Genomic DNA, 41,968 nt, shown 5'->3' with positions numbered 1-41,968 from the left:
GGGAAGGGCGCCCGGGGCAAAAGGTTCTTGGGCTGGCTGCCCCGCATTTGTCCCACCCTGCCTGTTGAAATGGGAGCATGAATACGTTCGTGAAGATGATGTTGCGGCCGGCGCGCGCCCAGGAGTTCCGTTCTCACAACCCGTGCGACCGTCGGGCCGCCGGTTTGAAAACACCCATGCCAGAGGGGGTGCCGCTGGCGGACGCGGTGCGCATTCAAGCGGCGGAATTCTGGCTGGCGCTGGGGCTGGCCGATCAGGCCGCCCGCGAACTGGAAGCATTACCCGCGGCAACGGCCTGCCATCCTTGGACCCTGCGCACCCAACTGACAATTGTTTCCGCCCTGTGCCTGCACTGACATGAAAACGCGCCAAACCTTTCCTGAATGGAACGTCGCCACCACTGCGATTGATCGAACTGCGATCGCGATGCCGGACGTGGCGGATGAATACTGGCTGCCATCGCACCGGCCGCGCCGGCATAATCCGTGGGACACCCTGGCGAGCCGGCGTCATTCCCAAGCCAGAACCGGCCAGTGTGAGTTGAGTGGTTTGAAAAAAACTCGCTCCGCAAGGAACGCCGGTCTGTGACCCGGCTTTGAACCAGACAAAGTCTCAAATGCCGTCGCGATTCGTGCTGATTCTGCCGGCAGGCAACGCCTGCCGCTTTGTTCTGCGAGCGCCGTGACCCTATGCGCCGTCGATTTCCACACTGAGAATCTCGCCAGCTTCGCATTCGGCGCGGACGGTGAACGGACGGCAGCAGATTTCGCAGTCGGTCGTGAACTGCTGGCTGCCGGCCGAGGTGTCGAGGGCCAGGTCAAAGACCTGGCCGCAGTAAGGACATTGGACAGGGACGGATTCTTCCATACAATCTAGGTCATTCGAAACACCAATAGCACAAACCTTCAACCAAGCGAGCGCGACATGAAATTCGAGACCCTTTGCCTGCACGGCGGCTACCGACCCGAAGCCACGACCCAGTCCTGTGCGGTGCCGATTTACCGGACGTCCTCCTACACCTTCCGAAACACGGAACACGCGGCGAACCTGTTTGCGTTGCGCGAACTGGGCAACATCTACACCCGGTTGATGAATCCAACCACCGACGTGCTGGAGAAGCGCGTGGCACTGCTCGAAGGCGCTCCGGAAATGGGCGGGTTGGGCCTGGCCTCGGGCACCAGCGGCATTTTTTATTCGCTCATCAATGTGGCCCGGGCGGGGGACAACATCGTCAGCGCCCGCAACCTTTACGGCGGCACTTACACGCAGTTCAACGACATCCTGCCCGCGCTCGGCATCACGGTGAAGTTCGTGGATTCGAATGATCCGGACAACTTCGCCAAAGCCATCGATGCGAAGACCCGTGCGTTGTTTTGCGAAACGGTTTCCAACCCGGCGCTGGAAATCACCGATCTCGAAGCCGTCGCGAAGATTGCCAAGGCGCACGGGATTCCGTTCATCGTTGATTCCACCTTCTCCACACCCTACTTGACGCGGCCGCTCGATTTCGGGGCCGACATCGTGGTGCATTCGCTTACGAAGTGGTTTGGCGGGCACGGCACCGGCCTGGGCGGCGTGGTGGTGGACAGCGGCCGATTCAACTGGGCCGCGGGCCGGCATCCGCTCTACACAACGCCGGACAACAGCTACCATGGCCTGCGCTGGGGGGTGGATTTGCCGGAGCCGTTGAAGCCGCTGGCGTTCATCCTGCGCATGCGCACCGTGCCTTTGCGCAACCTGGGCTCGTGCATTGCGCCGGACAATTCGTGGATGTTTTTGCAGGGGATTGAAACCCTGCCGTTGCGCATGGAGCGGCACTGCCAAAATGCCCTGGCCGTGGCGCAGCATCTCAAGGCGCATCCGCGCGTGGAATGGGTGCGGTTTCCCGGCCTGAAAGACGACCCGGAATATGCCCGCAACCAGAAATATCTGCGCGGCAAGGGCGGCTCCATGGTCATCTTCGGCATCAAGGGCGGCGCGGCGGCCGGCAAGAACTTCATTGACCACCTGAAACTGTTCGCGCACCTGGCGAACGTGGGCGACGCCAAGAGCCTTGCGATTCATCCGGCCACCACCACGCACTCGCAATTGAGTGAAGCGGCGCAACGCGCGGGCGGCATCACGCCGGAACTCGTGCGCCTGAGCATCGGGCTCGAGCACATCGATGATCTGCTGGCGGACCTGGACCAGGCCCTTGAGCAGGCTTGAACTGAGCACGAGATAAAAAACCTTGGTGCAAACCGGCGGCGAACCGTAAAGTGCCGCGCCAATTCACCGGGCCGCGGTCCGGTTTCATTCACGCTGTGCAAAAGACAGGAAACATCGGAAAGGTCAAAACCCAGTTCTTCGAGTTCAACGACCCGAAGAGGCCGTTGAAGCTCCGTGTGGGCGCCACGCTCGAACGGTTCACGCTGGCTTACGAGATGTATGGCCGCATGAACGCCGACCGGTCGAACGTCATCCTCGTGTTCCATGCGATGACCGGCAGCCAGCACGCGGCGGGCATGAATCATCACGTATCCGGACTGGACGGTCGGTGGACGGAGGAAACGCACGAAGGCTGGTGGGACGGCGTCATCGGTCCCGGCAAGGCCATCGACACGCGCAAGTTCTGCGTCATCTGCGCCAATTACCTCGGCGGTTGCTACGGCTCCACGGGGCCCGCGTCGGTCAACCCCGAGACCAGCGAGCCCTACGGTCCGGACTTTCCCGTGCTGCGCATGAGCGACATTGTCGCATCGCAAATCAAGCTGCTGGATCATTTGGGCATCAGAAAGCTGCACGCCGTGGTCGGCGCGTCACTCGGCGGTTTTCTCTGCCAACTGCTGGCCACGCGTTATCCGGAGCGCGCGGGCATTGTCGTCTGCATCGGCACGGGGGTGGAGACGACGACCTACCAGCGCATCATCAACTTTGAGCAAATCACCGCCATCGAGGCCGATCCGCATTTCAAGGGTGGCGCCTATTACGGCAGCGAACGGCCGGATGCCGGACTGGCCCTGGCCCGGCGCATTGCGCACAAGACATTCGTTTCCCTCGACACGCTGCGCGAACGCGCCCGGAACGAGGTGGTCAGCCATAAACCCCCGCACGGCTGGTATGAAATGAACCATCCGGTCGAGTCCTATTTGCTGCGGCAGGGAGAAAAATTCGTGCGGCGCTTCGACGCCAACACCTACCTGCGCATCCTGGACGCGTGGCAATGGTTTGACCTGCTGGCGGAGTCCGGCGTCCGCGACCTGCATGACTTGTTTCTCCGCTGTCAGGACCAGGAATGGCTGGTGTTCAGCATCGATTCGGATTTGATGTTCCATCCCCAGGAGCAGGCCAAGCTCGTTTCCGTGCTGAAGAAGGCGCACGTGCCGGTGATGTGGGTCACCGTGCATTCCGACAAGGGCCACGATTCCTTCCTCATCGAGCCGCGGCTTTACACGCCGCACCTGCACCACGTGCTGGGTGACGGCAAGAAACCGCGCCAGTAGGGGCGGTCCGCTGCGGATCAAAGCAGGGCCAGCGCCTGCTGCAGTTCCGCGTCGGTGTTGTAGTAATGCGGCGAAAGGCGGAGGTAATGCCGGTTCTGCCGGTCCGTGCGCAGCGAAGCCACCACCTTGTTCGCGGTCAACCTGGCGTGCAGCGCGGCCATGTCGGCGTCGGGTTTGAAGAAGGTCGTAATGCCGCCGGCGTTCTCCGGTTTGGCGTCGGCATTGAGGACCGTGTAGCCCTTGGCCTGCAAGGCGGGCACCAGCCAGGCGCGCTTGCGCAACAGCTCGCGGCCGATGTTCTCCACGCCGAGTTCCAGAATCAGTTCCAGCGCCGCGCGCAGGCCGACAATGCTCAGCAAATTGTGCGAGCCGGCTTCAAACCGCCGCGCGTCCTCGCGCAAGACGATTTCCTCCTGGGCCACAAAATTGGGGCAACGGACATTGTGCCAGCCGAACACGGGCGGCTTGATCTTGGGAATCAGTTCGCGGCGCACGTAAAGCAGCCCGGCGGCGCACGGGCCGAGCAGCCACTTGTGGGCATCCGCCGCGAGAAAATCCACGTGCTCCACCGTGGTGGGAAACGCACCCAGGGTTTGAATCGCGTCCAGGCCGAAAATGATGCCGCGTTCGCGCAGGTGGCGCCCGACCTTGTCGATCTCCAGTCGGTAGCCGCTAACGAAGTGGCAGCTCGCCATGATCACGGCCCGCGTGTTTTCATCCACCTGGCCCAGGATATCGATGCTGCGCAATTCCCCCATGCGCCGCACGTTCATGAGCCGGACCTCAACGCCACGTTCGGCGAGCTTCATCCACGGATACACGTTGGAGGGATAATCGTCGAAGTAGATGAGGATGTTGTCGTTCTTGCGCACGGGCAGGCCGGCGGCGATCAAGCTCAGCCCCAGCGAGGTCGGCCCGACAAAGGCGATTTCTTCGCCGGTGCAATGCAGCAGCTGCGCCGCGGCCCCGCGGGCGTCGCGCAGGAAGCCCTCGAGCATGCCGGTTTCCTGGTCGTCGCCGCACGCGTTCAGTGAATAATGCGCCACCGCTTCGGCAACGCGGCGTGACAGCGGGCACACCGCAGCGTGAGCCAGAAAAATTTTGTCCCGCGTGACGGGAAACTCCCAGTGCCGTAGTTCTTCGTCCGCTAGAATGGCCTCAACGGTCATGCGCCGAGGGTAGGTGAAGCGTGCCGTGGCGTGAAGGCGCAAAACCGGGGTGGTCAAAATGCCCCTTTGCAAAGCGGTGGGACTTTGTTTAGTTGCCCGGGTCGTGAACGCCGCCGAAGCCAGGTTGCAGCGTCTGCTGCGGGAAGTCCGCGCCTGCACCATTTGCGCGGCGCACCTGCCGTTTCCGCCGCGGCCGGTGCTGCGGGCCGCCAGCACGGCGCGGCTGCTCATTGTGGGGCAGGCGCCGGGACGCAAGGTGCAGGAAACCGGCATCCCGTGGAACGATCCGTCGGGGGACCGGCTTCGCCAGTGGTTGGAACTGACCCGTGAGGCATTCTACGACGAACGGCGCATCGCCATCATTCCCACGGGATTTTGTTATCCGGGCAAGGGGGCGCACGGCGATTTGCCGCCGCGTCCGGAATGCGCGCCCTTGTGGCATCCCCAATTGCGTCAGGCCCTGCCGCACATCGAATTCACGCTGCTCATCGGCGGATACGCGCAGGCCTATTACCTCGGGAAACGCGCGCAGGCATCGCTGGCGGACACGGTGCGGGCGTGGCGCGAATACCTGCCGGAATTTCTGCCCCTGCCACATCCCAGCCCGCGCAACGTTGGCTGGTTCAAAACGCACCCCTGGTTTGAGGCGGAAGTGGTGCCGGCGCTGCGCGTGCGGGTTCGTGAACTGCTGCGGCGCTGAAGCGGCTCAGGGCTTTTTCAGTTTGGCGACCGCCGCCTGCATTTCGCGCAGGTGTGTGGCGGCGTCGGGCGAATCGGTGACATGCGCAATCCGGCCGTCGAGCCCAATCAGGAAACTCACACGGCGGGCCATGTTTTTGCCGTTCATCCGCACGCCGTAAGTGTCGGCCAGCTTGCCTTCGGTGTCCGCCAGCAGGGTGAAGTTCAGGCTGTGATCGGCGATGAATTTCTGGTGGCTCGCGGCCGAATCAAAACTCACGCCCACGACCTCGACATTGTCCTTGTTCAAGTCGCCCATGCGATCGCGGAGGCCGCACGCTTCGGCCGTGCAGCCCGGCGTGTTGTCTTTCGGGTAGAAGTAGAGCAGCACCACCTTTTTCCCCAACGCGTCGGCGAGCTTCCACGCTTTGCCGTTCTGATCGTGGCCGGCGACAAGCGGGGCCTTGTCGCCGACGTGCGGGGTGGCCGCGGCCGCAGCCGGAGCGGGAACGCCCGCCGCCAACAGGGTGGCAGCCAGGCCGAGACAGAGGGGAAGCAGCGCAGTTTTCATGACGTCATTCAGGGTCGTTTGGTTTGGACGACCTGGATTGGACCACGGCGCTGGCGTTCCATTCAAACGCCCCGGCCGATTGGGATCACCGCGGGCGCGGCGAACGGCGCAGGCCGTTTTGGAGCCAGAGCTTCCAGACCATGATGAGCGCCTCGCCGATGATGTGCTTGGACATCTTGGAATGCCCCTGGACGCGTTCGGTGAAGATGATGGGCACCTCGACGACGCGGTAGCCCGCGCGCCAGAGGCGATGGTTCAATTCGATCTGGAAGCTGTATCCGTTCGACTGAATTTCATCGATCTGGAGGGCTTCCAACGCGCGACGCGTGAAGCATTTGAAGCCACCGGTCGGGTCGGCGATGCGCATGCCGGTGATGAGCAGGACGTAAATCGCGGCAAATTTGCTCAACATCAGGCGCGGCAACGGCCAGTTGATGATGCGGATGCCGCCAATGTAGCGCGAACCGATGGCGCAGTCGGCGCTCGCGGCGGCTTCGATGAGGCGCGGCACGTCATCCGGGTTGTGGGAAAAATCGGCGTCCATCTCGAGGACGAATTCGTAGCCGTGTTCCAGCGCCCATTTGAATCCGGCGATGTAAGCGCGGCCGAGGCCGGCCTTCTGCTGGCGGTGCAGCACGTGCACTTCCGGATGCTGGGTGGCGAGTTCATCCGCCAGCGTGCCGGTGCCGTCGGGCGAGTTGTCGTCCACCACCAGCACATCCACGGGCCGGGAGAGGTGCAAAAGCCGTTGGACGAGCGGGGAAAGGTTTTCCCGCTCGTTGTAGGTGGGCACGACGACCAGCGCTTTGTTCATGCGGAACGGCTTGTGAGATAGTGGAACCGTCGCCGCGAAACAAGGCGCGAATTCCCGTTGGGCGTCAGACAACGGCGCGCGCCGCGCGTTCAAGGCGGTGGCCCAAAACTATCGGGAGGCGCCCAGCCGGAAGAACTTCAGTCCATCCGCTTCGACCGGCAGGGTCAGTTCGAACGGGCCGTTCGTGCCCGGAATTGGATCGCCCCACGGCAGCCAGTCGGCGAGGTTCGTGGACCAGTAGGCTTGATAGTTTACGCCGTCAAGCCCGCTCCAGTTCAGCAGCAGGTTGGTGGCGGACAAACTGGCGGACAAGACCGGCGCCATGGAACCCACCATGACGAAGTCTTGATTGGTGACGGTGTCGGTGACGTTGGACAGGGTGATGGAATCGGGCTGAAACAGGTTGGCCGCAAGTGATGGCGTGAGGGTGCCGCTCCAGCCCGGCGGCACGCCAATCGAGTAAGTTCCCGTCGCGTCTGTCATGGCCGGCAGATAGCCAACGCTGGCCGTGACGGTGACGCCGGCCACCGGGGCGTTGTTCGTGTCGCGCACCGTGCCTTGAATGGTCGGCAGCGCGATGGTGAAGGCGCCCGTGTAAACCTGCGACATGGGCGTGCCGTAAATGTCTGCAAAGTTCGGCGCCACGGTGAAGGTGTAATCGCCCGGCGCGTTCAATGCTGGAGTGAAGAGCAAACGCACCGAAGCGTTTCCCGGCATGATGGCCTGCAGCGCGGGCAGGGGACTGCCCGGCGGCGGCGTCAGGGTGAAGGCGGCCGTGGACACCGTGGCGGGGTCCACCTGTTCGGAGAAGCCGACTTCCACGTAGCTGACGACGTTGCTGATCGTGCCGACGGGCGTTTGCGAGGTGATGCTCAACGGTGGAAGGCTCGCGAAGACGATCGTTCCGTTCTGGCCGGCATTCGCGCCTTCGCCGCCGAGTGCGCTGAGCACTCCGGCGAAATCATTCGTGTGATTCGCATAAACAGCGATGCGCCCGCCGCCACCACCGCCGCCGCCGTAAAGTTCGCCGTCGCCGCCGTCCGCGGCAATGACTCCATGGCCGGCCAGCGAATGCGCCGTAATCCAGATGCTGCCGCCCGCACCGCCCCCGGACTCGTCGTTCACACCGGCATTGCCGCCGGCGGTGATCAGGCCATCGACCGTCAATGTGCCCGGCACTGTCAGGCGAACCGCGCCACCGCCTTCACTGCCACCGGGATTGGAAATGATGCCCGCGCCGCCGCCGCTGCCGTAAGCATCCGGTTGTGCGGTGGAGCCGTAGGTGGTGCCGCCCGGGGAACCGGCTGCTGAAGCGCCGCCGGCGCCGCCGTAGCCGCCACCGGAGCCTTGATTCGAGATGTTTTGTCCGGCGCCCGGTCCCAGGCCGCGACCATAGCCGAATCCGCTCCCAGTGATCATACCGCCCACCGCTACCGTGAGGTTGCTGCGGCAGGCCACCATCAGTGTGGTTTGGGCCACCGGATCACTCAGCGTCCCGTTGTTGCCCACGACGAGGTTGTTCAAGGTGGGGACGCCCGGAGCGTAGTAGGAGGCAGTCGCCCCGTTGGCGAGGGTCAGGTCGAACAAACGAGTCGGCAGGCCAAGGTTGGAACTGAGCGGGGTGTTCGTCCCGCGTGGCCCGCCGTTGTCGAGAATCAACTGGGCCACTGGCTGGTCGGCACTTTGCAGATACACCGTGCCCGCGCCGCCGGGGAACAGGCCGTTGCCGCCGCGGGCCGTGATGGTGCCGGTGAAAGCGGGGAGATTCGAGTGGCCGATCTGCCGCGGTTGCCAGGTGATGGCGATGCGTCCGCCGCCGCCACCACCCCCAAAGCCAGCCCCTGCGCCACCACGGGCGGAAATCAAGCCCGAGCCGGTAAATCCATTCAACGTCAACCACAGGCTTCCGCCCGCGCCGCCGCCCGCGCCGCCCGTGAGGTATGAGGCGTCGATGCCGTTGGCCGTCAACGCCCCGTCCACCTGCAATACGCCATTTACCGTCAACTTCAAGGCCCCGCCGCCGGCTCCCGATGTGGCGGCGTAATTGGAATTGCTGCCACCCGGGCCGCCGGGCGTCGTGGGCGCGGTGATCTGGCCGTAGGCCGAACTAAAGTTGGGTGGATTGCCGCCGCCGTAACCGCCGTGGCTGCCGCCGCCCACCGTGCTTGAATTACCATTCCCAGAATAGGATCCAACGCCCGCTCCGTCCCACGACAAGGAACCTCCCGGCTCGATGACCACGTTGCTTTGGACCGTGATGGTCTGTTGCGTCAGGGGAGGCACGCCCAGCAAGGCGGCGTTGCTGCGCACCAAAAGGCTGTTCAGGTTGACGCTGGAGGCATTGATCCAGGCGCGGGCTCCCGCGCGAATTTCCAAATCGCCGGAGAATGTGTTCAGCAGGGTGACGGCGCCAGAGGTGCCGTGGTTGTCGCAAATCACCTTGGGCGGAAATTGCCCGCGCTGAAAGAACACGGTCCCCGCACCGCCCGCATTCGCCCCGTCACCGCCGAACGCCGTGACGGCGCCCGTAAATTGATTCGTCTGGCAGGCGATGGCGATGCGCCCGCCGCCGCCTCCGCCGCCCCAACTGTCGTAGCCGTTGCCGCCGTCCGCGTGGATCTGGCCGCTGCCCGTCAGCGTGCCCGCGTTCAGGTAAATGCTGCCGCCGGCGCCGCCGCCCCCGCCACTTATTCCGGCCGTGCCGCTGGCGGAAATGGTGCCGTCAAGGAACAAGGTCCGCGTGACGTTTACGGAGATGCGTCCGCCCCCGACGCCCCCGCTCGAATTTTGGACGCCGCCGCCGCCGCTGCCGGCGTTGATCAGTGGTGAGGCGACATTGTCGTTGGCAGTGCCACCCGCGGCGGCGTTGCTGATTGAATTGCCGCCGGCCCCGCCGTGTCCCCCGCCGCTGCCGACGTATTCGCTGTAAGGAAGGTAAAGGTAGGACCATTTGCCGGCGCCGGGGCCGTTGTTGGGGCCAAAGCCCGCGGCGTCCGCGGTAATCCCGCCGCCGGCTTGAATCACCGCATTGCTGTTGACCTGCACGCTGAACGCAAAGGGCGATGACCAATTGGTCTGCACCGCCAGCCATGAGTTCGATTCGACGGTCAGGCTGGTCACGGCCAGGGAACCCGATGCTGAGGCGACGGCTTGTCCGCGCACGATCAAATCAGAGTTGTCGAGGAATTGAATCGGCGTCTGCGCCCGGCCGGCCGGCTGACCGCCATTGTCCACCAGCAACTGCGCCCGGCCCGCCACCGGCATGAGAACGGTGCCCGCTCCGCCGGGGTTGTAACCGCTCCCGCCAAAGGCCGTGGCGCGGCCGGCAAACAGGTTGGTGCTGGCCACGACGTAAATGCGTCCGCCCCCGCCACCGCCGCCGGCGGTGATGACGCCGCGGCCGCCGTTGGCCGCGAGGAGGCCGGTGCCGGAAAGCGTCGTGGCTGTGATGTTGACGCTGCCGCCCGAACCGCCGCCGCCACCCGTGCCCGAACCGTCGCCACCGTTGGCCGAGACCCTGCCGTCCACGCGCAGCTCACCGCCGACCGTCAGCCGGAGCAACCCACCGCCGCCGCCGCCCACCGATGAAACGTAGTTGCCGCCGCCGCTGCCAAACTGCCCGCCACTTATGATGGTGCCATATGTGGCGCCACCGTAGGCGGAGGCCACAGAACTGTCCCCGCCAGCGCCGCCATAGCCGCCGCCGCTGCATGGGCGCACAGTGTTGCCGGTGTAGGAGCGCCCGGCTCCCGGACCCTGTGCCGGTGAGGAGCCAGCCGCATCGGCCGCAATCGCGGCGCCCGCCAGCACGGAGACATTGCCGGCGACATTCAGAAACAACGCCTGTTGCGGTGAAGCCACCAGCTTCCCGCCGGTGTCCACGAGCAGGTTGGACAGGGCGGGACTGCCAGAAAGCTGCACGAGCGCGTTGCTTTGAATCACCAGATCCAACGGCTGGCCGAGGCTCGCAACCGGCGTGTTGGTGCCGACGCGACCACCGTTGTTCAACCACAGCAATGCGTTCGTGACACTGTCCGCCACGTAAATGGTGCCGGCGCCGCCGCATTGCCAGCCCAGGCCACCTTGCGCGGTCAGGCTGCCCGTAAACATGTTCGTGGCGCATTGAATGGCAATGCGCCCACCACCCCCGCCGCCACCCAGCGCGGGTTCGCCCGCGCCACCATTGGCGGAAATGGCGCCACTGCCCGCAAAGTTCGTCGCCACGAGCCAGACGCTTCCGCCGGCGCCGCCACCTGCACGAGCGTTGGTGGCATTGATGCCGTCCGCATTGATGACGCCGTCGAGGGTGAATGTTCCGCCGCAACTGATTTCCACCCGGCCGCCGCCAGCGCCACCGTAGCCAATGCCCAAACCGCCGGCGCCGCCAAGTGCGATCGGCTGTTGAAGGGAAGTCGAACTGGCCGCGCCACCGAACGAGTTGGTGGCACCCATGCCGCCTGTGCCGCCCTGGCCGCCACCGCCCCCGGTGGACGGTGCGCCACTTGAGCCACCATGCCCGGCGCCGTAAGTGCCCGAGTAGCCCCGGCCGGCCGCGTCAATCACAGTCCCAGCGGCCGCGCTCACGTCACCCGTCACGTTCAGGTTCAAGCCCGCGGCAAAGGTGCCCAACGAGACGTCGTAACTCACCAAAACCATGGTGTTGTCGGGAATCGACGAAGTTTCCGTGCGGGCGAGGTAGGTCAGATTGCTCTCGACGGTCAGCACGTAATCCGTGGCGTTGGTGTAGGTGACCGTGCCGCTCATGTCCTGCACCAGGACGGACGCCGTGATAATGTTGCTGTTCGCCAATGGTGCCGCGTTGGTGCTGGTGAGCAATTGCGGTTCATCGGCCACGTGGCTCGTCACGGTCACCGAACCGATGGGGGAGGCGGAATGCGTCAGCGTTGCGCCGCCGGCCAAAATCAAACTGGCGAAGTTGTGCGGACCGTCCACGGTCAATGTCGCGTTGCTGACGACGATATCGGCCCCATCATAATTGGTATCCGACGGTCCGATGGCGGTATCGCTCGTAAAAGTAACTGCCCGTGCCAAGAGCGGCAGGGCGCAAAATGTGGCGGCGAAAAGTCGCAGGAATGTTTTCATAGGAAATTAAGGGGCGGTGACGCGGTAAAAGCGCTGTGGCCAGTTGGTGGCTGCAGGATCAAGAAAGAAGAATGAACCGGGAGATGCGGTCTCCGCTGTGCCAAGGGCTTCCCAATCGAGCAGGTTCGTTGAGGCCCACACCCGGTAAGTTGCATTGCTGGTTCCGCTAAAGACGATCCGGAACTCGCCATTGGTCGATAATCCGGAGCCGGTCACATCCATGACCGGAACAACGGGCAGGACGATGTTTACCGTGACTGATGCGGGGTCGGAATCAACCGCGCCGTCATTGGCCACGAAATCAAACGCTGCATACGGATTGCCGATCTCGTGTTCGGCCGGCACGAAGATGACGCGCTGGTTGGCGTCGGCAACGATGATGTTGGTTGAAGTGATTTGCGGGCCCCGCGCGCCATTGTTGCATTGGTAAAGTAATCCCACCTCGGGCAGGCTGATGATGCGATATGTCAACGGACTGCCACTGGAGCTGGCGCCGGCGAGGGTGATCAACAAATCTTTGTCCGGATAACCGGCGACAACCTGATTGAGTGCGAAAGGCGCCTGGCCTGGCATCAACGCCAAAGAATGTGAACCACCCGCCGCAAAGAGAACGACATTGCTAATGGCGGCGGGAGGTAAAGCTTGTCCAAAGTAATTATAGCCCCAGCCGGCAAACGTATCGTCTGCCGCCAGCATCAGATTATGTGAGCCACCACAGGCTGCTGCTACTACGTTCGTAAATGCGGCGGGCACGTTCGTCTGGCTTGAAGAATTCAAGCCCCAGGCCACCAGCGTGCCGTCGTGGCGAAGCGCGAGGCTGTGATACAAACCGGCTCCCACCCAGACCACGTTGCTCACTCCTTCGGGAACGCTCGACTGCCCGTAGTTGTTGGCGCCCCATGCGGTGACCGTGCCATCCCCGCGTAACGCGACGTTATGATACCAGCCCGCCGCGATGCCCACGACATTGGTCAGCCCGGCAGGCACGTTGCGTTGGCCTTGCGAATTATCGCCCCAAGCCACCAGCGAACCATCGTCGCGCAGCGCCAGGGAATGCTGGCCGCCCGCCGCAACGGCCACGATGTTCGTGGCGCTCGGGGGCACGTTGGTTTGCCCCGCGTTATTCCGGCCCCACGCGACGACCCGCCCGTCCGCGAGCAACGCGACGTTATGGAATCCTCCGGCGGCGAGGGACGCAACCGCCGGCAGCCCGGGAACAGTGGTCTGGCCGTAGGCGTTGTTGCCCCAGGCCAGCACGGTTCCATCAGCCCGCAGCGCGAGGCTGTGCGAGAAGCCACCGGTCACGGAAACGACCGCGCCCTGGTTGGCTGGCACACTGGACTGTCCGGAGGAGTTGTCGCCCCAGGCAGTGAGCCGGCCGCCCGTAACGAAGCGCTGGTCGGGTCCCTGCACAATTTGCGTTGCATTGCTGGCGATCAGACGGAAATGAATGACCTGTCCGGCAGTCACTCCCGTGATGGGTTGGCTGACCTGCAATACGCCAAAATTAGACATCACGTTGACCGGCGTTGTGGACCGGCCGTAACTGGTATTTGTGCCCCATTCGAACCACGCTGCGGCGTTGAATCCGTGTGGTGAGACAAAACCATTCAGCCTTGCATTCGTCAGGCTCGTTTCACTGGCGGGGGAGGTGAAGACGTCCAGACGGGCGACTTCGTCAATGTGCAACACCCCTAGCGCGGATTTCGCGTCGCCGTCAAAGGCGGTGAATTCGAAGCTCGCGTAGTCCTGCCCCACCTCACCTCCTTGCGGAACAAAAACGACCCGCGCGCCGTCGTCCATGACGGGTGTGCCATTGGTGGTGATTGCCGTCCCTCGTCCGCCACCGGCGTATTGGTATAGAGTCCCAATCAGCGGCAGCGTTTCCACGGTGTAGGACAGCACATCGCCATCCACATCATTTCCAGACAACGGAATGACCAGATCGGAATTGCCAAAACCCGTTACTGATTGGGATGCCGCCACGGGCGGCGTGTTGGTGACCAACGCGGCGGTGAAATCATCGGCGGGTGAAACCTTGACGAAGTGTTCGAGACCGGGGGGCGGCTCTTGCTGGCCGTAGCTGTTGTCGCCCCAGGCGACGATGGTGCCGTCGTGTTTCAGGGCAAAACTGACGTCTCCATGCGCGGCAATGGCCACGACGTTGCTCAGACCGGCGGGCGGCGTCGCCGCTCCCTTCGTGTTGCTTCCCCAGCCAACCACGGTGCCATCGGATCGCAACGCGAGGCTGTGCGCAGTTCCTGCAGCGACCGCCACGCAGTCGCTGGCCGCGGGCGGCACGTTCGTCAGGTTGTTGACGCCGTAGCCCCACGCCGTGATTGTTCCATCGGCTTTGAGTGCCAATCCGTGATAGGAGCCCGCGGCGACCATCACGACATTGCTGAGGGTGGGGGGATAGTTTGTCAGCTCCGGCTGGCCCCTGTCGCCCCAGCCGAGAATTCTGCCTTCGGGTTTGATCGCCAATGCCAGCGTGGGGCCGGCCGCAATGTCCGTAATGTTGCTCAGGCCGGGCGGCATCCCCAAATCAAATTCATCCTGTCCCCAAGCAGTGACCGTATGGTCTGACTTGAGCGCCAGGCTGAAGATATTTCCCGCCGCCACGCGGATGACGTTGCTCAACCCCGTCGGCGGAATGGTCTGGCCATAGTTGTTGAAGCCCCAGCCAACCACGGTGCCGTCCCGCTTGAGCGCCAGCGTGTGACCGCTGCCGGTGGCCAGGCTCATCAGCCCTCCCAACCCCGCGGGGATATTCGTCTCTCCATCGACATTGTAATTGCCCCACAACCGCGCACGCAAACGGGTGGCGAACAATTGCGGAAAACCAAATCTCACCCCGGCCGCATTGCTGACGACCAGCCGGCATTCCAGCGTCGTCGTCGTCGGCAGGTTGTAAACCACCGCACTAACCGGCACCACCACGAGTCCGTTGCCCGCTGGAACTGGCGGGGTGCGGTTCACGAAATTGCCCGGTTCGCCCCATTCAAACCACGCGGTAGAATCGAATCCGTTGGGAACGGTGACGCCGTTGAACACGGCCCCGGCCGGCGTCAGTCCCGTCGGTGCAAGCGTATGGGCATACGCGCGGCCTTCAATGTTGATGGTCACGGATGCCGGAGCCGAGGTCGCGTTGCCGTCATCCGCCACGAAACTTAAACTTGAGTAGGGGCTGTCAAACGAGTTCGTTGCCGGCACAAAAATGACGCGGCCAAGCGAATCGCTGACAACGGTGTCTGTGGAAGCGATGACCGCACCTCGCTCCCCGGCGACATATTGATATAACGTGCCGGCTGTGGCCGGCAGCGCAATCCGGAACGAAAGGAGATCCGCATCACGGTCGGTGCCCTGCAGGGTGATGATGAGATCGTTGTTGGCGGGGCCGGTGATGGTCTGCGCCAGCGCCTCTGGCGGGGAATTGTCAACCAGCGCGAGATCGTGGCTGCCCCCCGCGGACGCTGCGACGGCATTGCTCACACTGTCCGGCACCGTGTTGGGGCCGGGCACACCCAGTCCCCAAGTCGTCACCTTGCCTTGATCATCCATGGCCAGGCCGTGCCAGGTGCCGCCAGATGCCAACACGACGTTGGTCAGGCCCGCCGGCACGTTGGTCTGACCATGGTCGTCATTACCCCATGCGATGACGCTTCCGTCGTCCTTCACCGCCAGGCTGAACCAGTGTCCAGCCGCCACGGCGACCACATTGGTCAGGCCCGCCGGCACGTTCGTCTGGCCGTATTCATTGTCGCCCCAGCCCACAACGGTTCCATCGTCCTTCAAGGCGAGGCTGTGTTCATAACCGCACGCCACAGCCACGACGTTGCTCAGGCCCGGCGGCACGTTCGTCTGGCCAAAATAGTTGTAACCCCAGGCCGCCACGCCCCCATCGGCCTTCAGCGCGACGCTGTGAGAACCGCCGCCGGCAATGGCCACGACGTTGCTCAATCCTGCGGGCGGCGTCGCGGGTTGACCGGTCGAACGATTAAAATGGCTGCCCCAGGCCACCACAGTGCCGTCGGCCTTCAGCGCGAGACTGTGGTAATAGCCGGCAGACACTGCGATGACGTTGCTCAGCCCCGAAGGAACATCGGTTTCGCCATAGCCATCGTAGCCCCACGCTGCCACCGTGCCGTCGGCTCGGAGCACGACACTGTGCAGGCCGCCGCCGTCCAAGGCCACCACGTTGCCCAGGCCGGGCGGCAGATTGGTCTGTCCGTAGCCATTGTCACCCCAGGCCTGGACGCGTTTGACGGGAGCAAAGCACTGCGCGATGCCGCGGTGAATGCCCAGTGCATTGCTGACGACCAGACGGCATTGATAATCGTGTCCGCCCAGCAGATTTGAGATGGCCGTGCTGACGCGCACGACTCCGAAGCCGTTTCCTGCTGTGACCGGCCCGGTGGTGGCCGTGGAACCGCCCCGCTCGCCCCACTCGAACCAGGCGATGGCATCCAGCCCGTTGGGTGTGGCCATGCCGTTCAACACGGTGGAATTGGTGGTCGTATGATCGGCCGGTTGAGTGTGGGCGAACGGCGCATGCGGCAGGCGAATATCGAGCGAAACGGATGCCGGTGCGGAGTCGGTCAAGCCGTCATCGGCCACAAACGAAAACGCGTCGGGCACGTCCGAGAAATCCCCCACGAATACGACGCGCCCGGCAGAGTCCGAGACAACGCTGTTTGAAAGCGTGACCGGCGAGCCCCGGACTCCGTTGTCATACTGGTAAAGCGTCCCATGTTCGGGCAGTGACAGAATCTGGAAGCCAACCGGATCGCCATCGGGGTCCGAGCCGAATAGGTGCAGCACCAGTTCCTGGCCCGACACCGCCGATGCGTTCGTTGGACCGGCCTGGGGAGGGTGATTGGCTACGGTGGCGAGGCTGTGGTCGAACCCGGCCGCCACCAACACCACGTTGCTCAAACCCGGAGGCACGGATGACTCGCCGTAGTTGTCATACCACCAGGCGCGCACGGTTCCGTCGTTGCGCAGCGCGACATTGTGAAACAGGCCGCAGGCCACGGACACGAGGTTGGTTGCGTCGTCCGGGGCCACGGTTTCGTTGAACTGGTTGTAGCCCCACGCCCGCGTTGTGCCGTCGGTGCGCAAGGCGAGATTGTGATAGCCGCCTGCCGCAATGGCCGCCACGTGAGTGATGTTGGACGGCAAGCTGGTTTGATTCTCATTCGTGCGCCCCCAGTTCACAACCGTGCCATCCGCCCGGAGCGCCACGCTGTGATAACGTCCGCCCGCCACGGCCACGACATTGCTCAACGCCACCGGGACATCGGTCTGGCCATCGGAATCACGGCCCCACGCCACCACGGTTCCGTCCGAACGCAACGCCAGACAATGGTTCCCACCCGCGGCAATCGCGACCACATTGCTCAAGCCGGAAGGCACATTGGTCGCGCCATACGTATCATCGCCCCAGGCCACCACCGTCCCGTTGAATTGCAGGGCGAGCGCGTGAAATTCACCGGCGGCAACCGCGATGACATTGCTTATTCCAACCGGCACATCAGTCTGGCCATAAACGTTTTCACCCCAGGCCTGAACGCGTCCGCTCGCGAGCAGGGCGACGGTGAAGTAGCCGCCGCCGGCCATTGCTGTCACCGAGTTGCCGCGCAGCCCATCGGGAATATTGGTCTGACCCGCGTTTGAGTAGCCCCAGGCACGGAGACGGGCTGCAGTGGTGAACGGCTGCGGCGCGCCGTAGGCCACACCGACCGCGTTGCTGGCCACCAGCCGGCCCTGATAAACAATCCCGGCGACCAAATTGGAGATTGGGGCTTGCAGCCAGATCACATGGGAAGCAACTCCCACCGCAACGGGCGGCGTGGACTGGCTGAATGTGCCCCGTTCGCCCCACTCGAACCACGCGCTGGTGGGCTGTCCGTTCGGGAGGGCGAATCCGTTCAATGTCGCCTGTTCCGCGCGCACTTCAGTCGCGGGCGCCGTGAAGGCGGCGGGAAGCAGTTGTTGGTATTCATACGCCCCCAGATCCACCGTCCCGTCAACGATGCGCGGATGGCCGTCCAGATCCGAGGCGGCCGTGACGTTGCCATTGTCGCCCGAATTGATGGCGAAGGAGGTGGCCTGCAAATGGTAGTCGCCGCCTGCCTGATTCACAAAGCGGGGCGGAGCTGTGATGTTGCCCACGCCATTGGTGGGCAGCGGCGTGGTGCAGCTGGTGTTCAGCGTGCTGGCGGAAAAATTCGGTTCGCTCGGGGCGGTGTTGTAATAAACGATGCTGTCGTTTGCCGTGCAGGCATCAATCCCGCCGGCGCTGACGGATGCCGAGTTCCCGGCCACCGTGCAGTTTTGCAGCGTGCATTCCCGGGCGCCACCACTCCAGGTTGCGCTCCCTCCGGTCAGGAGACAGTTCGTCAAATCGCTGCGGGAAGCATTGCCGCCCCGGAAGGCGGCGATGTTGTTGGACAGGACACAATCCAACAGAGTGCTGACATACGCGCCACCGCCTTCACCTTCGGTGGTGCGGTTTCCGGCCAGCACGCAGTTGCTGAGCGTTGAATTGGCGGCGCCGCCGCCGCTTTGCTCGGCCAGATTGCCGGTCAACAGACAGTCGCTCAAGGTGCTGTAGAACGCCCCGCCACCGAACATCAAGGAACCGGCGGTGTAGAAATTACTGCTGAGCACGCAGCCACGCAGCGTGCTGGCGAATGCGCCCCCGCCTTTGGCAGAGGAGTTGGCGTTCAGTTGGCAGTCAGTGAGGAGGCTGTAAGCAGCCGCGCCGCCCGTCAAACTGGTGTTCCCGGCGAGCAGGCAATTCGTCAGGCTGCCCTGATATACCCCGCCTCCGAAGTTCGTGGCGGTGTTTCCCAGGAACACACAGTTGGCAATCAGGGAATTTGTCGTCGCACAATAGACGCCCCCGCCGCTGGGGGCGGTTCCGTTGGTCAGCGTGAAGCCGGAAAGCGTGGCGCCGCCGGCCAGATAGACACAGCGGCTGGATCCCTGGCCGTCGATTCGGGTCGCTTCGGGGCCATTCACGCTCACCACGACAATGGGCAGATTGACCACCACGCAGTTCGTCCCGGATCCTCCAAACCGGGCGGCTGTGTAATACACCCCGTCGTTGACCAGCACTTCGTCGCCGGAACTCGCAATGTCCACGGCGTCTTGAATATTGGTGGCTGCCTTGGACCAGTTGTTGTAGGGCGGTGCTGGATGCGTGCTGTTCACGTCCACATACCGCACCGTGGCGCCGGCGGTCTGCTGCATGGCCAGCCCCAAAGCACACGCAACAATGCTACCACTGAGCGAAGTTCTCATTAAGCGGATCGCCTTGGCGGAGTGACACCTGAAATGGTGAAAGCTGGGCAAAGTCTGAAAGCGAAGCCGCCGCAACGCAATTCCAGAATCCCGACTCCGCAGGAATACGGACCGGTCCGATTTCAGGCCGGCCGCGGAACGGGCGGCAACAAGGACCGCAGCGGACACGCCGCGCACCGGGGCTCGCGCGGACGACAGAAATGTTTGCCCACCATCACAAGTTGCGCGTGATAATCCTGCCAGTAATCCAGGCGCGCGGCGCCGGCCGGCTCGTTCAAGGCGGATTCACAAAGCGATTGCAGGGCGTCGTAGCTGAAGAGGTCATCCTTGCGGATCGGCCGGGCGAGGCGGTTCGCCGGTGCGCCGGACCAGGCGTGACGTTGGAAAATCCGCTTCGTGTAGGCGTCGATTACGAAACGGGCGTGGCCGCCGGCGTAGAGCAGCAAACTGTCCGCCGTCTCCGGGCCGATGCCGTGAATTGCCAGCAGCCGTGCGCGGACCGTGGCCGTTTCACCGGCGAACAATTGTTCCAAGTCGGCCGCGAATTCCTCCACCAGCACTTGCAGAAACGCCCGCAGCCGCCGGGCCTTTACGTTGAAGTAACCAGCGGGCCGGATGAGTGCCGCGAGCCGCGCGTGGGGCAGCACGAAGAGCGGCCGCGGTGCGAGCACGCCGGCGGATTTGAGGTTTTGAATCGCCCGCTCCACGTTGGACCAGCTGGTATTTTGCACGAGCACGGCACCGACGCACACTTCGAACGGGGTTTCGCCCGGCCACCATTGCTGATGTCCAAAGCGGCGTCGCATCAGCGGGTAGGCGCGGCGCAGGGCGCGGGCGGTTCCGGTCGGCGGCATGCCGCTGTTTAACCCGGCATCAGGGCGGAAGGCAACGCGGATTGGCAGCCCGTTCATCGCGCCAACAACGGCGACCGATACTTTTCCGCCGCGCCTTGCTCCGGCGCGGTGGATTTGTTACTCAACTCCTGCCTTCCGACGCAGGGCCGGCCAGTTCCGCGCCCGCCACATTTCCCGACCGCGAGGCGCCTGCCCGGTCCGGTTAGTGTTGGAGGTCGCACACGCAAAGGCACGCAATGACCGAAACGAAAACAGCAGAACAGCGACCGGCGATCCCGCCGCTCGAGCCCATCGCGATGATCGCGCTCGATGCCGGCCGGCTCCTGATGGAAGCCGGTGCGAGCGCGCATGACGTGGACTTGATCGTGGCCCGCGTGGCCCGCGGACTCGGAGCGGAACGGGTGGATTTGCGCATCGGCTACGCGTCGCTGGCCATCACGGTTGGCATCAGCAGCGATGGCATTACGCGCATGCGGAAGGTGGGGCCGATCGGCGTGAATTTGCGATTGGACCGGGCGGTGCGGCATTTCGCCGAACGGGTGCAACCGGGCGGAACGACGCCGGCCGCGGCGCGCGCTGAACTGGACCGGATCGCCCGCGAAACACCGCGTCATGCGCCGTGGTTCACCGCGCTGGCAGTGGGCCTGGCCTGCGCCGCCTTTGGCCGGCTGCTTAAAGCCGACTGGGCGGCAACGGGACCGGTGTTCGCCGGCGCCGCCGTGGCGCAATGGGTGCGGCGCGAACTGGCGGTGCGCCACGTGAATGTTTTCATCGGCGCGACCGTGGTGGCCTTTGTCGGCGCCACGCTCGGCGGCTTTGGCGCTCGGCTGGCCGGCAGTGAAACGGTGGCCACGGCCATGATTGCCGCCATCCTGCTGCTCGTGCCGGGCGTGCCCTCGCTCAATGCGCAGAACGACATACTCGATGGTCGCCCGACACTGGGGAGCGCCCGCACTGTCTGGGTCGCGGTGATTTTGATTTTCGCCACGGTGGGCTTGTGGCTGGGCCAGGTGTTGCTGCGGGAGGGGCGTTGAAGATGGACCCGTTGTTTGTGCTTCACCAAACGGTTTGCGGCGCCATCGCGGCGGCAGGTTTCGGCGTGCTGTTCAACACCAGCCTGCGTTCGCTCACGTGGTGCGCGACGATGGGAGCCATCGCGCTGGTCGTGCGCACGATTGCCTTGGAACAGGGGTGGAGTCTGGAGGCTGCTTCGTTTGTCGCCGCCCTCGCCGTTGGCGTGGGGGTGCAGGTGTTGTGCACGCGCACTGACATTTCCCAGGATGCACTCGACGTGGTGGGCTGCATTCCGATGGTGCCGGGCAGCTTTGCCGCGAAGGCGATTTTGGGTTTCTTTGCGCTGACGTCGCCGGACGCGGCGGGCGCCGCGGAAACGCTGCTCACCGCGGTCGGCTACACCCTGCGCGTCATGTTCACCATCGGTGCCATTGGAACCGGGCTGGCCATTCCCACCCTGTTGCTGCGGTTGCGGGTGGCGCGGTAAGCGGCGTCAAACGGGAAACAGGTTGCCCGTGGCACGCTTCCTTTTTAGGCTCGCCACATGTTCGCCCTGCTGATTACGGATTTGGAATCCTGGCATTACTTGATTTCGAGTCCTTTCTGGCTGGCGATGACCGCCTTTCAAATCTGGATGCTGGTTGACGCCGTCCGGCAGCGCGAATGGTTCTGGGCGTTGTTCATTTTCCTGGGCTGGGGATTTTCGGCGTTCTTCTACTACTTCTACGTGTATCGGCAAACGGCGTCGGCGACGCGCGGCTTCGAACTGCCTGGTGCGCAAAACCGCCGGCGCATCCGCGAACTGGAGGCGCAGATTCATCATCTCGACAAGGCGCATCACCATTCGCAACTGGGCGACGTTTATTTTCAGCAGGGCAAGCTCGCCCGGGCGGAAACGTGCTACCGCGCCGCGCTGGAACGCGATGGCGAGGACATCGACACCCGCGCGCATCTCGGTCAGTGCCTGCTCCGCCAGAAGCGCGCGGCGGAGGCCAAACCGTTGCTGGAATCCGTCGTATGGCAGGATCCCAAACATGATTACGGCCATTCGATGATGGCCCTGGCCGAGACGTTGGGCGCACTCGGCGAAACGGACCGGGCCTTGTCGCTCTGGCAGCAGGTCACCGAGCAACATTCGTATCCGCGCGCCCGCGTCCAACTCGCGGAGCTTTATCTGGCGCGGAAGGAAGTCCAGCCGGCGCAGGCGGTGTTGCAGGAGGCCATTGCGGATTATCCGCATGCGCCCGCGTTTCAACGCCGGCGCGACCGGGTCTGGGTCCGGCGTGCCCGGGCGCTTTTGCGGAAGATTGCCTCGTGAGCGTCGCGGGCCGGGCCGGCACAAAAAAACTCCACGGCCGGGTTTCGACCGTGGAGTTTGTGAAATGGGAAATGGACGGGCTTATTCAGACTTCTTCTTCTTGCCGTGCATGAGGCCGGCCTTTTCCAGCTTGGCCTTGTCTTCCGCGCTGATTTTGGCGCGCTCTTCCTTGCTGAGCTTGCCGTCCTTGTTCGTGTCGTATTTTTCGAGGATCTCCTTGCGGAGGGCCTTCTGCTCCGGCGTGGGTCCGTGCTTTTTGGTTTCCTTGGCGTCTTCCGCGTGAACGGCGACGACGAGCGCACAGGTGAAGCACAGGGCGGCCAGTAGTTTCTTCATAATGATCCGTTGATTTTGTTTTGTTGATGCAACCGGGGTTGCAGGGTGGCAGACGCCGGACAACAGCCGCTGGTTACAGTCATTGCAACCAATCTCGGGCCACTTTCGCTGACGTTGCACGCACGGTTCGACAAGGTGCTGTCCAGTTCGTTCAAATGGTTGCAAACCGTTTCAGACGAGAAGCTTAAAACGGAACATTCCCGCGGCTGACGGCCCGTTCAACTCGCGCAGCTCCGCAACTGGGCCAGCAGGCCGTGGAGGAAAACCACGTTGTCACTGGGCACGTAATGCATGGTGCCGCCCATGCGCGCGAAGCTCTTGCAGAAGCGCAGGTAGTAGGCGGGATTGTCCTTTGGCGGTTCACCGTGCGACCAGTCCCAGCCGCCGCCATCCTGGATGTCCACGACGTAAATCGAGTGGCCGGCGACAATCGCCCGGCCGGCCTGCCGCCGCAGGTTGTTCACGCAACTCAGGCTCTTTTCAAAAACCTGGGGCGCCATGATGGCGGAGCCGACGCTTAACACGACCCCGTTGTCGAGTCCCTCCACCGCGCGGCTGAAGCCGGCGAAATCAAGCTGCGCGGCCCGGCCAATGGCAGCCCCGCTGAACATCGGATGCGTGGCGATGATGTCGTAACCGATGCCCGGATGCACCGTGAACGGCAGGTTGTGCCGGAAGGCCTGGGCCAGGATCGAGTGCGCCTTGTGCGGATGTTCCACGACGATTCGTCCCGCCGGGAGCCGGTGCACCAGCATCGTCCGCAGCAGCTCCGCCCGTGCCGCCGCGAGGGGATGAGCCGGTTCGGCGCGCAGGCTGTGCTCCAGTTGGGTGGAGGTCGGCAACGCGCAACCGTCTTGTGCGATGAAGCGGCCCAGCGCGCGGCCGTAACCTTCACCCTGCAATCCGCCCGCGAGCACGGCGAGATTCAGGTTGCGTCCGGTTTCATCCCAGGTGCCGAAGGTGCCCGTGGGCACGTTGGCCCGGACGCTTTCCTCGGTGCGGCCTTGAAAGGCGAGCTCCCAATCGTGAATCGTTCCGGCGCCGTTCGTGGCGAGGTGCGTGAGCCAGCCGCCGTCCATCAGCGCGTTGACCACGTCGAGCAGGCCGTTTTTCACCAGGTGCGCGCCGTAAAGCAGCATCACGCTGGCCCCGCGTTCCCGGGCGGCGCGAACCTTCGCCGTGCAATCCGCCAGCAAAGGTTGCACCGCGGGCGGACAAGGCGGCGGCGCGCCGGCCGGATCGACCAGAATCTTCTCCAGCGTGCTGAGGCTGTGCCGCTGGGCGAGCGGAAACACTTTGACTTGGGAAAGGTCGAGCGGTGCCGGAAACGTGCTCATGACGGGGCTGAATTTGACCGCGGCTGGTGCCGATTGCACGGAGAAAGCGCGGCCTGCCGCGGGTCAGTCCCGTCCGGAGCCGGGCCTGGTCAGCGCCAGCAAAATCCGGCGATGGGCGGCCGTGAAGGGCAGGTCGTGCAGTTGCGCCGGCAGATGCCACTGCCCGCCCGCCGACGCGCGGGACGTGCCGGCCGCCGGTTCCACGCGATACGCTTCGGTGGTGACGCGGTAACGCGTGATCGCGTGACGGACCACGAGCAGCTTTTGCACGGCGCGGGGTTTGCCGCCCAGCCACGTGCGCGCGGCCCGGGCGGGCGGACAATCGGCGGCCACTTCGACGTTGGGAAATTCCCACAGGTGGGCATTCACCACGCCGTCGCTGCGTTGCTGGACGAGGAAACGTCCGTCGCGTTCGACGATGAACGCGAGAAAACGTCGGTCCGTCACCGCGGCCCGCGTTTTGACGCGCGGGAATTCGGCGACGCGGCCGGCGCGCCACGCGAAGCACGCATCCTGCAGCGGACAGGCCGGGCAGTTCGGTGAACGCGGCGTGCAGATGAGCGCGCCCAGTTCCATCAACGCCTGGTTCAGATGCGAACAGGGTGAAGCATGATTTCGCATTTGGGAGGCGCGTTCAACCAGTTCACCCGCCAGCGACCAGAGCCGGGCGTTGGTCGCCTTTTCGCGAGGATCGTCGGCAATTCCGTGGAGCCGCGTCAGCACCCGGATCACGTTGCCGTCGAGAATCGGGGCGGGCTGATCAAACGCGATGCTGGCAATCGCGCCGGCGGTGTAACGGCCAATGCCCGGCAACGCGAGAATGGCCGCGAACGATTGCGGAAAGGTTCCGTGCTGGGTGGCGCAAATCTGCTGTGCGGCCTTTTGCAGATTGCGGACGCGGGTGTAGTAACCCAGGCCTTCCCACAGCTTGTGAATTTTGGCCGGACTCGCGTCGACGAGGGCCTGAAGCGTCGGCAGTTCGCGCAGCCAGCGTTCCCAGTAGGGGATGACGGTTTTCACCTGCGTTTGTTGCAGCATGATTTCGGAAACCCAGATCGCGTAGGGATCACGGGTGCGCCGCCACGGCAGGTCGCGCGCCTCCTTGGCAAACCACGCGAGCAGGGTGGCGACCGTGCGGGTGATCTGCGGGTTCGCCCGCCGTGGCGGGCGGGCCGACTGGGGTGGAGATTGCGTGCCCATCAACGGGCGGGATGATTTGCGATGGCTGGGCGCAACGGAAGCAAAACCATCCGTGGTTGCGCAGCGCAGAAGGCGCCGGCCGTTGCCGCGTCCTCAGTTCAACACCACCACGGCGTTGGTTTTCAACCAGCCAATCGTTTTGCCGCCGCCGCTGACTTGAAACCAGTCGTCCTTGTGATCCAGCAAGGTCAGTTCGGCGCCGTCCGCGGCGGTGAACGCGCTTTGCGATTCCGCGAACGGGCCGTAGCGGACGACCGTGTTGCGCGCGGTGACGACGACCTCATGCTCGTCCAGCCGGCGGTGGAGGACGACGGCCAGCAGGCCGCCGCTGAGCAGCACCAGCCCGCCGAGACTCCAAGTGGCTGTGCGAAGCCGGGGCTTCAACGCCGGCCGGAGCTGGCGCGCCATCAACAGCGCAAACCAGGCCCAGAGCGGAATCACGGCCAGCAACGTCCACTCGTTGGTCGTGAGGCGGCGCAGTTGTCGTTCCAGCCAGTTGGGATGCCGCGAAGGCCCGGTCACCTGACGGCGTGCGAACTGCAAATTGGCGGCCAGGTCGGGATCGCGTGGCGCCAGGCGTTCGGCCTGCCGGTAGGCGGCGATCGCGGCTCCAATATGACCGGCCTTGAACTCGGCGTTGCCGAGATTGAACAGCAGGGCCGCCGAAGTGGTGCCGTTCGTGATCAGGTTTTGATACGCTTCCGCCGCGTCGCGATACTTGCCTTCTTCGTAGAGCCGGTTGGCCTGGTCAAAGGTGGCATTGGCTTCCGCCGCGCGGCCGCGCGGGGCGATCATCACCAGCGTCAGGAGCAGGGTCGCGACGAGGCTGCGGCGCCACGGCGTCCGCCTCGGTTGCGCCGCGCGGGTTCGCGGTGGTAGAAGAGGTGGTTTTCCAGCGGCGACGGTTTTCATCCCTTGACCTCCTGCAACGCGCGCAGTGCGTCTTCCACTTTGGGAATCACCGCGGCGAGAACCTGCGCCGGCTGCGTGGGCGCGTAGCGGGCCTGGTTGCACAACTGGAACAGCCCGTGCAGGGCTTCGGCCGTCGGTCCGGGCAGTCCGCGCGCCCGCAGCTTTTCGTCCACCACGGCTTCGGTGATGGCGGTCGCGGGCAAATCCAGGCGTTCGCCGATCTGCTCCTGCAACAGCCGGAAGACCGTGGCGAAAAACTGTCCGGCCTGCTGGGCGGCGGCTTGTCCTTGCAATTCGATCAAGCCGGCATTGACGACTTGCGCCACGTGCCGCTGCCGGCGCAGGCGCGGATTGTTGGCGAGTGCGTCCGTCCGTTTGCGCCAGCAGACCACGCCGAGGAATCCCAACAGGGGCACGGCCTGCAACGCGACGAACCACGGTTGCTCAATCCACGGAGTGGTGAGGCGCCGAACCACACCCAGTCGCGGCTTGATGTGCACGATGTCCTCGGCCGGCGACGGGTTTCCGGGGGCGGCGGTCACAGCAATGTCTGCGCTGGGCGCCGGCGTCGAGCCGGAGGGGCGGACAATGATGGGGCGTGCGGCCTGGCGCAGCGTCTCGTAGGCGCGTTTCTCCGGATCGAAATACGAGAACTCGAACGGCGGGATTTCCTTGATCTCCGTGTTCTGCGGCACAACCACCTGTTCAAAGGTTTTCGTTCCCTCCAGCCCGAGCTCGCCGGTGGTGTCCGTCTTGGCCGTGGGTGGATAGATTTTGAACTCCTTCCACGCCGCCTGCGCCGGCAGGGTGAATGAATCCAGCGAGCCCCGGCCGTGAATCTGGATCCGAACGGTGATGGGATCGCCCACCGCAACATTGGTCGGCCCGGCGGACACCGCCAGCTCGAAGCGTCCCACCGCACCCGTGAAGGTGGCGGGCCGGCCCGTCTCCGGCAGCGGCAACACGTCAAGGGTTTGCGCCGGCGTGGCAAGGGCAACGCGCTGTTGCACGCCACGATCAAACATGCCGAAGGGATCAAAATCCATCGGGTCGCGCCGCCGGGACGGCAGGGTGACCACTACGGCGCCGTCCAGTGGGCCGATTTGCAACTTGCCCGCCTTCAGCACCGTGACGGGAATCTGCACGGGCACCACGGTGAAGGACGTGTTGCCGATGACCGTCTGGCGTTGCTGGCTTTCGACAGCCTTGCCTACCGTGCAGCCGTCCAATTGCAATGGCCGTTGCAGGCCGGGCAGGTCGGCTCCACCGATGCCCTTGATGCCGCCGTGCAGCAACAGTTGCATTTCAAGCACGAAGGTTTGACCGGTGAACAGTTGTTGCTGGGGCAGGGCCAGACGCAACAGGGCGAGCGATTGTTGCTCGGCCGCGCTGCCGGGCGCCGGAGCTGTCGGGCGCACAACCTTGAACCGGATGGGCTCGCTGGTGAGCGTTTCGCCGCCCACTTTCACGTTCAGCGCGGGGATGGTGAAATCGCCCGTCTGAGTCGGCTTGACGATCAGGCTCAAAACGAGCGTGTGCTGGCCGTTAATATCGAAACGGCTTACAGAAGGGGTGCTGGCGTTGGGAAATTCCAGGCCGGGCAGATCGGGCAGACTTGGCGGCGACGTTGGGTCACCGCCATCAAACTTCAACGACAACGTGGCTGTGTCGCCCAGCAGGATGGTGTCATGATCCAGCGTGGCGGTGAAGGTGGCCGCGTGCAGGCGCGCGACCGCCAGCATCATCACGCCAAAAACCAGCCGAATCCAGGGGTGAATTCGGCCGGGCGAAAAACCGGTGCTCTTTCCGTGCAAGCCTGTCATGCGTTACGTCGCGTCAGTTTGCCGCGTTGCGGAGGCGGCGCAAGCGCCGCCTGCGGCCCCTCGACCGCAACGTGGTTTTCGACAGGCCGGCGCGAATTTCGTTCGGTGAAAAATGCGGCCCGGAATCCGCAAACGCGGCGGCGATTACGTGCTGACGTGGCCGAAAACACGGTGAAAGTTTTCCCCGACCCGTTGGGCCAGCCGTTCGAGCGGTTCGCCGTAAAGTTCCGCCGCGAATTCGTAAACCGCGCGCAGATTGGCGGGATGATTCAAAGATTTTCCCGTGGCCGCGTCGGTCAATGGATGTTGATTGCGTTCTGCGGGCAGAAGCTGGTCGGGCGCGTCAGTTTCAATCAACAGGCGGTCGGGCGGGACGGCCAGGAACGCCTCACGCTGGCGGTGTTTGCGCGCGTGGGCGAAGTAGCCGGGCAACGAGAAATACGCGCCCAACCGGGCCAACGGCACCACCATTTCGCGCGGTCCGCCGTAGCTGTGCAGCACGAAGCCGCACACCGGTCGCGGTTCGCGCCGCAGCATTTCAAAGAGCGCGCCCCAGGCGTGGAGACAATGGATGCTCGCAGGCAGGTTGCGCCGGGCCGCCAGTTGCAGTTGCCAGACGAACACCTCCTCCTGCTCGGGCAGGCTGGCGGGCGTCGAAAGCCCCAACGAGCCGGCGCGGCCGGGTTCGAGAATCCATTTGTCGAGGCCAATCTCACCGATGGCGGCGGGGCCGACGTCCAAATGGCGGAGCAATTCCGCCTGCCAGTGCGGCGAGCGTTCGTGGACATACCATGGATGACAGCCAAACGAGGGCAGCACCAGCGGGCAGCGCTCCGCCAGCGCCCGGACGGATGGCCAGTCGGCTTCGCCGGAGCCGTTCACGACCATGCGGGCGATGCCGGCGTCCACGAGCGTTGGCAAAATCGCCGGCAGGTGCGGTTGCAGCCGTTCGTCCTGGAGATGGTTGTGGGCGTCGTAAAAACGCATGGCCGGCTCATTCCAATCGCTGGCCCGGCGTCAGTGGGCAACCGGCGAGAAATTCCGCTGCGCTGACCCGCCGGCCGCCCTCGCGCTGGAGCGTGTGGATGCGCAGGGCGCCTTCGCCCGCCGCCACAATGATGCCGTGCTTGTCGGCGGCGAGGATTTCGCCCGGCTCGCCCGTGCGGGTCAACGGCTCGGCTTCCCAAAGCTTGAGGAGCAACGGCCGGCCGGGCGTGGTCAAGTGGGTGAACGCGCCGGGCCATGGCGTGAAGGCGCGAATGCGGTTCCCCAGGACGTGGGCCGGCAGGCGCCAGTTGATGGCGCCATCCTGTTTCTTGATTTTTGCCGCGTAGCTCACGCCTTCGGCGGGCTGTGGCCGGGGACTGAGGTTGCCGGCCACGAATTCAGGAATCGTGTTAACGAGCAAGGCCGCGCCGAGCCGTGCCAGCCGGTCGTGCAAGGTTTGGGCATTGTCGGACGCGGCAATGGGCGTGCGCTCGCTGCTCAGGATGGGGCCGGTGTCGAGGCCGGCTTCCATCTGCATGATGGTGACGCCCGTCTCGGCGTCGCCATTGAGAATCGCCCACTGAATCGGCGCGGCGCCGCGATACTTTGGCAGCAGCGAGGTGTGCACGTTCAGGCAGCCAAAGCGGGGCAGGTCGAGAATGCGTTGCGGCAGGATTTGTCCAAAAGCCGCCACGGCAATCAAGCCGGGCCGCCAGGCGGCAAGCTGGTCGATGAAGCCGGGATCGCGGGCCTTTTCGGGTTGCAACACGGGCAGCCCGTGACGGAGGGCAAGTTCCTTCACGGGCGGCGGCGTCAGTTTCAAGTCGCGCCCTTTGGGCCGGTCCGGCTGGGTGACGACGCCGGTGACGTGCAGGCCGGGCGCGCGCAGCAAGCCGTCCAGGCACACGGCGGCCAGTTCCGGCGTGCCCATGAAAACCAAACGCAGTTCAGCCATGCGTTCAGCGAACGGGAAAGCGGCGTGAGGAGAAAGGAAAATCCGTCCTGTGCCGGGCGAATACGGAGGCGCAGCTCCGGCTCAGAGGCGCGGCTGAATGCCCAGCCGGATGATTTTGGCGAGAATGTCGCGGCAGACCTCGACGGGTGTCTGGTCAGAGGTGACGCGGTGCACCAGCTTCTTGCCGTAGTAATCCACGAGCGGCTGGGTTTCGTTCTCGTAGGTCTCCATGCGCGAGCGGATGACTTCAAGGTTCATGTCGTCCAGCCGGTTTTCCTTCAGCGCGCGGCGTTGAATGCGCCGGACCAGCGCCTCGAAGTCGCGGGTCTTCAGCCAGAACATCGCACGCACGTCGAGCACGTCCCGCAGGATTTTCGCCTGCGTGATGTTGCGCGGGATGCCGTCCAGCACCAGCAGGTTCTTCTCCGGATGAAAGCGCCCGATTTTCGTGCTGGTCTCAATGAAGTCGCGCCACAACCGGATGGTGGCGTCGTCGGGCACGAGCTGGCCCTTGCTGGAATAATGCACGAACACGCGGCCCAGATCGCTGTCCACCTTCAAATTGCGGAAGATGTCACCGCACGCGCAGTGGAAGAAGCCGGGAATGTTGGCGAGCACCTTGCCTTGCGTGCCCTTGCCCGAGCCGGGCGCGCCAAAGAGCAGGACGGTGCGGTATTTCATGCAAGGGGGAGGGGGAGGTTGGGGGCGGTCAGGCGTGGTGGTGTTTCAGGACGACCTCCTGAATCTCCGGGAAATGCAGGGGCATTTCGACGGAAGCGCCCGCGCCGCGCTCGGCCTGGATGTAAATTTCGCCGGGCGTGATGCGGGTGATGCGCTGGGTGATGAACTCGCCCTTGGACGTCTTGAAGATGAGCACCTTTTCCTTGTCTTCCTCGCGCCGGACGACACCGAAGAAGTTGGGAAACTTGGTTTCGAAGAAGCGCTTGTTGAACGTGAACTGGCCGCGGGCGTAAACCTCCGGTTTCGGTCCGGCGGCCGCGGCTCCGGCAGCGGCTGCGGCGCCTTCCGCCGGTTCGCCGGCGGCCGCCGCTTCGGAGGGCAGCGCAAACGTCGGCGTCGCGGCCTCCTGCCGTTCGTAAGTTTCGTCGGCGTGCGTCTTGGGCGCGACATACGTGGGCAGCGCGAGAAATGCGATGTTGCTGAGGAAGCCCACGCCGGGCACCGCCGCGAGGCCGGTCACCAGCGGCATCGAACGGGCGCGGAAGATGGCAATTTCATAACCCGCCCAGACGTTGGCCGCGTAAACCACGAGCACGAGAAACCAGCCGATGCCGGAATGGAACAGCGAACCGATGACGGAGCCCTTCTCCGGCCGGTCGATCCGCGGCACGGGCTTGATGGGCACCTCGGTCTTGGCCGCCTTTTCCTCCTGCGTGATTTCAATGAACGGCTCGACGGCCCCGGTGATTTTCTTGTTGTCGGAATATTTTTGCAGGAAAGCCTTGAGGTCTTCCTGCGAGAATTGGCCCCACGGGATGTGCTCGTATTTGTTGTCGTCCACCTTGACCAGGGCGTCGGCATCGTTGGAGCCGGCCTCGATGAGGTCGCCGGTCACCGTCCGGCCGTCAGTGAGTTTGAACGTCGCCGCGCCGGCCAGTTGGCCGAGCAGGCCGCACCAAAGGGACAAAACAACTACGAGATGAATCTTGCGCACAGTGCGGTTTCAATAGCAGAGGGCCCAATTCAACGGAAGCAAATTTCCCGGCCCGGGCTCCTTGCAAAATTGTGGCAGTCCTTTGGCGCAAGCGGACTTGCCCCGGCGCGCCATCCCGGCAATCTCTGCGTGGCGGATGCAACCGAACGACACATTGTTTGCGTGCCTGAACGCACGGCTGGCGCCCAGCCTTGAATTGCTGCGGCAGATGGTGGCCATCAACAGCCACACGCTCAACCGGGACGGCGTCAATCAGCTGGGCCGGTTCACCGCGCGGGCGTTTGCCCCGCTCGGCTTCACGGCCGGGTTCGTGCCGTCCGCCAATCCCGCGCTGGGCGACCACCTCGTGTTGACCCGCGCCGGCACCGGCCCGCGGTCGGTCGGATTCATCTCCCACCTCGACACGGTGTTTCCCGCCGAGGAGGAGGCGCGGAACCAGTTTCACTGGCGTGTCGAGGGCGACCGCATCTACGGCCCGGGCACGGAAGACGTCAAGGGCGGCACGGTCATGATGCACCTCGTGCTCGCGGCCTTGCAGACGGTGGCCCCGGATGTGTTCGCGGCGACGAACTGGGTGCTGTTGCTCAACGCTTCCGAGGAAACCGACAGCACGGAATTTGGCCGGCTCTGCGAGGAACGGCTCCGCGGCGCGACGGCCGCGCTGGTCTTCGAGGCCGGCCGGCGGGTGGGGAACGAGTTTTCTCTCGTCACCGCGCGCAAGGGACGGGCGGCGTTCCGGATCGAAGTCGAGGGCCGCGGCGCACATGCCGGTGTGGCACACACCCGCGGCGCCAGCGCCATTGCGCAGCTCGCCCACACGGTTCAGCGGGTGGAAGCGCTGACGGATCCGGCGCGCGGCCTGACGGTCAACGTCGGAACCATCACGGGCGGTGGCGCGCTGAACCGCGTGCCGCACCGGGCGGTGGCCGAAGCCGAACTGCGCGCCTTTTCCGTCGAAGCGTATCAGGCCGGCCTGGCGCAGCTACGGGCATTGGAGCAGGAGATTACCGTCCGCAGCCGCGCAGATGGATTTCCGTGCCGGGTGCGGATCATTCTGGACCACGAATCGCCGCCGTGGCCGCCGAATCCGCGCACCGAGGCCTTGTTGGCGTTGTATGCGGCAGCGGGCGCCGAACTGGGGCTGACGGTCAACCGCGAGGAGCGCGGCGGCATCAGCGACGGCAATTTCATTTGTCACGCCGTGCCGACGCTCGATGGTTTGGGGCCGATGGGCGACAACGCCCACTGCTCCGAGCGCACGGCCGACGGTTCGAAGGATCAGGAATACGTCCAGCCCTCCTCGTTCGTGCCCAAGGCCGCGCTGAACGTGCAGGCGCTGCTGCGCTTGCTGCGGCCATGAACGAGTCCGTCACCGTCTTGAACGCGGTTATTCCCGTCTTCGCCATCATGGCGGCGGGACTGGTCATCCGGCGGCTCAACTGGCTGAGCGAGCAGGCGGACCAAAGCCTCTTCAAGGTGGTCATCAACCTGCTGATGCCATGCCTGATTCTGGACACGTCCCTGGGCAATCCCGCCTTCACCAACTGGCGCAATCTCACCCTCGCGCCGCTTGCCGGCGCAGCCACGGTGCTCATCGGTGTGGGGCTGGCGTGGCTGGCCAGCGGCGCGTTGCAATTCAGCGGGGCGCCCGCGCGGCGCACGTTCGCGTTTTGCACCGGCCTGCAAAACTACGGTTACGTGCCGCTGCCGCTCACGCTCCTGCTGTTCGATGAACGCACCACGGGCGTGCTGTTTCTCCACAACCTCGGCGTCGAAATTTGCCTGTGGACCGTGCTGCTGCTGGTGCTGACCGGCGGCCACGCGGGCAGCGCGTGGAAGCAGGCGATCAACGCGCCGTTCGTGGCGATTCTGCTGGCGGTCGGCCTCAACTTCACCGGGGTCGGCCCGCACCTGCCGCGCGCGCTGCTGAACACGTTCCACCTGCTTGGGCAGTGCGCGTTCCCGCTGGCGCTGGTGCTGATTGGCGCCACGGTCGCGGACCATTTGGGCGAGCTGCACGCGGGCGGGAGCTGGCGTGAGGCGGCGCTGGCGCTGGTTCTGCGCCTGGGGGTGATGCCGCTGGTGATTTTGCTGCTGGCCTGGTGTCTGCCTGCGGCGCCCGAATTGAAGCGCGTGCTGGTGATTGAAGCGGCGATGCCGGCGGCCACGCTGCCCATCGTCCTCGCCCGGCATTACGGCGGCGAACCCGCCACCGCGCTGCGCATCGTGCTGGGCACCTCGGCGGTCAGCTTCATCACCACGCCGGTGTGGATCCACTTCGGCCTGAAATGGCTGGCGGTTTGATGCGCCTGCGGCAAACCGCGTGCACGTGCCGTTGCCAAAGGACGCGGCCAGATTCAACCCCGCACCGATGCGCCGGACGGCTCACTTCCCTGCGCGGTCCGCATACTTCGGGCGGTGCGGCTGGACCGGCGGATTCGTGCGCAGTTCGCGCAGCACTTCGGCAATCGCGCGTTCGAGCTGCGGATCGCGGCCGCGGGCGAATTCTGCCGGGTCGTCGATGACTTCGATGTCCGGCGACACGCCTTCGCCTTCGATGATCCAGTTGCCTTTGGTGTCGTAGATGGCGAAGGCCGGCGCGGTGACGTTGCCGTTGTCAATCAATCCAGGCGTGCCGTTGATGCCGACGAGGCCGCCCCATGTGCGTGTGCCGATGAGCTTGCCGAGGCCGGCCTTGCGGAAGTAGTAGGGGAAGCAGTCGCCGCCCGAGCCGCTCCAGCCGTTGATGAGCATGGCCATCGGACCGTGGTGGGCGTTGGCCGGGGATTGCCAGTCCTGGCCGTGCCGCACGGCCCAGTAGTTTTCCACCTTGCGGCCCAACAGTTCGATGAAGCGGTCGGGAATCTGCCCGCCACTGTTGAAGCGTTCGTCGATGATCAGGCCGGGCTTTTTGAACTGCGCCTGGTATTGGCGGACAAGTTCGTTCTGGCCGTTGCGTGCGGTGTCGGGCACGTAAATGTAGCCCACCTGACCGTCGCTGGCCTCGTCCACGCGCCGGCGGTTGGCTTCGATCCAGGCGAGGTTCCGCAGGCGCAATTCGTTGTCGAGCGTGTGGACGAACACGTTCGTGGCGCCGTCGCGCGTTGGGCGATGGTTCACGGTGAGCATGACGGTTTCATCCGCCAGTCCTTGAAACGCGGCCCACGGATCCTGCTTGGGGTCCAGCGGCACGCCGTTCACGGCCAGCAAATAATCCCCCTCCGACACGCTGGTCAGCCCGGGGCGCAACAACGGCGAGCGCACTTCACTGTCCCACGCGCCGCCGTCGTAGATTTTGCCGATTTGATAGGCGCCATTGGTGAGCACGAAATCGCAGCCGAGGTAACCCACGCGCACTTCCGCGGGCTTTTCCACGTCGCCGCCGCCCCGGTAGGTGTGCGAGCAGTTGAGTTCGGCGATCAGCTCGCCGATGACGTAGTTGACGTCCCAGCGCGTCACGCACTGGTCGAGGAGCTTGCCGTATTGCGTGCGCATGGCTTGCCAGTCCACGCCGTGCAGGGTGGGGTCGTAGAAGAAATCGCGTTCGATGCGCCAGGCATCGGTGAAGAGCTGCCGCCATTCGGCGCGCGGATCGATGGTGGTTTCGAGGTCCGCGGTGTTGACGCGTTTGGAGAGGGACTGATTCTCCTTGGGCTCGATGATGAAGTAATCCCGGCCCTTGCGGACCAGCAGTTGCTCGCCCTTGGCCGCGAGGGCCAGATCATCCGCGCCGTCCACGATGCGTTTGATTTCGCGCTTCTCAAAATCGTAATAGTCGATCGCCGCATTTTCGCCCGCGCCCTCGCGGCCCAGCCAGCGGTAAATCAACTTCCCCTTTACCGCGACGAGGTCGGCGTAATTGCCGGCCTTGGTCGGCAGTTGGACGGCGCGGCGCTCGAAATCGGTGAAGTCAATCGACATCGAATTCGCCGGCTTGTCCTGGTCGGCCCCGGCCTTCGGCGGTTCCTTGGGTGCCTCGGCCTTTTTGGTCTCCGCTGCGGCGGCCGGGGCGCTGGCGGGCTTTGCGTCCGGCTTTTTGGCTTCGTCCTTTTTGGTGTCGTCCGGCTGTTTCTCCTCCTCGTCGTTGCGGGGCGCGAGCGGCGAGGGCACGTCGCGGCGCAGCGGCACGGCCATCAGGTTGCCCGTGTTGGGATAAATCCACGTGTCATCAAGATTGCTGTAAAGCGGGTCAAACGTGCGGCCCGAACGGAAGAAGAGGTATTTGCCCTCCGGGTCGAAGACCGGCAGGGAATCGTCGTAGAACCCGCTCGTGACCTGGTGTCGTTTGGCCTCCTGCGTGTCGTAAATGACGATGGCGTTGTGGCCGTTCTCCAGTTCGCCCGCATAAGCCAGCCAGCGGCTGTCCGCGGACCAGCTCACAGTGAACTGCTCCAGTTCGCCTTCGTAAAGCCACAGCATCCGGTCGATGCTCGTGACTTGCTTGGTTTCCACGTTGTAAAGCGACAGCCGCATCGTGACATCCACGAACGCGATCTGCTTGCTGTCCGGCGACCATTGCGGGCGGTAGTAAAAGCCCGGCGCGAGCTGCGTGACGATGGTTTCCTCGCCGGAACCGTCCGCAGGGCGCAACGCGAGCTGGTATTCACCCGTGCGGTCGGTGAAGTAGGCGATTTGCCGGCCGTCGGGCGACCACGCGGGCCAGCGTTCGGCGACGCCGCTGCTGCGCGTCAGGTTGAGCACCACGCCATGTTCCTTGGGCGCGGTAAAAAGGTCGCCGCGTGCTTCCACCACGATGCGTTTGCCGTTGGGGGAAATCGCGGCGCTGTGAATGTAGCCCGCCACGTTTTCCTGCCGCGGTTTCAAGGTCGCCTCGTCCGTGACCACGGTGATGTCCACCGGATGCGCCTTGGCGGTGGCCAGGTCGAGGAGCCAGAGTTGATCGCCCTTGGTGAACACGATGTCCTTGGGCCCGATGCTGGGAAACTCGACGTCGTAATCGGTGAAGAACGTGATCTGGCGGGTTTTGCCGGTGCGGGTGTCGAGCGCCCAGATGTTGTTGCGCTGATGGGCATCCCGGTCGGAGAGGAAATACAGCGTCTGGTCGTGCCACATCGGGACGCTGTCGTTGCCCGGATCGTCCGTCAGGCGTTTGGCGGCCCGGGTCTGGAGATCGAACAACCAGATGTCCGGGTTCATGCCGCCGCGGTAACGTTTCCACGTCCGGAAATCCACGCTGATGGGCGTGTAGGCCAGCCGCTGACCGTCCGGCGAAATCGCGCCGAATTCGCCGTAAGGCAGCGGCAGTTGTTCCGGCAAACCGCCGGTGGCGCTCACCTGGAACAGTTTGTTGTAGCGGTTGCGTTCGCTGGCCCGGTCGCTGGCGAACAAGATGGATTTCCCGCCGGGATACCAGCCGACCACGCGGTCGCTGGCCCCGTGATAGGTGAGGCGCTGCGGCACGCCGCCGTCCACCGGCAGGGTGTAGATGTCGAGGTTGCCGTCGTAATTCGCGCTGAACGCGAGGGTGCGGCCGTCGGGTGAAAACTTGGGAAACGATTCCTCGCCGCGCGGCGAGCTGAGCCGGACCGCGTTGCCGCCATTCTTGGGCGCGACCCAGATGTCGCCGGCATAGGCAAACGCAATTTGCGTCGCCGAAACATCGGGATAACGCAGCATGCGCGCGTCGATGGCGGCCTGGGTTGGAACCACGCTGGCCAGACTGAAAAGGATGCCGGCCAGGGCGAGAGCGGGGGACCAGCGGAGGGGATGGCGGGGGAAGGATGCTCGATTCATGCTCGATTGGATGCGCTGCGGGCGGATTTGTTCATGACCCATTGAAGCCGGGGTGCATACACGTTGGGGCAGGCCGGTGTCCAGTAAACAAGCGGCCACGCGTGGAACTGGGACAGTCCGGCGGCGAATTCACGCGGGCGGCGGCTGGGCGAAGCGGACGGTCAGGCGCAATCGGCTTGGCCCGGCCGATGCTAAATGAAAGGCATGAAAAACGTCACCTTCATTGCCGGTCCGAAGAGTGGTTCCTTTGTGAATACCCGCCTGAGCGCCCTGCACCACAGTGGCGAGAGCCGGCTGGGTGTGGCGGAGACGGTCTTCGCCTGTCTGGTCGTTGCGGCCCTCGTGGGCTTTGCCATGCTGGTCGTCAATTGAGGCCCGCCGCCGGTGCCGGTTCCTCAAAATGCTCGACCTGATAGGTCATGACCACGGCGGTTGGATCGCGCCAGGCGGAGCCCGGCAGCATGGCCTTGTGCGCCAGGGCCTCCATGAATTCCACCGGCCCTGACACTTTCTCCCAGACCTGCGGCAAAAAAGTCGCGGTGCGGCCCCGCACCTTCAGAATCACCCCATCCACTCCCGGCCGCAGTTGTCCCAGCAAATCTTCCGGCGAACGCAAGGTTGCCTTCACAGGCTCGCCCAAAATGCTGATCTCGATGTGCAGGGCTTGAATCTCCTCCAGGCTGACCGGTGCGAAACGATTGTCGCGGAAGGCGGCCCCGGCGGCGTTGTGCATCACGGCGAGGTAGAGCGGCTCCCGCGGCTGAAGGTTGCCAACGCAGCCGCGCAGTTCGCCGTGCTTCAGGAGCGTGACAAAGCACGCGCGCGGCTGACGCAACGACAAGGCAACGGCGGTCGGGTCCACGTCCGGTGAACGCCCGCTGACACATTGCTCCTGCAGCGTCCGGCGGGCGAGCTCCAGCAGAAACGCACGTTCTGGTTCTGTCAGACGGGATGCCGGATGGGTGCCGACCATGTTCACTCCATTGCTGACCGTTGGGTCTGCCTCAACGTTGGTCCGGCTGGGCGGGTCCGTCAACTGTGGGGGCGCGTTCCAGGCCGAGGTCGCGCCAGGACGCCGGGTCGTCAATCGCTTCCAGGTGGGTCAGCACCGTGGCGTTGGGCACCACGGCGCGGATTTCGTCCTCGATTTGCTCCAGCAGGTCGTGGCCGCGTTGCACCGTCCAGTCGCCCGGCACGAGCACGTGCAGTTCGATGAAGCGGCGCGCCCCGGACTGGCGGGTGCGCAGGGCGTGGAACTGAATGTGATCCCGCGTGTGCTGCTCCAGCACTTTTTGGATGGCCTGCTGGTCGTCCGCGGGCAGCGCCGTGTCCATCAACCCGAACACCGAGCGCCGCACGATCTTGACGCCGGCCACCACGATGTTTGCCGCGACGACGAGGGCGACCACGGGATCCAGCCAGTTCCAGCCGGTGAACGCCACCGCGCCCACGCCCACGATGACGCCCACGGAAGTCCACACGTCCGTCAACAGATGATGGGCGTTCGCCTCGAGCGTGATGGAATGGCTGCGCCGGCCGGCGCGCAGCAGCACCAGGGCGACGACGAGATTGAGGATCGAGGCCACGACGGAAACGACCAGGCCCACGCCGATTTGCTCCAGCGCTTTGGGCGCGATGAGCCGGGGAATGGCCGCCACGCCGATGCCGAGCGCCGCAATCAAAATCAATCCGCCCTCGAGGCCGCTCGAAAAATATTCCGCCTTGTCATGGCCGTAGGTGTGTTCGTCATCGGCCGGCCGGGCCGCAACCGTCAGCATGGCCAGCGCCATGATGGCGCCGATCAGGTTCACGCCGGACTCGGCCGCGTCGGACAACAGTCCAACCGAACCGGTGATCCACCACGCCGCCGTTTTCAGCACGATGTTGAGCACGGCGGCGACGATGGACAACCGGGCATAACGGGTCAGCTTCGGGTCGCTCATTTCTGGAGCCGCCAGTGTGAAGTCTTCCGCGTTGCTGGCGAGTGAATTTCTTGGGCGGCGCGTCCGGCGGCTGGCCGGGAATTGCCGTTCGCTTGGCAAACGCCGTTGAAGCCGTTAGTAATTTCGCCGCGCATGCATCGTTACGGCGTCAGATTCGGCGGCATCCGGCGGCTCTATTCCCAGGACGGACTGGAGCGGCTGCGCGCGGCCCATGTGTGCGTCATCGGCATCGGCGGCGTCGGCTCCTGGGCCGTCGAGGCGCTCGCGCGCTCCGGCCTCGGCGCCCTCACGCTGGTGGACATGGACGACATCTGCGTGAGCAATGTGAACCGGCAGATCCACGCGCTCGACGGCGAGATCCACAAACCGAAGGTCGAAACCATGGCGGCGCGCGTGCAGGCCATCAATCCCGACTGCCAGGTGCAGGCGCAGCGCGCCTTTTTCGTGGCGGGCAATGCGGCCCAAATTCTGGCCACGCGCTTCGATTACGTGCTGGACGCCATCGATGCCGTCCGGGAAAAGGCGCTGTGCGTTTCGCTGTGCCGGGATTTGAACCTGCCCGTCATCACCTCGGGCGGCGCGGGCGGGCGCCGGGATCCGACACAGGTGCGGGTGGCCGACCTGTCCCGCGCCACGCACGACCGCCTGCTGCAATCCCTCCGCAAACGGCTGCGGACCGACCACGGCTTTCCGCGCGGCGAAAAGAAATTCGGGGTGGAGTGCGTCTATTCGCCGGAACCGCCGCTGTTCCCGCACCAGGACGGCACCGTCTGCGCGACGCGCGAGGCGGGCGGCGAACTCAAGCTCGATTGCCGGGGCGGCCTGGGCAGCGCCACGTTTGTGACCGGCACGTTCGGGTTCGTCGCGGCGGCCCGCATCGTGGCCCGCATTGCCGCCGGCTGAACCACGGGCAGTTCACGCAACCCCACACTGGTTGGTTGAGCCGTCACCGGTGCTGGCGCCGCGCTTGCTCGCCGCCTTTGGCACCCAGCGCGACCGTTACCCGCAAGCCGACAATTTCCTGAAATACAGCGGCATTGCGCCCGTCACCGAGAAAAGCGGCCAGCGCAAATGGGTTCACTGGCGCTGGAGCGCGCCACGCTTCCTGCGGCAGTCGCTGGTCGAATGGGCCAATCAATCCATCTACCACTCCATCTGGGCGGGCGCGTTTTACGCGCGCCAAAAAGCCCGCGGCAAACAACATCACGCCATTCTCCGTTCCCTCGCGTTCAAATGGATCAGGATCCTTTGGAAATGCTGGCAGGATCGCACCCCCTACGATGAAGCCCGCTACCTCCAACGCCTCGCCCTCAAAAATCCCGATCTCCTCAAACTCACTTATGAAAAATCCAACTAGAAAATCGTTTGACGGTTCCCCTCAGATTTTGTGTTAGGCCACGTTGTCATCGCTTGTGTCTTAACCAAATACTCAACGCGCAGCCCAATGTCATGCAGATGGCGCTTGCGATCCGACTCCCGCGAACCAACCGAAGACAATTCCGGTCACTGCGCTCAATGCCAAAAACCGACAACCAAAACCAAGTAATCTCAGAATCTCGCCGCCGCGCAACAAATCTCTCATCCCAATGTCGTCGAATCGCGACTATGCACACTACATCAAATGCTGCGGTGCCAGCTAAAAATGTGAAATCAATCGAATCCATATACGCTCACGATGCCTAGCCAGTATGGCTTTCGATGAAGGTGAAAGCGGTGTCTGCTCTCCGGTGTAAACGTGGGTTGCGCCGCGGGAGCGGCGCCGAGCCACCCGTTGTGGGACGCACGCCCCCGACAACGCAGCTACGAACAGCGGACACCATGCAGACCTATCTACTCCGCCAGGCTCCGTCCGTCCAGCGCCAATCCCGCCCCATACCGGCTGCCACCGCTGGCAGGCGCGGCTGGGCAGTCCGAAGGCCATCACGGCGATGGCGCACACTTGAGCGGACGACCCGCGAAAGGAATGCGGCCGGAGGGAGCAGGCCCGCCGGGCCGAGCGAGCGACGGCGAGCGAGTCCACCTCGCCCGCATCCTCTGGCAGCTGATCAAACACCGCACCCCTTACGACCCGACCGTGTGGCAACACGCGGAAGAAAAACTAAAGCTCAAGAAGATCCAACGCCTCCACCAATCCGCCACCGCCCTCGGCTTCAAACTCATCACCACCACATGAACTTACACGCCTAGTTTCTTACGAGGCGGCAATTTCATGTCTTAACCGCCTGAGTTTCCAGGCTCAATCATAGTGAAAACCGCGACCATGTAAAAAACCGGTAATACAAATACTAGAACAAGACAGACGACGCTAACAAAGGTGAAGTGGTGACGGTCCGTCCAAGGACGATTGGCTGGCAATGTGATCCGCCTAAACTCTGCAAGCAAATCTGCAAACAGGAAAATGAGCAGCAGCGGAACAAGAGTGGAGAGTGGCCAGTCAAGGCGTGCCAAAGAACTCTCGGGAACGCGTCGGCACGAAATATCGTAGATGGCAAAGGGTATCCAAGTGAGAGCAAGCCCGGCACAAGCTGCAGCAGCCAGCAAGAGTCCACGTCGGAGTCTGCCTGTGGGTATGGAAAGCTGAAAAGCGCTCATGCTGCCTAGACAGTATGGCTTTCGTTGAAGGTGGAAGGGGTGTCTGCTCTCCGGAGCAAACGTGGGTTGCGCCGCGGGAGCAGCGCCGAGCCACTAGTTGTGGGACTCACGCCCCCGACAACCAAGATACGAAGAGCAGCCAC

General features: G+C 64.2%; 32 protein-coding genes. 13 read left to right on the top strand and 19 right to left on the bottom strand.

Annotation, left to right across the window (positions count from 1 at the left end; genetic code table 11):
• Positions 1 to 77: 77 nt before the first annotated feature.
• The gene (locus VFV96_03790; GenBank protein HEU5069519.1) at positions 78 to 356 is read left to right on the top strand and encodes a hypothetical protein; all 279 of its coding nucleotides are present in this window, start codon (positions 78 to 80) and stop codon (positions 354 to 356) included.
• 331 nt (positions 357 to 687) lie between these two features.
• Here the strand turns inward: VFV96_03790 and VFV96_03785 are convergent, their stop codons facing one another.
• Complete coding sequence (locus VFV96_03785) at positions 688 to 867, bottom strand: CPXCG motif-containing cysteine-rich protein (GenBank protein HEU5069518.1); 180 nt, start codon at positions 865 to 867, stop codon at positions 688 to 690.
• 57 nt (positions 868 to 924) lie between these two features.
• On the opposite strand from VFV96_03785, the gene VFV96_03780 reads away from it, so the two are divergent.
• Together VFV96_03780 and VFV96_03775 are read left to right on the top strand one after the other, a co-directional pair.
• The gene (locus VFV96_03780) at positions 925 to 2,208 is read left to right on the top strand and encodes an O-acetylhomoserine aminocarboxypropyltransferase/cysteine synthase family protein (protein ID HEU5069517.1); all 1,284 of its coding nucleotides are present in this window, start codon (positions 925 to 927) and stop codon (positions 2,206 to 2,208) included.
• 95 nt (positions 2,209 to 2,303) lie between these two features.
• Positions 2,304 to 3,482 carry a homoserine O-acetyltransferase gene (locus VFV96_03775; protein HEU5069516.1) on the top strand — a complete coding sequence of 393 codons (1,179 nt, stop codon included), beginning with the start codon at positions 2,304 to 2,306 and terminating at the stop codon, positions 3,480 to 3,482.
• A 17-nt stretch (positions 3,483 to 3,499) separates the two neighbouring features.
• Here the strand turns inward: VFV96_03775 and VFV96_03770 are convergent, their stop codons facing one another.
• Positions 3,500 to 4,651: an aminotransferase class V-fold PLP-dependent enzyme gene (locus VFV96_03770; protein ID HEU5069515.1), complete on the bottom strand. Its 1,152-nt coding sequence runs from the start codon at positions 4,649 to 4,651 to the stop codon at positions 3,500 to 3,502.
• 103 nt (positions 4,652 to 4,754) lie between these two features.
• Between VFV96_03770 and VFV96_03765 the strand changes: the two genes are divergently transcribed.
• Complete coding sequence (locus VFV96_03765) at positions 4,755 to 5,351, top strand: uracil-DNA glycosylase family protein (protein HEU5069514.1); 597 nt, start codon at positions 4,755 to 4,757, stop codon at positions 5,349 to 5,351.
• A 6-nt stretch (positions 5,352 to 5,357) separates the two neighbouring features.
• On the opposite strand, the gene VFV96_03760 is transcribed toward VFV96_03765, so the two are convergent.
• From VFV96_03760 to VFV96_03740, 5 genes are all read right to left on the bottom strand, one after another.
• Complete coding sequence (locus VFV96_03760) at positions 5,358 to 5,900, bottom strand: peroxiredoxin (protein ID HEU5069513.1); 543 nt, start codon at positions 5,898 to 5,900, stop codon at positions 5,358 to 5,360.
• Between the two features lie 85 nt (positions 5,901 to 5,985).
• The gene (locus tag VFV96_03755; protein ID HEU5069512.1) at positions 5,986 to 6,714 is read right to left on the bottom strand and encodes a polyprenol monophosphomannose synthase; all 729 of its coding nucleotides are present in this window, start codon (positions 6,712 to 6,714) and stop codon (positions 5,986 to 5,988) included.
• Positions 6,715 to 6,822: 108 nt separating this feature from the next.
• The gene (locus tag VFV96_03750; GenBank protein HEU5069511.1) at positions 6,823 to 11,817 is read right to left on the bottom strand and encodes an Ig-like domain-containing protein; all 4,995 of its coding nucleotides are present in this window, start codon (positions 11,815 to 11,817) and stop codon (positions 6,823 to 6,825) included.
• Positions 11,818 to 11,823: 6 nt separating this feature from the next.
• Positions 11,824 to 19,074, bottom strand: coding sequence for a choice-of-anchor Q domain-containing protein (locus tag VFV96_03745; protein ID HEU5069510.1), 7,251 nt, complete (start codon positions 19,072 to 19,074; stop codon positions 11,824 to 11,826).
• A 173-nt stretch (positions 19,075 to 19,247) separates the two neighbouring features.
• Positions 19,248 to 19,979: an endonuclease III domain-containing protein gene (locus VFV96_03740; GenBank protein ID HEU5069509.1), complete on the bottom strand. Its 732-nt coding sequence runs from the start codon at positions 19,977 to 19,979 to the stop codon at positions 19,248 to 19,250.
• A gap of 236 nt (positions 19,980 to 20,215) precedes the next feature.
• Here VFV96_03740 and VFV96_03735 point away from each other — a divergent pair, with 236 nt between their 5' ends.
• From VFV96_03735 to VFV96_03725, 3 genes are read left to right on the top strand one after another with little or no spacing between them, the layout of a single operon-like run.
• Positions 20,216 to 21,013, top strand: a complete 798-nt coding sequence (locus VFV96_03735; GenBank protein HEU5069508.1) for a threonine/serine exporter family protein — start codon at positions 20,216 to 20,218, stop codon at positions 21,011 to 21,013.
• 17 nt (positions 21,014 to 21,030) lie between these two features.
• Entirely contained in the window at positions 21,031 to 21,480 is a 450-nt protein-coding gene (locus tag VFV96_03730; protein HEU5069507.1) for a threonine/serine exporter family protein, read from the top strand.
• A gap of 57 nt (positions 21,481 to 21,537) precedes the next feature.
• Positions 21,538 to 22,311 carry a tetratricopeptide repeat protein gene (locus VFV96_03725; GenBank protein ID HEU5069506.1) on the top strand — a complete coding sequence of 258 codons (774 nt, stop codon included), beginning with the start codon at positions 21,538 to 21,540 and terminating at the stop codon, positions 22,309 to 22,311.
• A gap of 81 nt (positions 22,312 to 22,392) precedes the next feature.
• Here the strand turns inward: VFV96_03725 and VFV96_03720 are convergent, their stop codons facing one another.
• From VFV96_03720 to VFV96_03680, 9 genes are all read right to left on the bottom strand, one after another.
• Positions 22,393 to 22,647: a hypothetical protein gene (locus VFV96_03720; GenBank protein ID HEU5069505.1), complete on the bottom strand. Its 255-nt coding sequence runs from the start codon at positions 22,645 to 22,647 to the stop codon at positions 22,393 to 22,395.
• Between the two features lie 218 nt (positions 22,648 to 22,865).
• Positions 22,866 to 23,984, bottom strand: a complete 1,119-nt coding sequence (locus tag VFV96_03715) for a hypothetical protein (GenBank protein ID HEU5069504.1) — start codon at positions 23,982 to 23,984, stop codon at positions 22,866 to 22,868.
• A gap of 63 nt (positions 23,985 to 24,047) precedes the next feature.
• Positions 24,048 to 25,184: an A/G-specific adenine glycosylase gene (gene mutY, locus VFV96_03710; GenBank protein HEU5069503.1), complete on the bottom strand. Its 1,137-nt coding sequence runs from the start codon at positions 25,182 to 25,184 to the stop codon at positions 24,048 to 24,050.
• A 93-nt stretch (positions 25,185 to 25,277) separates the two neighbouring features.
• The gene (locus tag VFV96_03705) at positions 25,278 to 26,096 is read right to left on the bottom strand and encodes a tetratricopeptide repeat protein (GenBank protein HEU5069502.1); all 819 of its coding nucleotides are present in this window, start codon (positions 26,094 to 26,096) and stop codon (positions 25,278 to 25,280) included.
• Positions 26,093 to 27,919, bottom strand: a complete 1,827-nt coding sequence (locus VFV96_03700) for a BatD family protein (protein ID HEU5069501.1) — start codon at positions 27,917 to 27,919, stop codon at positions 26,093 to 26,095. The genes VFV96_03705 and VFV96_03700 overlap by 4 nt, the downstream gene beginning before the upstream one ends.
• Positions 27,920 to 28,063: 144 nt before the next feature.
• Positions 28,064 to 28,906 carry a TatD family hydrolase gene (locus VFV96_03695; GenBank protein ID HEU5069500.1) on the bottom strand — a complete coding sequence of 281 codons (843 nt, stop codon included), beginning with the start codon at positions 28,904 to 28,906 and terminating at the stop codon, positions 28,064 to 28,066.
• Positions 28,907 to 28,913: 7 nt separating this feature from the next.
• Positions 28,914 to 29,861 (bottom strand): methionyl-tRNA formyltransferase, encoded by a 948-nt coding sequence (gene fmt / locus VFV96_03690; protein HEU5069499.1) that lies wholly within the window; start codon positions 29,859 to 29,861, stop codon positions 28,914 to 28,916.
• A gap of 81 nt (positions 29,862 to 29,942) precedes the next feature.
• Complete coding sequence (locus VFV96_03685; GenBank protein HEU5069498.1) at positions 29,943 to 30,542, bottom strand: nucleoside monophosphate kinase; 600 nt, start codon at positions 30,540 to 30,542, stop codon at positions 29,943 to 29,945.
• A gap of 28 nt (positions 30,543 to 30,570) precedes the next feature.
• Entirely contained in the window at positions 30,571 to 31,536 is a 966-nt protein-coding gene (locus tag VFV96_03680) for a hypothetical protein (GenBank protein HEU5069497.1), read from the bottom strand.
• Between the two features lie 136 nt (positions 31,537 to 31,672).
• On the opposite strand from VFV96_03680, the gene VFV96_03675 reads away from it, so the two are divergent.
• The gene (locus VFV96_03675; protein ID HEU5069496.1) at positions 31,673 to 32,896 is read left to right on the top strand and encodes a M20/M25/M40 family metallo-hydrolase; all 1,224 of its coding nucleotides are present in this window, start codon (positions 31,673 to 31,675) and stop codon (positions 32,894 to 32,896) included.
• On the top strand, positions 32,893 to 33,840 hold the full coding sequence (locus tag VFV96_03670; protein HEU5069495.1) for an AEC family transporter: 948 nt from the start codon (positions 32,893 to 32,895) through the stop codon (positions 33,838 to 33,840). The genes VFV96_03675 and VFV96_03670 overlap by 4 nt, the downstream gene beginning before the upstream one ends.
• Before the next feature lie 81 nt (positions 33,841 to 33,921).
• Here the strand turns inward: VFV96_03670 and VFV96_03665 are convergent, their stop codons facing one another.
• Entirely contained in the window at positions 33,922 to 37,290 is a 3,369-nt protein-coding gene (locus VFV96_03665; GenBank protein ID HEU5069494.1) for a S41 family peptidase, read from the bottom strand.
• Between the two features lie 204 nt (positions 37,291 to 37,494).
• Here VFV96_03665 and VFV96_03660 point away from each other — a divergent pair, with 204 nt between their 5' ends.
• Positions 37,495 to 37,662, top strand: coding sequence for a hypothetical protein (locus VFV96_03660; protein ID HEU5069493.1), 168 nt, complete (start codon positions 37,495 to 37,497; stop codon positions 37,660 to 37,662).
• On the opposite strand, the gene amrA is transcribed toward VFV96_03660, so the two are convergent.
• The gene (amrA, locus tag VFV96_03655) at positions 37,655 to 38,263 is read right to left on the bottom strand and encodes an AmmeMemoRadiSam system protein A (GenBank protein ID HEU5069492.1); all 609 of its coding nucleotides are present in this window, start codon (positions 38,261 to 38,263) and stop codon (positions 37,655 to 37,657) included. The two genes, VFV96_03660 and amrA, sit on opposite strands and share 8 nt — an antisense overlap.
• Positions 38,264 to 38,294: 31 nt before the next feature.
• Positions 38,295 to 39,233, bottom strand: a complete 939-nt coding sequence (locus VFV96_03650; GenBank protein HEU5069491.1) for a cation diffusion facilitator family transporter — start codon at positions 39,231 to 39,233, stop codon at positions 38,295 to 38,297.
• Positions 39,234 to 39,365: 132 nt separating this feature from the next.
• Between VFV96_03650 and tcdA the strand changes: the two genes are divergently transcribed.
• The 3 genes from tcdA to VFV96_03635 all read left to right on the top strand — a co-directional run bounded on the left by tcdA (position 39,366) and on the right by VFV96_03635 (position 41,406).
• On the top strand, positions 39,366 to 40,136 hold the full coding sequence (tcdA, locus tag VFV96_03645; GenBank protein HEU5069490.1) for a tRNA cyclic N6-threonylcarbamoyladenosine(37) synthase TcdA: 771 nt from the start codon (positions 39,366 to 39,368) through the stop codon (positions 40,134 to 40,136).
• A 49-nt stretch (positions 40,137 to 40,185) separates the two neighbouring features.
• Positions 40,186 to 40,590 (top strand): transposase, encoded by a 405-nt coding sequence (locus tag VFV96_03640; protein ID HEU5069489.1) that lies wholly within the window; start codon positions 40,186 to 40,188, stop codon positions 40,588 to 40,590.
• A gap of 606 nt (positions 40,591 to 41,196) precedes the next feature.
• A complete protein-coding gene (locus VFV96_03635) occupies positions 41,197 to 41,406 on the top strand; it encodes a hypothetical protein (GenBank protein ID HEU5069488.1) in 210 nt (69 codons plus the stop codon).
• The last annotated feature ends 562 nt before the right edge of the window (positions 41,407 to 41,968 follow it).

It is taken from the genome of Verrucomicrobiia bacterium (assembly GCA_035765895.1).
Taxonomy (GTDB): Bacteria; Verrucomicrobiota; Verrucomicrobiia; order Limisphaerales; family DSYF01; genus DSYF01.
This window is presented reverse-complemented; position numbering and strand designations above follow the sequence as displayed.

Excerpts from the sequence above, each read along its gene's own strand:
- fmt (HEU5069499.1), bottom strand. The coding sequence starts at position 29,861 with ATGGCTGAACTGCGTTTGGTTTTCATGGGCACGCCGGAACTGGCCGCC.
- VFV96_03720 (HEU5069505.1), bottom strand. The coding sequence starts at position 22,647 with ATGAAGAAACTACTGGCCGCCCTGTGCTTCACCTGTGCGCTCGTCGTC.
- amrA (HEU5069492.1), bottom strand. The coding sequence starts at position 38,263 with ATGGTCGGCACCCATCCGGCATCCCGTCTGACAGAACCAGAACGTGCG.
- VFV96_03725 (HEU5069506.1), top strand. The coding sequence starts at position 21,538 with ATGTTCGCCCTGCTGATTACGGATTTGGAATCCTGGCATTACTTGATT.
- VFV96_03695 (HEU5069500.1), bottom strand. The coding sequence starts at position 28,906 with ATGCGTTTTTACGACGCCCACAACCATCTCCAGGACGAACGGCTGCAA.
- VFV96_03780 (HEU5069517.1), top strand. The coding sequence starts at position 925 with ATGAAATTCGAGACCCTTTGCCTGCACGGCGGCTACCGACCCGAAGCC.
- VFV96_03785 (HEU5069518.1), bottom strand. The coding sequence starts at position 867 with ATGGAAGAATCCGTCCCTGTCCAATGTCCTTACTGCGGCCAGGTCTTT.
- VFV96_03790 (HEU5069519.1), top strand. The coding sequence starts at position 78 with ATGAATACGTTCGTGAAGATGATGTTGCGGCCGGCGCGCGCCCAGGAG.
- VFV96_03750 (HEU5069511.1), bottom strand. The coding sequence starts at position 11,817 with ATGAAAACATTCCTGCGACTTTTCGCCGCCACATTTTGCGCCCTGCCG.
- mutY (HEU5069503.1), bottom strand. The coding sequence starts at position 25,184 with ATGGGCACGCAATCTCCACCCCAGTCGGCCCGCCCGCCACGGCGGGCG.
- VFV96_03650 (HEU5069491.1), bottom strand. The coding sequence starts at position 39,233 with ATGAGCGACCCGAAGCTGACCCGTTATGCCCGGTTGTCCATCGTCGCC.
- VFV96_03760 (HEU5069513.1), bottom strand. The coding sequence starts at position 5,900 with ATGAAAACTGCGCTGCTTCCCCTCTGTCTCGGCCTGGCTGCCACCCTG.
- VFV96_03635 (HEU5069488.1), top strand. The coding sequence starts at position 41,197 with ATGCGGCCGGAGGGAGCAGGCCCGCCGGGCCGAGCGAGCGACGGCGAG.
- VFV96_03740 (HEU5069509.1), bottom strand. The coding sequence starts at position 19,979 with ATGCCGCCGACCGGAACCGCCCGCGCCCTGCGCCGCGCCTACCCGCTG.
- VFV96_03770 (HEU5069515.1), bottom strand. The coding sequence starts at position 4,651 with ATGACCGTTGAGGCCATTCTAGCGGACGAAGAACTACGGCACTGGGAG.
- VFV96_03665 (HEU5069494.1), bottom strand. The coding sequence starts at position 37,290 with ATGAATCGAGCATCCTTCCCCCGCCATCCCCTCCGCTGGTCCCCCGCT.
- VFV96_03745 (HEU5069510.1), bottom strand. The coding sequence starts at position 19,074 with ATGCAGCAGACCGCCGGCGCCACGGTGCGGTATGTGGACGTGAACAGC.
- VFV96_03700 (HEU5069501.1), bottom strand. The coding sequence starts at position 27,919 with ATGACAGGCTTGCACGGAAAGAGCACCGGTTTTTCGCCCGGCCGAATT.
- VFV96_03735 (HEU5069508.1), top strand. The coding sequence starts at position 20,216 with ATGACCGAAACGAAAACAGCAGAACAGCGACCGGCGATCCCGCCGCTC.
- VFV96_03685 (HEU5069498.1), bottom strand. The coding sequence starts at position 30,542 with ATGAAATACCGCACCGTCCTGCTCTTTGGCGCGCCCGGCTCGGGCAAG.
- VFV96_03670 (HEU5069495.1), top strand. The coding sequence starts at position 32,893 with ATGAACGAGTCCGTCACCGTCTTGAACGCGGTTATTCCCGTCTTCGCC.
- VFV96_03660 (HEU5069493.1), top strand. The coding sequence starts at position 37,495 with ATGAAAAACGTCACCTTCATTGCCGGTCCGAAGAGTGGTTCCTTTGTG.
- tcdA (HEU5069490.1), top strand. The coding sequence starts at position 39,366 with ATGCATCGTTACGGCGTCAGATTCGGCGGCATCCGGCGGCTCTATTCC.
- VFV96_03705 (HEU5069502.1), bottom strand. The coding sequence starts at position 26,096 with ATGAAAACCGTCGCCGCTGGAAAACCACCTCTTCTACCACCGCGAACC.
- VFV96_03675 (HEU5069496.1), top strand. The coding sequence starts at position 31,673 with ATGCAACCGAACGACACATTGTTTGCGTGCCTGAACGCACGGCTGGCG.
- VFV96_03755 (HEU5069512.1), bottom strand. The coding sequence starts at position 6,714 with ATGAACAAAGCGCTGGTCGTCGTGCCCACCTACAACGAGCGGGAAAAC.
- VFV96_03715 (HEU5069504.1), bottom strand. The coding sequence starts at position 23,984 with ATGAGCACGTTTCCGGCACCGCTCGACCTTTCCCAAGTCAAAGTGTTT.